Below are 57241 nucleotides of genomic sequence, written 5' to 3'. Positions count from 1 at the left end.
GTCGCGTAATTGCCAGACAACATGAGAACAGTTCAGCAGCACCACGCCCCAGCGTAATAACCAACGGCGAGCCAGTGCATCCTGGCTGTTGCTCAACTGACTAACGTGGTGATAAGTGAGCGATTCAAATTCGCTTTCACTCAGGGTTGGATGGCGGCTTAGTTGGTCGACAAAATCCCGGCGCAGTGCGCGAATATGACGACGACTTTTACGGGCATCAGATCCAGGTCGCAGAATGGCGAACGCTAACCACGCCAGTGCCACGCCAACAATTTTCGCCAGATTATCGTTAAGAAAGTCAGCAAAATCATACACCGGGGGATTAGTGACAGCGATGAACGAACCCATAAATACGACCAGTTGTCCCCACAACGCGGCAAATTTTGGCATCTGTAATTTGAGAAGTTGCATCGTCGCCAGTAGCGGGAAGAGAAACAGCAAAAATTGCCACAGGTCGCTAATCTGAACCATCAGACCAAACTTAACCACAAAGCTAAATAGCGAAAGTAATACCAGCGTGCGCATAAGTAGCGACAGTGACTTAAACGGTGCCGCTACGGCGGAGTAGAGTACGCAGCTAATTGCTGCCAGTGTTAATGCATTGGCACCGGCATCCCATTGCGAGGTAATACTCCATGCGCCAATTATCATCAACGTACAAAATGTGCGCAGTCCACTCCACATAGCTTCGGCGTTATCGGTATGACGTGCCAGGCCGGCTGTTCGTGGGAGTCTGGCACGATCATCTGTACCGCTTTCCAGACGATGTAGTTCCTGACTGCTTTGCAGATAAAGGCGGCAAAAATAGCGTAGTCGCTGCCAGAAGGCGACGTGCCGATAGTCGGCTAAGTTGGTTGGGCGCAGTGGGGCAATGATACGTGCGACGGTGTAAAAATCAGTTTGCGAACTGGCAAGCGCCGTCAGCAACTGTTCGAGAATTTCACGTGTGGCGGCGGGCGTTGATGACCAGTTGAGTAACATACGTCGCAGGCTGGAGATGACGCTGGTCATGCGTAATTGCTGGTGGAGTAGCGCATTCAGGCGTGCATTTTGCTGGCGGAAGCGATAGTGACTCCAGAACGCCTGAATGCGCAGCAAATTCATGGTTAATATTTGCCCAATAATCCCTTCATGTGCTGTGCGAATGGCATCGGTTGTTTCAGGCTGCCAGAGCAAGCTGGCATGTTCCAGTAAACGGGCATGCATGTTTTTCAACGCGGTTAAAAGCGCAGTGGCGTCGGAGCTACTCGGCAGGATCATCATCATCATGCCACCGCAGAGAATACCGACGATGACTTCGCAAACGCGTGCCTGAGCGATATCCCATAACTGGCTTGCTTCCGTGATATTGACCATCGGAAAGGCGATAATGGCCGCAGTGTAGCCCGCCAGTTGGAAGGCATACGCCACGTTATTCGTGAAGTGCGCGCAAGCCCAGGTACAAAAGCCAAGCCACGCCGACATGCTCAATAGAAAAAACCACGGCTCGTTAAGCGTATGCCCGGCAAGAATCAGTGCCGCGATGGCTCCCAGCAAACTACCAGCGATGCGTCCGAGACTTTTGCTGATGACACCGCCAACGGTGGGAAAGCTTACCACCGCAGCCGAGGTCATCGCCCAGTAGGGTTCATCGAGATTTAAATAATAGGCAACCGTCAGCGCCAGGCACATGGCAATGGTATTGCGTAACGCATAACGCCATTGCGCCAGCGATGCCCTGCACCAGGGCAAATTGCGCAAGGACCATAACGATGCGTTCATTATTGACCTACGGCGATGCTACATGTTGTACCGGATACCAGCGTGACATCGCTGGGAACATTATCCAGAGCAAAGCGGACGGGAACGCGTTGGGCGAGACGCACCCAGGGGACGTTAGGTTTCACATCCGGAATCAGGCTGGAATCACTTTCAATGCTCTGATCATAAATCGCCCGACCGATACTGGAAACGTGACCCTGTAACGTTTTGTTGTCGCTATAGAGCGTAATTTGTGCTGGTGCACCGTCGTGGATATGGCGCAATTTGGTTTCTTCAAAATAACCAATGACGTAAAACGAATGGCTATCCACCAGGGCAAACAGGGGTTTTCCGGTGTCGGCGTAGTCGCCGATGCGGGTAGTGAGATTAGTTACCCATCCACTCACCGGAGCGCGAATTTCCGTTTGCGCCAGTTGCCATTGTGCCTGTTTAAGCGTCGCCTGTGCGGCATCAACACTGGCCTGCATCGCTTTAACATTGAGGTTAGCGGTATCCAGCTCTTCGGCAGAGATAAAATTATGTGAGAGATGACGGCGACGATTAGCTTCGTTATTGGCTTTGGCGAGGTCAGATTGCGCTTTCGTTAACTGAGCCTGGGCGTTCAGTTCGGCTATCTGGAAGGGCGTTTTATCGATGGTGAGTAAAATATCACCAGCATTAACCAACTGGTTGTCTTTTATATTCATCGCAACAATACGTCCAGACACCTGAGGCGTGATAGAAACCTGTTCTGCGCGTATTTTTCCGTCGCGTGTCCACGGTGACTGCATGTAATAGTTCCATAGCCACCATCCGGCAAGAATCGCAACAACCGCTACAATAATTGTTGAGAAATACTTAATTGTTTTAATTGACATAGTTACCACGCAATCAGTATTGCCAGAGCAAGGCAAACGCAAATCGCAAACAGCGATAAATCCATTAACAAGGGATGCCAGATGTCACCGGCGTAGATCCAGCCGCGAAGCAGGCGGTGTATAACAAGCCAGAGGACAAATCCAAGCGCGAACGCTTTGAAAAACGGAGGAAAATAGACGGACGCACCGAACACCAGATCTTGTAAGGGCAATCCCGTTGCATTAAGCATAAACTTCACAAAATAGATTCCTTTACGACCGAATATATTGCGTTAGATTAATAAATATTCTTTAAGTGCGAAAAAGTTACGCGCAATTTCTGAAAAGCATGTCTGACGGTAAGCAAATGCAGCAATACATTTGTTTTAGCAATACAATTGCTGCACACTATTCTAAAAGCTGTATAATATCTTAGCAAGCTAATTATAAGGAGATGAAATTGGAATCGCCACTAGGTTCTGATCTGGCACGGTTGGTGCGCATATGGCGTGCTCTGATAGACCATCGCCTGAAACCGCTGGAGTTAACGCAAACCCATTGGGTAACGTTGCACAATATCCATCAGTTACCTCCAGACCAGTCGCAAATTCAACTGGCAAAAGCGATCGGCATTGAGCAGCCTTCACTGGTTCGTACGCTGGACCAACTGGAAGAAAAAGGGTTAATTTCGCGTCAAACTTGCGCCAGCGATCGTCGGGCTAAACGTATTAAACTGACGGAAAAAGCGGAGCCGCTGATTAGCGAAATGGAAGCGGTTATTAACAAAACCCGGGCGGAAATATTGCATGGAATTTCCGCAGAGGAAGTAGAACAGTTGATTAAGCTCATTGCAAAACTTGAGCATAATATTACTGAGCTGCAGGCCAAAGGGTGAAATGAAGAAGGCGTGTGGTCAGTGACCTGACCACACGTCAACTTATTTAGCGCGGAGAGACAGTCACCTGGCTACCGTTGCTGGCCAGGATAACACGTTGTCCCGGAGAGAAGTGGGTATTGCCCTGTTTCTGTACCACCATAATGGTGTTGCCATCATCTTTACGAATTTCCAACTCCACACCCTGAGTTTTGTTCATTGCGCTCTGCACGCCCTGACCCGCTACGCCACCTGCGATAGCGCCTGCCGCAGTTGCCAGAGAACGCCCAGTTCCGCCACCAACGGTATTCCCAAGGAAGCCACCGAGAACCGCACCGCCAATTGCGCCGATAACGTTGGAATCATCACCGCCCTGAATTTGTACCTGTCGTACATTAACGATTGTGCCATAGCTGACATTCTGCACTTGCTTCGCTTCAGAGGCGGTATAGACATCGCCAGAAAGGGTATCGTTATTAACACAACCGACAAGAGACAGACCTACCATTGATACAACCAGTACGCGCTTAATCATTGAAAAATCTCCTGATTACCATGAAACGCCTCACAAGCATCCCTCATGGCCAAAGTAAATGGCATTGGTATAACTATGATTACATGTTCCACTAAAACATGATGGAATCATAATTAGAATACGGTTAACCAAGTATAAACAAAACATTCATAGTAATTATTGATATGAATATAATGTTTTCCTGGTAATGGTAAAAATCGGCGCTCATGCATGGAATTCGTGAGAGGTTTGTGTTTGAGTGGAGCGCAAACGACAGGTTGAAAAAGGATGAACTATGAAATCAGGCCGCTTTATTGGCGTAATGTCAGGTACTAGCCTGGATGGTGTCGATGTTGTACTGGCGACTATCGATGAACACAGGGTGGCGCAGTTGGCAAGTTTGAGCTGGACGATTCCCCCATCACTTAAACAAGCAGTACTGGATATTTGTCAGGGGCAGCAGCTTACGCTTTCTCAGTTCGGTCAACTGGATACTCAACTTGGTCGTTTGTTTGCCGATGCCGTTAACGCACTGCTCAAGCAAGAAAATTTGCAGCCAAAAGATATCGTCGCCATCGGGTGTCACGGACAGACTGTTTGGCACGAACCTACTGGCGTTGCACCGCATACTCTACAGATTGGTGATAATAATCAAATTGTGGCGCGCACTGGAATTACTGTCGTTGGTGATTTTCGCCGTCGCGATATCGCCTTAGGTGGTCAGGGTGCGCCGCTGGTGCCAGCGTTTCATCACGCATTGCTGGCTCATCCGACAGAGCGGCGAATGGTTCTCAACATTGGTGGTATCGCCAATTTGTCGTTGTTGATTCCAGGGCAGCCGGTGGGGGGGTACGATACTGGGCCGGGTAACATGTTGATGGATGCGTGGATTTGGCGTCAGGCCGGGAAACCTTACGATAAAGACGCTGAGTGGGCGCGGGCGGGTAAAGTTATTTTGCCACTGTTGCAGAATATGCTTAGTGATGCGTATTTTTCCCAATCCGCGCCGAAAAGCACCGGACGCGAATACTTTAACTACGGTTGGCTGGAACGGCATTTGCGCCATTTCCCGGGTGTTGATGCGCGCGATGTCCAGGCGACGCTGGCGGAACTTACTGCCGTGACCATTTCTGAACAGGTATTATTGAGTGGCGGCTGCGATCGTTTGATGGTCTGTGGTGGCGGAAGCCGTAATCCATTGGTGATGACGCGACTTGCTGCCTTGCTGCCAGGAACCGAAGTGACCACCACTGACGCCGTCGGCATTAGTGGTGATGACATGGAAGCATTGGCCTTCGCGTGGCTTGCCTGGCGGACGCTGGCGGGGCTACCCGGCAACCTGCCTTCGGTCACCGGCGCAAGCGAGGCGACGGTGCTGGGCGCAATTTTCCCTGCAAACCCGCGATATCAGAGTTAACTGAATTTTTCCTACTGCGTCTGCCGTTACACTTGGAAGTTGAGGAGAGCGTTTTGCTCTCCGGACCAGGAAAGTCTTCGGGATGTGTTTATGAAAAAACTGTTACTGATCTGTTTGCCGGTGCTTCTCACTGGCTGTGGCGCGTTTAATCAACTGGTTGAACGTATGCAAACTGATACGCTGGAATACCAGTGTGATGAAAAACCGTTGACGGTAAAACTGAATAATCCGCGTCAGGAAGTCAGTTTTGTCTACGACAATCAATTAATTCACCTTAAACAGGGCATTTCAGCCTCTGGCGCACGTTATACCGATGGCATTTATGTTTTCTGGTCAAAAGGTGATGAGGCAACGGTCTATAAGCGTGACCGCATCGTCTTGAATAACTGTCAGTTACAAAATCCGCAGCGTTGAGATTTTTCCAGGGGCGGCGCACAATAGCGTCACCCACTGACAATCCGTAAAGAAAACCATGTCTGATAACGACGAATTGCAGCAAATCGCGCATCTGCGCCGTGAATACACCAAAGGCGGTTTACGCCGCCGCGATCTTCCCGCCGATCCTTTAACCCTTTTTGAACGCTGGCTCTCCCAGGCCTGTGAAGCCAAGCTGGTTGACCCCACCGCGATGGTCGTCGCAACCGTTGATGAACATGGTCAGCCTTATCAGCGCATCGTGTTACTCAAACATTACGACGAAAAAGGGATGGTGTTTTACACCAATCTCGGCAGTCGCAAAGCGCATCAAATCGAAAATAACCCGCGCGTTAGCCTGCTTTTCCCGTGGCATACTCTTGAGCGCCAGGTAATGGTGACCGGTAAAGCGGAGCGTCTTTCGACTCTCGAAGTAATGAAATATTTTCATAGTCGTCCGCGCGATAGCCAGATTGGCGCGTGGGTATCTAAGCAGTCCAGCCGTATCTCTGCGCGAGGGATCCTTGAGAGCAAATTTCTTGAGCTGAAGCAGAAGTTTCAGCAGGGCGATGTCCCTTTACCGAGTTTCTGGGGCGGTTTCCGCGTAAGTCTTGAGCAGGTTGAGTTCTGGCAGGGCGGTGAGCATCGTCTGCATGACCGCTTTTTGTACCAGCGTGAAAATGAGGCGTGGAAAATCGATCGTCTCGCACCCTGAAAAGATGCAAAAATCTTGCTTTAATCGCTGGCACTCCTGATTCCGGCACTTTATTCTATGTCTCTTTCGCATCTGGCGAAAAGTCGTGTACCGGCAAAGGTGCAGTCGTTATATACATGGAGATTTTGATGGCAAGCAGTAACTTGATTAAACAATTGCAAGAGCGGGGGCTGGTGGCCCAGGTGACGGACGAAGAAGCGTTAGCAGAGCGACTGGCGCAAGGCCCGATCGCGCTCTATTGCGGCTTCGACCCTACCGCTGACAGCTTGCATTTGGGGCATCTTGTTCCATTGTTATGCCTGAAACGCTTCCAGCAGGCGGGCCACAAGCCGGTTGCGCTGGTAGGCGGCGCGACAGGTCTGATTGGCGACCCAAGCTTCAAAGCTGCCGAGCGTAAGCTGAACACCGAAGAAACTGTTCAGGAGTGGGTGGACAAAATCCGCAAGCAGGTTGCCCCGTTCCTCGATTTCGACTGTGGAGAAAACTCTGCTATCGCCGCGAACAACTATGACTGGTTCGGCAATATGAATGTGCTGACTTTCCTGCGCGATATCGGTAAGCACTTCTCCGTTAACCAGATGATCAACAAAGAAGCGGTTAAGCAGCGTCTCAACCGTGAAGATCAGGGTATTTCGTTCACCGAGTTTTCTTACAACCTGTTGCAGGGCTATGACTTTGCCTGTCTGAATAAACAGTATGGTGTTACGTTGCAGATTGGCGGTTCTGACCAGTGGGGTAACATCACCTCTGGTATCGATCTGACCCGTCGTCTGCATCAGAATCAGGTGTTTGGCCTGACCGTTCCGCTGATCACCAAAGCAGACGGCACCAAATTTGGTAAAACTGAAGGCGGCGCAGTCTGGTTGGATCCGAAGAAAACCAGCCCGTACAAATTCTACCAGTTCTGGATCAACACCGCCGATGCCGACGTTTACCGCTTCCTGAAGTTCTTCACCTTTATGAGCATTGAAGAGATCAACGCCCTGGAAGAGGAAGATAAAAACAGCGGTAAAGCACCGCGCGCCCAGTATGTGCTGGCGGAGCAGGTGACGCGTCTGGTTCACGGTGAAGAAGGTTTGCAAGCCGCGAAACGTATTACCGAATGTCTGTTCAGCGGTTCCTTGAGTGCGCTTAGCGAAGCGGACTTTGAACAGCTGGCGCAGGACGGCGTACCGATGGTTGAGATGGAAAAAGGCGCTGATCTGATGCAGGCGCTGGTCGATTCTGAACTGCAACCGTCCCGTGGTCAGGCGCGTAAAACTATCGCCTCCAATGCCATCACCATTAACGGTGAAAAACAGTCCGATCCTGAATACTTCTTTAAAGAAGAAGATCGCCTGTTTGGTCGTTATACCTTACTGCGTCGCGGCAAAAAGAATTACTGTCTGATTTGCTGGAAATAATGCACTAAGTGGAAAGGGGGAGTGAGAAATCACTCCCCTGATTTTTATACAGGGAGCACAATGAAAAATATTCTCGCTATCCAGTCTCACGTTGTTTATGGTCATGCGGGTAACAGTGCGGCAGAGTTTCCGATGCGCCGCCTGGGCGCGAATGTCTGGCCGCTGAATACCGTTCAATTTTCTAATCATACTCAATACGGCAAATGGACTGGCTGTGTGATGCCGCCCAGCCATTTAACCGAAATTGTGCAGGGCATTGCCGCCATTGATAAATTACACACCTGTGATGCCGTACTCAGTGGTTATCTGGGATCGGCGGAGCAGGGCGAACATATCCTCGGTATTGTCCGTCAGGTAAAAGCGGCGAATCCACAAGCGAAATATTTTTGCGATCCCGTAATGGGGCACCCGGAAAAAGGTTGCATCGTTGCGCCAGGCGTGGCGGAATTTCATGTCCGTCACGGTATGCCAGCCAGCGATATCATCGCGCCGAATCTGGTCGAGCTGGAAATTCTTTGTGAACATCCAGTACATAACGTCGAAGAGGCCGTTAACGCTGCGCGTGAACTTATTGCGCAAGGGCCACAAATCGTATTGGTTAAACACCTTGCACGTGCGGGCTACAGCACAGATCGTTTTGAAATGCTGCTGGTTACTGCCGATGAAGCCTGGCATATCAGCCGTCCGCTGGTGGATTTTGGTATGCGCCAGCCGGTAGGTGTTGGTGATGTGACGAGCGGTTTACTGCTGGTGAAATTGTTGCAGGGGGCAACGCTGCAGGAGGCACTGGAACACGTGACGGCTGCAGTATACGAAATTATGGTAACCACCAAAGCAATGCAGGAATATGAACTGCAGGTGGTTGCCGCGCAAGATCGTATAGCCAAACCGGAACACTATTTCAGCGCAACGAAGCTCTGAAATACCTCGGCCCACAGTTTCCTGTGGGCCGATGACGATTACTGCAAGCCTTCCGCCGTCAACGCGGCTTTCACCGCCGGTCTTTCAGCCATACGCTGCATAAAGGCTGCAATGTGCTCTAAACCCTCCAGATTCAGTTTCACCGCGTATGCCCAGCGCAGAACCGTAAACAGATAGGCGTCAGCGATGGTGAAACGTTGCCCGCAGATCCAGTGCTCATCTTTCAGCGCGTCGTTAACATACTGCAGCTTTTTCTCCAATTGTGCACGGGCAGCCTGTTTATACTCTTCCGGGGTATCCGGGCGGAACAGTGGTGTGAACCCTTTATGCAATTCGGTGGCGATATAGTTCAGCCATTCGATGGTTTTATAGCGAGAAATACTGTTTACCGATGCCAGCAACTGGCGGTCGGGAACACTGTCGGCAAGATACTGCATAATTGCTACGCCTTCCGTCAGCAAAGTACCATCGTCCAGTAGCAACGCAGGAACCTGTCCCTTAGGGTTAATGGCAAAGTAATCATCACCGTTCTCGAGACGTTTTTTCATCAAATCCACACTGACGAGCGTAAAGTCCTTTCCGCTCTCACGCAGGGTGATATGGGAAGCAAGAGAGCAGGCGCCCGGTTTGTAGAACAGTTTCATCGGTAACTCCTTTTGGCTGTGGTTTAAAGTATGGTAGTGCGTTGCTGAACAAAAAAAAGCCGCTAACGAAAAGTTAGCGGCTTGTAAAAGAGTTTCCCTGAAATTTACGCTACGGCAGCTTTCGCCGCTTTGTCTGCAGCATCGTCCTGGGTCATGCGATGCAGTTTCGGCGCGGTCAGCAGCATCAGCACAGCAATAACGGCAGTGGCGACACCAATCTGCAAGAACACGCGACCATACACTTCCAGCGACATCAGCGGATCGGTTACGTTATCCGGAACAGCCATCATACCCGCAACATAACCACCAATCAGGTTTGCACCGGCAGTGGTCAGGAACCAGCTACCCATAATGAAGCCCATCAAACGCTGCGGAACGAGCTGTGCAACCATCGCCAGACCCAGACCAGAGATCATCAGTTCACCGATACTCTGCAGGCCGTAGCTAGCTACCAGCCAGCTTACAGAAACGATACCGGCGTCAGACGCGAATTTCGCACCCAGCGGCAGGATCAGGAACGCACCAGAACACATCACCATACCGATTGCAAACTTGGTCGGCATCGGCAGGGTATCGCCCATCTTGTTATAGATAGCGGCCAGAATCGGGCTACCAATGATGATCCAGAATGGGTTCAGCGCCTGATACTGCTCTGGCTCGACGGCCAGACCAAGAATAGTGTGTTCAACGTTACGAATCGCAAAGAAGTTCAGCGACGTCGGCATCTGGCTGTACAGCACGAAGAAGATGATTGCTTCAAGCATCAGGATGAAGGCGACGATCATTTTACGACGCGCAGCACCTTTCATGGCGAACGCTTCTTTACCGAAGATAACCACGATACCCAGGGCAACAACGCCCAGCGCCATACGTGCTACTTCCTGGTTGTGCAGCAGCCAGGTTGCAACTGCGATCAGGGCTACAACACCAATAATGGTCAGCAGCAGGTTACGGTAGTTGACTGGTTCAAAGTCAGGTTTTGAGCCGTACTGCTTAACCCAGCGTTGGCAGAAGGCGAAGTTAACGATAGTGATTAACAGACCTACTACGCTAAGGGCGAACGCGACGCTCCAGCCATATTTGGCAGCCAGCCATGGGGTTGCAATCATAGAAAAGAAAGAACCGATGTTGACGGACATGTAGTACATGGTAAATGCACCGTCCAGACGCGGGTCGTTTTTCTCATAGCAAGTAGAGAGCAGCGAAGACGGGTTGGCTTTAAACAGGCCGTTACCTACGGCAATAGCCGCCATACCCATATAGACGATACCGGCGTCGTGACCAGACCATGCAACCAGCGCATAACCAATGGCCAGTACAATAGCACCAAGCATAATAACGCGTTTAGTACCCAGTACCTTGTCACCTAACCAGCCGCCGATAGCGACCAGACCATAAACCAGGGCGCTAAAGGAAGAGAAAAGGGTGATTGAATCCGCTTCAGACATACCCAGTTGTTTAACCAGGTAGACAGCCATAATTCCTTGTAGGCCGTAATAACCAAAACGTTCCCATAACTCAATCGAGAAGATGAGATAGAACGCCTTCGGTTGTTTGAAAGCGTTCAAACTGACGCTTTCTGTTGGTTTTTGGTTTGCAGTGGACACTTTTACCTCTTTTTTTACATCCCATATTAACGGGGGTGCTTTCTCGCGTGATGTCTAAAAACCATACGCGCAATTGTTATAGTGGGAGGGGAAACGGCAGGTAATGTTCACTATCTTGCACTTTCAGACAAGTCCTTTGTAATAATCTGTTACATATAACTGACGTGGAGAATTCATCGGCTCCGGGAAATGTTATCCAGCGTTAAATTTTTCAAAAAACGTAAAGGCAGATTTTTTCACTACTGAGACAGGGTAATAATTCCAGTTTGGCGATATGTTCTGCTATAAGGTGTTTTATGTAGTGGGATAGTCCATTATCTGAAAAATAGCCAGTGTAATGTTTTGTAGGTTTCAGGACGGATTGAATCAATGCTTTGTCAAATTTAACTTTTAAAATGCATTCTTTTTACATTTCAGTATCAGTGTGATCTTGATCACGAATAGATAGAAAATTTCGCTATTAAAAAAACAATTAACCTGCATTTTTGGTTATTCACAAACGGATTGCCTGATGATGCCGCAGCGAGGCGGCATCATTAACGTTAGAGGGATGTTTTTGAAGAAGATAAGGAAAGGTAATGGATGGGTAGACGCCACCATCTATTTGTGTCAGATGTCAACTTTCTCTTTGTATTCACAAAGATCTTCAATAATGCAGGAGCCACAGCGCGGCTTGCGGGCAATGCAGGTATAACGCCCATGAAGGATTAACCAGTGGTGGCAATCGACTTTAAATTCTGCCGGAACCACTTTCAGCAATTTTTCCTCAACCTGCTCGACATTTTTTCCTGGCGCAAATTGGGTGCGGTTGCAGACCCGGAAAATGTGGGTATCTACAGCGATGGTCGGCCAGCCGAAAGCGGTATTCAACACCACGTTAGCTGTTTTACGTCCAACGCCGGGTAAGGCCTCCAGCGCCGCGCGATCTTCCGGAACTTCGCCATTATGCTGTTCCAGTAAGATACGGCAGGTCTTAATGATATTTTCCGCTTTGCTGTTATATAACCCAATAGTTTTGATATACGTTTTTACGCCTTCAACACCCAGTTCGAGCATTGCCGCAGGCGTATTAGCCACCGGGTAGAGCTTCGCCGTCGCCTTATTAACGCTGACATCGGTGGCCTGAGCGGAAAGCAGTACGGCAATCAGCAATTCAAAAGGCGAACTGAAATTAAGCTCGGTTGTGGGGTGAGGATTGTTCTCACGCAGACGTGTGAGGATCTCCAGGCGTTTTGCTTTGTTCATCAGACATTCCCTGTTTCACCGTTCGGCAAGCCGCGTTCGGCGATTGCTTCAGCGCGGCGCTTTTTCATTTTTTCATCAATCAGATATTTCACTGCCAGCATCAGTCCCAGACCAATAAATGCGCCTGGTGGTAACATTGCCAGCAGGAAAGGGGAATCAGTGTGGAAGATCTCCACCCGCAATACTTTTGCCCAGTTACCCAACAGCGCATCGGCACCGTCAAACAACGTTCCGTTGCCGATGATTTCGCGTAGTGAACCCAGCACAAACATTGCGCAGGTTGCGCCCATGCCTATCGAAAAACCATCAAGAGCCGAAAGCGCCGGACCTTTTTTGGCGGCGAAGGCTTCAGCGCGACCCACAACGATACAGTTAGTGACAATCAGTGGAATAAAAATCCCTAACGATTGATACAGGCCGAAGGCGTAGGCGTTGATCAGCATCTGTACGGCGCTGACCACCGAGGCGATGATCATGACGTAAATGGGGATACGGATCTCAGCTGGCGTCCAGTGACGCAGCGTCGAGATAGTCAGGTTGGTAAGCGTCAGCACCAGTGTCGTCGCAAGCCCTAAACCCAGAGCGTTGGTGGCAGTGGACGTGACCGCCAGCAGTGGGCAGAGGCCAAGCAACTGAACCAGTGCGGAGTTGTTCTTCCATAACCCCTGAACAATAACATCTTTAATTTCGCTCACGGTTTATTCTCCACAGGCAGGAAGTTGAGAAAGTTGTGCCGGTAACGTCTGAGCGTACAATCCGGCGCGTTTTACCGCATTCACCACCGCGCGAGGCGTAATGGTCGCCCCAGTAAACTGGTCAAAATCACCGCCATCTTTCTTCACCGCCCAGTGCGCGTCGTCAGCACCGCTGATTTTTTTACCCGCAAAATGGGTGATCCAGTCTGAAAGGCGCAGTTCGATTTTATCGCCAAGCCCTGGCGTTTCGTGATGTTCTGTCACGCGAGTGCCAAGTACCGTGCCGTTAAAGTCGGCTCCGACCAGTAGCTGAATCGCACCGGAATAGCCATCCGGCGCGGTCGCTTCCAGAACGGCGGCTACCGGCTTGTCATCCTGTTTAGCGATGTAAACCCGATGCTCACCTTTACCTAACTCTGGTGCCGTCACCAGGTAGCAACTCTGCGCCAGCGCATTGTTATAGCGTTCGGCTGGCAACACCTGATCAAATAACGCCTTTTGTTGCAGGCTGGCCTGTTCAGCAATCGTCGTTTTGGTCATCTGGTTGATGGCCGCCGTTAAACCTGTTGAACCCGCAGCAAACAGCGCCAGTGTAATACCGTGTTTTCGGATAGTTTTCAGCATGGTTTATCCTTTGCGATGGCCGTAGACGCGCGGACGCGTGTAGTAATCGATCAGAGGAACCGTGATGTTCGCCAGCAAGACAGCAAAAGCCACGCCGTCAGGATAGCCGCCGAAACTGCGGATCAACCAGACTAATAAGCCCGCCAGCGCACCGAAAATCAGACGACCACGATTGGTCGTAGAAGCGGTCACCGGATCGGTCAGAATAAAGAATGCGCCGAGCATGGTCGCGCCAGACAGCAGGTGAATTTGCGGTGATGCCAGTGTTTCTGGTGATAACAACCAGCCCAACGTTGCGCATAACGCCAGCGTTACTAAGAAGCTGACCGGAATATGCCAGCGAATCGCTTTCTGCCATAGCAACCACACGCCGCCAATCAGCCAGGTGAGGTTTACCCATTGCCAACCAGCACCCGCCAGAATACCGCTGTAGATCGGATACTGCATAATCTGCTCAACCGAATGACCGGCGCGGACAGAAGTTTTGAACGTATCCAGTGGCGTTGCCTGGCTAATGCCATCAATACCTAAGCGTAGCGTGTTCATATCACCGCCGCTGGCAGTATGACCGCTGAAGATAACCTGTATGGCGTCGATGAAGCCAGGGATGTTGACCGCAATTTCATGCGGTGGCAGCCAGCTGGTCATCTGCACCGGGAAGGAGATCAGTAAGACCACATAGCCAATCATCGCCGGGTTAAACGGGTTTTGCCCCAGACCTCCGTACAACTGTTTAGCGATGATCACCGCAAACACCGTACCCAGCACGACCATCCACCATGGTGCGAGGGGCGGAATACTTACGGCGAGTAACAGCCCTGTTAAAAGCGCCGAATTATCTTTTAAGGTTGTGGAAACAGGCTGTTTGCGCAGTTTCAGCACAAGAGCTTCGGCTAAAAGTGCACTGACCGACGCCAGGAGGATCTGAACGAGAGTACCCCAGCCAAAAAACCAAAGTTGCGCAGCGATTCCGGGCACGGCTGCGATCAGTACCAGCAACATAATGCGCGATGTCTGGCGCTGGTTATGGGTATAAGGGGAGCTAGCTATTCTGAATACCATTTAGTCCTCGTTTACAACCTTTTGCTGAGCGGCTTTTTTGGCCTGAACGCGGGCGATAGCCGCAGCAACTGCCGCTTTGCGCGGGTCAACCTGTTCTTCTGGTTCTGCGTTTGCCTGCTGCTGTTCCAGTTTGCGTGCTTTGGCGCGGGCGATAGCAGCTTCGACAGCGGCTTTGCGCGGGTCAACCTGTTCTTCTGGTTCTGCGTTTGTCTGCTGCTCCAGCTTGCGTGCTTTGGCGCGGGCAATAGCGGCTTCGACGGCGGCTTTGCGCGGGTCAACCTGTTCTTCTGGTTCTGCGTTTGCCTGCTGCTGTTCCAGTTTGCGTGCTTTGGCACGGGCGATAGCAGCTTCGACAGCGGCTTTGCGCGGGTCAACCTGTTCCTGCGGCAATTCGTTAGCAGGTTGTTGTTCCAGCTTGCGTGCTTTAGCTCGAGCAATTGCGGCTTCTACTGCTGCTTTACGTGGATCAGCAACTGTTGCGGTGTCGTTAGTTTGCTGCAATTCTGCCTGTTTTGCTCTGGCTTGTGCTTTACGGGCTTCCCGTGCCGCAATAATCGCGCTGTTATCCGGGCGTTCACCCGCTTTAATCACAATCGGTTGCGTGGCCTGAGCTTGTTTTTCTTTCACACGTGCCAGTGCGGCAGCAATCGCATCTTTGTCTTTGGCTGCCGGTTGGACTGCTGCGCTCTTATGTCGTTCAAGACGCGCCGCTTTTTCGCGTTCCAGGCGTGCCTGACGAGCTTCAAAACGCGCTTTAGCTTCTGCGGCGCGTTTCTCTTCCTGACGAATGGCGGCAATCTCGGCTTTTTCCTGACGGAAATATTGCACCAGGGGAATATTACTCGGGCAAACCCACGCGCAGGCACCGCATTCAATGCAGTCGGCAATGTTATGCGTGGTGGCTTTGTCGTGCTGTTGACCTTTGCTGAACCAGTACAACTGCTGCGGCAAAAGATCCGCAGGGCAGGCATCGGCACAGGCGCTACAGCGGATGCAGCTTTGTTCTTCCTGCGGTTCGCCCAGTTCACTGGCGGACGGTGCTAACAGGCAGTTGGTGATTTTGACTACCGGTACATCCAGCCACGGTAAGGTAAAGCCCATCAGCGGGCCGCCCATAATCACCATTTGATCGGCAGAAGGGCAGAATCCGGCATCGTTCAATAAATGACGCACCGGCGTACCCAGACGCGCCCAGACGTTGCCTGGACGTGCAATCGCTTCTCCGGTCAGCGTCACCACGCGCTCGGTAATCGGTTCACCATCGATTACTGCGCGTTTTACTGCGTAAGCCGTGCCAACGTTTTGCATTAACACGCCGATATCCGACGAGCGACCGCCGTGCGGCACTTGTTTCCCGGTCAGGATGTACGTTAACTGTTTGGCGCCGCCGGAAGGATATTTGGTTGGAATCACCCGCAGAGAAATATCGTGGGAATCCGCCAGCACCGCGCGAAGCATGGAAATCGCCTGCGGTTTGTTATCTTCAATACCGATAAGAATTTCGCGCGGCTGTAAGATATGCGCAAGAATGCGAATGCCTTCCACCACCTGAGCTGCGCAATCCTGCATCAGACGGTTATCGGCGGTAATATACGGTTCGCACTCGGCTGCATTAATAATCAAGGTTTCGATTTTATCGCCGCCGCCCTGTAATTTAACGCCTGTCGGGAAGCCCGCACCACCCAGCCCGGCGACGCCAAACTGATGAATGCGTTCAATCAATTCTTCCCGACTGCGTGAGCGGTAATCGATCCAGCCGTCACGAGGGAACCAGCAATCTTCACCATCGGCATCAATAATCACGCTTAATTCAGCTAAGGCTGAAGGATGAGCCGTAGAATGGGGCGCAATAGCCGTAACAATGCCAGACGTTGGCGCGTGAACTGGCAGCATTTTGCCGCGACCACGGGTAAGCGGCTGGCCGCGCAATACTTTATCGCCGACGCTAACGCACAGCTCACCTTCAGCGCCAATATGCTGTTTCAGTGGAATGACAAAACGCTGCGCCAGCGGAACCTGGCGCAGGGGAGTACCGTTGGACTGGGTTTTCATCTCCGGTGGATGGATGCCGCCGTTGAAATCCCAGATTTTATTTTTTTTGAATGCAGAGAATAACTTAAGCATGGTGTTCCACGGGAATAATGCGTACGGGAATGGTGTTCAGATCCCATTTCCAGGAGTCAGGCGTTTCTGCGACCGGTTGCAACGAGATGCAGTGCGTCGGGCACGGGTCAACGCATAAATTGCAGCCCGTACAGAGATCACTCATTACCGTATGCATGGCACGGGTAGCGCCAACGATGGCGTCTACCGGACACGCTTGAATGCACTTGGTGCAGCCAATACAGTTATTTTCATCAATAACCGCCACCATCCGCGCAGGCGTCAACTCTTGCGCATCGCCATCCAGCGGCTGCGGCTCGACATTAAGCAGTTCGGCAATTTTTAGCATTACAGCTTCGCCGCCAGGGGCGCAGCGGTTGATTTTTTCACCGTTACAGCTGATGGCTTCGGCATAGGGGCGACAGCCAGGATAACCGCACTGCCCACACTGGCTCTGCGGTAAGATTTCGTCAATTTTCTCAACGACCGGATCGTCTTCCACCGCAAAACGGCGGGAGGCATAACCCAGAATGGCGCCAAACGCCAGACCCAGCAGGCTCACGGCGGCAACGGCAATCCAGATAGCATTCATTACAACTTCACCAAACCACTAAAGCCCATAAAGGCCAGAGACATAAGACCTGCGGTAATGAGAGCAATGGCATTACCGCGAAAAGGTGCCGGGACATTAGCCACAGCAAGGCGTTCGCGAATGGCGGCGAAAAGCACCATCACCAGCGAGAAGCCGACAGCAGCAGAAAAACCGTACAGTGCCGACTGCAAGAAATTGTGTCCGAGATTGATATTCAGCAATGCCACGCCGAGCACCGCACAGTTGGTGGTGATAAGCGGTAGAAAAATCCCCAGCAGTCGGTAAAGCACCGGGCTGGTTTTACGTACCACCATCTCGGTGAACTGCACGACCACAGCAATCACCAGAATAAAGGCCAGGGTGCGCAGGTAAATCAGATCGAGCGGGATCAAAATCCACGTGTCGATAAGCCAGGCGCAAATAGACGCCAGCGTCATCACAAATGTTGTTGCCAGCCCCATGCCCATTGCGGTTTCCAGCTTTTTGGAAACGCCCATAAACGGGCAAAGCCCCAGAAACTTGACCAGTACAAAGTTATTGACCAGTACAGTTCCGACAAACAGTAACAGGTAGTCAGTCATTTTTCGGCCTGAAATAAAAAAGCCGCCTATTATCCGTTAATCCAGAGCAGGCGACAACAGGTTAACTGTAAGGTTATTACGGATTCACAAACGTCGCTTTCACCCGCGACGAGCGTTTGAAATAGGGGACGATCAATGCGGTTGCCAGCAAAGTAAACAGCAACTGGCGAACGGCGACACCATCTTCAACTGGCGAAAACGCAAAGGCTTTAACCGCCAGTAATACGGAAATCAGTAACCAGATAATATAGTGTTTAGGAACACAACGCCGGCGTTTAAAGAACGCGATAGTTAACCACAAGGTGTAATACCACATGGCAATAGCGGTAATAAACGAAACGCCCCATAAGATTTGCGTCGTCAGTGTTTGTTCGCCGAGCGTTTTAAATGTTTGAGGAGAGGATAACGCTGCACAGTACAGCAACAACGCCAGCGTCGTACTCAATAGGGCGACTAACAGCCAGGCCAACGGCCCAAGCAACCAGCCTCCAATACGTTGTGGCGTTGTGGTGATCATACGTTCTCCAGAATAGCGACAGCAAACAGGCAAATCTAATTTTAGGGGCGTTATTATAAGGCTTTTATAACCAATCGCTACTTTCTTTATTGAACATAGTGCCAGACGGACTTTGGAACCTGGCCAAGGTCAAACAATCGACCGCCAGAGACCAGTTCAGCACGGCGGTGATCGGCTGCGCGATACATATTGATAATATCCTGATCGTCCGTCAGGGTGTAATTAAGGTGGTCGTAGAGTTTTTCCAGACTTTCGAGAGAATTGATTTTACGAAACTTTAATAAGTATTCCTGAGCAGTCATAAAAGATCCATAAAATAACTAATACCAAAGTGGTAGGTATTATATGTTATGATAAAATTTCACCAGCGGTGAACGCTTTTGCAATAACAATAATAAGAATGTGCTGATGGCAAATATTCAGGGATGAAATACTGCTAATAAAAGAGTAACGCGCTTTACTATTCCTGACAATCGTCAACTCCATCGAGCAAGATAATAAATTCCTGGTTTAAATACCTGTCAAGTTAAAACATGCACCCGAATGGCTGCATGTTGTCTTGCAAACGCAGAGATTACTTGTGTTGCACCTGGGTACTCTGTTCTGGCGGCTGGTAGTTGTCAATGTGACTCGCCACGCCAAGAAGAATGACTGAAACAACAAGAACGATCCAACCTGTTAATTCAATAAGACGATTCATTACTGCCCACATCTATGTTGATTGATCCATTAACTAAGGCCGTAAATGTTACTTAGCAATAATTGCTCCAGCAAGATTTTTACTGATGTTTTTGCGATATTTATCTTTTTCCTTCGGAAAATTAGCTATTTTTTTGACTTAAGTTAAATAACATCCCTTATTGCTGGCAGGTTATTAAACTGTTGAGAGAGGGTAAAGGATAGTGTCAAATAGCAATCATACTTCAATGAGAGGCAATGACATGAGCGACAACATCCGTGTTGGGTTGATTGGGTACGGTTATGCGAGTAAAACCTTCCATGCGCCCCTGATTGCGGGCACGCCCGGGCTGGAGCTGGCAGTTATCTCCAGCAGTGACGAAACAAAAGTAAAGGCCGACTGGCCAACGGTTACGGTTGTCTCTGAACCGAAGCATCTCTTTAATGATCCCAATATTGACCTGATTGTCATTCCTACGCCCAACGATACTCATTTTCCGTTAGCGAAAGCGGCGCTGGAAGCGGGTAAACACGTAGTCGTTGATAAGCCCTTTACCGTGACACTGTCACAAGCGCGAGAACTGGATGCGCTGGCAAAAAGCCTTGGACGCGTGTTGTCCGTGTTTCATAACCGTCGCTGGGACAGTGATTTTCTGACGCTGAAAGGATTACTTGCGGAAGGTGTGCTGGGTGAGGTTGCTTACTTTGAGTCACATTTTGATCGTTTCCGTCCGCAGGTACGCGATCGCTGGCGTGAACAGGGCGGTCCTGGCAGCGGTATCTGGTACGATCTGGCACCGCATCTGCTCGATCAGGCCATTACGTTGTTTGGCTTACCTGTCAGCATGACCGTGGATTTAGCACAGTTACGTCCAGGAGCGCAGTCGACCGATTATTTCCACGCCATTTTGTCCTATCCACAACGGCGGGTTATTTTACACGGCACTATGCTGGCGGCGGCAGAGTCGGCGCGTTATATCGTTCATGGCTCTCGCGGCAGCTATATTAAATATGGCCTCGATCCACAGGAAGAACGCTTGAAAAATGGCGAGCGTCTGCCACAAGAGGATTGGGGCTACGATATGCGTGACGGCGTACTTACCCGCGTTGAAGGTGAAGAACGTGTCGAAGAAACACTGCTGACGGTGCCGGGAAATTATCCGGCTTACTATGCTGCTATTCGTGATGCGTTGAATGGCGATGGAGAAAATCCGGTTCCGGCAAGTCAGGCAATCCAGGTGATGGAGCTGATTGAGCTGGGCATTGAATCCGCCAAACATCGCGCGACGCTGTGTCTGGCGTAAATAATGTAGACATTCTTGATGAGTTTAATGCCTGATACGACACTTACGCGTCTTATCAGGCATGTTCTTATTTCGCTGCTACTTTTTCTTTCAGTGCGCGTTTTTCCTCTGCGCTGAGGAAAGCCATTTCCAGACCATTAATCTGCGCCTGGCGGATTTGCTCGCGGGATAACCCAGCAGCCGGCGCGGCAACGGTATATTCGTGAATGATATCCACGCCCTGTACGCCTGGATCGTCAGTGTTAATGCTGGCACAAATACCATGCTCAAGGAACGTTTTCAGCGGATGTGCCGCCAGAGACGCTACGGTGCTGGTCTGAATATTTGAGGTCAGACAAGATTCAATACCAATTTGCTGTTCAGCGAGAAAATCCATCAGCGCCCGATCTTCAATGGCTTTTACGCCATGTCCAATACGCTGCGCCCCCAGTTCACGAATAGCCTGCCAGATGCTTTCTGGCCCGGCGGCTTCGCCCGCATGGACAGTAATATGCCAGCCTGCATCACGCGCGCGATTGAAGTGAGAAAGGAACAGACTCCCCGGGAAACCAAGCTCATCACCGGCTAAATCCAGTGCGGTAATCTGATCGCGATGAGCTAAAAATGCTTCCAGCTCTTGCTGACAGGCGGCTTCGCCAAAGGTTCGGCTCATAATTCCGATAAGCTTCGCCTGCACGCCAAAGGTGCGGCAACCTTCACGTACGCCATCAATGACTGCTTCAACGACGCCTGCGACAGGCAACTGATGCGCCATCGCCATATAACCCGGCGAAAAACGCAGTTCAACATAGTGCAGGCCATTACGGGCAGCATCTTCTATATTTTCAAACGCCACGCGACGGCAGGCGTCGAGCGTGGCAAGAACTTTTACGCCCCAGTCAAGTTTGGTCAGAAAGCTAACCAGATCGGGTTCGTTGGCGATGACCTGAACGTGAGGGATCAACGTGTCCAGGGACTGTGCAGGAAGCGAGATATTATACTGGCGGCCAAGTTCAAGAATGGTCTGGGGACGAATGTTGCCATCAAGGTGGCGATGGATATCGGTTAATGGCAGGGTGGTATCAATCATGGTCGCACTCTTTTTCTGTATATAAAAGTGCGCACCATTATAAAAACAAAACCGGGTAAAAATCTACGATTGCGCAACGATTATTTGCGTTGCGCAATCGTAATCAGCGTACAGTTCGGATGGCGTTAATCAAACCGGCAATACCTTTTTCCAGTTTTGAACGCGGGCATCCGGCATTGAGACGAACAAAGCCACGACCCTCTTCACCGTAGGTATATCCCGGCATGATCGCTACTTTTTCTTGCTCAATCAGGGCTTTTTGCAATGCGTTGTCGTCGATATTCAACGGACGTAGATCAAGCCAGGCCAGATAAGTGGATTGTGGTAGCTGCCAGTTGAGTTCCGGGAACGCTGCATTCATCGTATTTGCGATATATGTCAGATTGTCTTGCAGATAGACACGTAAGGCATCCAGCCACGGCGCGCCTTGTTGATAGGCGGCAATATGGGCGGTAAGCGCCAGTACGGCTGGTGAGGACAATCCATCACGACCTTTCAGTGCCGATAAATACGTCTCGCGACTATCGCTATTTTCAATGATGCCGTAGGCTCCGGTCAGAGCGGGTATGTTGAAGCTTTTTGAGCCAGAGGTCAGCAGCGCCCAGTTTCCGCGCGCCACGTTACTCCAGGGAATATGCGGTTGCTCGCCCCATACCATATCCATATGGATTTCATCGGAGATAACACGCACATCATGCCGCTCGCACAGGTCTGCCATTATCTCCAGTTCGTCATAACTCCAGACCTTACCGGTGGGGTTCTGTGGGCTACACAGGAGCATAATTTTACACTCCGGTTTTGCCAACACCGCTTCCAGTTTGGTCATATCGCAAAACCAGCCGTCTGCTCGTTTCTCTAAAGCAACGGGCATCACGGTGCGCTGATTACCTTCGATGGCTTTGTAAAATGCGTCGTAAGCTGGGGTATGGATCACTACACCTTCACCGACAGCAGACCACTGGCGAATCAATTCCGACACCATATAGATAACAGAAGGACCATAAACCACCGACTGCGTATCAATGGCGGTGTTATGCTGGGTGGAGAACCAGTGGGCAATAGCCGCGAGAAACTCATCGTTTTTCCAGCGGCTGTAGCCAAATACACCGTGCATCAGACGTTGATTAAGCGCCTCGATAATGCAGGGGGCGGTGGCAAAATCCATGTCTGAAATCGTGAACGGTAACAGGTCAGCAGTGCCAAAACGGTCAGCGACATAGTCCCACTGTGTACACCATGTCCCATGACGATCCACGACCTTTGAAAAATCGAACATATTTTATCCTTATGCCTGAACAGTACGCATCAGACCAGCCATTTCGTCTTTTACTGACTGAACTTGCGGCCCGATAACAACCTGCAGGTTATGTTGATTAAGTTGTACTACGCCAATTGCCCGATTGTCCTTTAGCGCCTGTACATTAACAAGCGACATATCTTTCACTGACAAACGCAGACGGGTAATGCAGTTATCCAGGCTGACAATATTGTCGGCACCGCCTAAGGCTTCGAGGATTGCCGGAACGTTGTAACCCGATTTACCCGGCGCACCGGTAACGGCTTTTTCGATTGAGCTGGCGATTTCACTGTCGCGACCCGGTGTTTTCAGATTGAAGCGGGTGATAGCGAAACGGAAGATGACGTAGTAAACGACAAACCAGATTGCCGCCACCACTGGCACCATGTACCACTTAGTCGACAGGCCATGCAAAATACCGAACACCACAAAATCGATGATATTGCCATCGGTATTACCGATGGTGACGCCGAGCACAGACATGACGGTGAAGCCGAGGCCGGTTAACAGCGCGTGGATGACGTAGAGAACTGGCGCTACGAACAGGAACAAGAACTCCAGCGGTTCGGTGGTGCCGCCAACAACACAGGCGATCAGGCCAGAAATCAGCAGTCCTTTAATTTTATGACGGTTTTCCGGGCGAGCACAGTGATACATGGCTAATGCAGCACCTGGCAGACCGCCGAGGAACGCAGGCATTTTACCCTGGGAGAGGAAACGCGTGGCGCTTTCAGAGAAACCGTGAGTGGTCGGGCAGCTTAATTGCGCCTGGAAGATGGTGAGTGCGCCGCTGACGGTTTGTCCACAGACTTCCTGCGTGCCGCCCGCGTCAGTAAAGCGAATTAATGCCACCAGAATGTGATGCAGACCAAACGGCAATAGCAGACGTTCACCCGTACCAAACAGCATAGGTCCGAAATCACCCGCGCTGTTGATCATATGACCTAAGCCGCTAATACCCATGGCAAAAATCGGCCAGACTAACGGAATCACCAGACCGACAAGCCCCATCACCAGCGAGGAGATAATTGGCACGAAGCGCGTACCGCCGAAGAATGCCAGCGCATCCGGCAGGCGGATATTATGAAAACGCTCATGCAGCATCCAGACGATAATACCGGCGATCACCGCACCGAGGATCCCGGTGTCGATCGACTGGATCCCAAGAATGCTCTGGATGTTATTGGCTTTCAGAACAGCTGCATCGGTGGTTGGCAGAATGCCTTTATTGGTCAACCAGAAGTTAACCGCCAGGTTCATTACCGCATAACCCACGAAACCAGCGAACGCCGCTACGCCTTTGTTCTCGCGCGCCAGCCCTAGCGGGATCGCAATACAGAACATCACCGGCAGAAAGCTAAAAGCGAACGAGCCAATTTTACTCATCCAGGTAAAGATAGCCTGCAACACGGGGTTACCCAATGCCGGGATGAGGGTGATGACATCATGGCTACTCAGGGAACTACCAATCCCTAACATAATGCCGCAGAACGACAGTAATGCGACGGGTAACATAAAGGTTTTGCCTAACTGCTGGAAAAATTCCCACAGCGTGACTTTCGGTGCTGCTTTCGCCGTCATAAAACGACTCCTTGTTAAGAACAGTCTGGATTCAATAAATTGCGCGAGAAGATAAAACGTTTTATCAAACTTTAGTGAGGCATAAATCACATTACGCGACGATAATAGCGGGTATAAGATAAATTAAAGGTAAAACGTTTTATCTGTCACAAAAATCAGGGAGTAGGTCATCTGTATGGCTACCGCCAAAAAAATCACCATTCATGATGTTGCGCTGGCTGCGGGCGTGTCGGTCAGTACCGTTTCGCTGGTACTTAGCGGGAAAGGACGAATATCTACCGCTACGGGGGAACGGGTTAACGCAGCGATTGAAGAGCTGGGATTTGTGCGCAATCGCCAGGCGTCGGCACTGCGCGGCGGGCAAAGCGGCGTCATTGGTTTGATCGTCCGTGATTTATCTACGTCATTTTACGCTGAATTAACGGCCGGATTGACGGAAGCTCTGGAGGCGCAGGGGCGGATGGTTTTTTTGCTTCACGGCGGTAAAGACGGCGAGCAGTTGGCACAGCGGTTCTCACTGTTGCTCAACCAGGGCGTCGATGGTGTAGTGATTGCCGGTGCGGCGGGAAGCAGCGATGGCCTGCGGCGGATGGCAGAAGAAAAAGGTATCCCGGTGATTTTCGCTTCCCGTGCCAGTTATCTTGATGATGTCGATACTGTTCGCCCGGACAACATGCAGGCTGCGCAGTTATTGACGGAGCATCTCATTCGCAATGGACATCAGCGTATCGCCTGGTTGGGAGGGCAAAGTTCCTCATTAACCCGCGCGGAGCGGGTGGGGGGATATTGCGCGACATTATTAAAATTTGGCCTGCCGTTTCACAGCGATTGGGTACTGGAGTGCACTTCCAGCCAGAAACAAGCTGCGGAAGCTATCACAGCACTTTTGCGCCGTAACCCGACTATCAGCGCCGTGGTTTGCTATAACGAAACTATTGCGATGGGGGCATGGTTTGGTTTGCTGAAAGCAGGGCGGCAAAGCGGGGAGAGCGGAGTCGATCGTTACTTTGAGCAACAGGTTTCGCTGGCGGCATTTACCGATGCGACGCAAACCACACTTGATGACATACCCGTTACCTGGGCAAGTACACCTGCGCGGGAACTTGGTACAACACTTGCAGATCGCATGATGCAAAAAATCACCCATGAAGAGACGCATTCACGTAATCTTATTATCCCCGCCCGGCTCATTGCGGCGAAATAAACCTCTCTTTATCTGCTATACCTGGTAGTGTCCTTTCCTCAAGGTTAATGATAAAAATGTGGCACACAGGCGGTGCCTTTTATTTTTACTGAAGTTCACAGGAGGTTTATGTGTTTAATTCTGACAACCTGAGACTCGACGGAAAATGCGCCATCATCACCGGTGCGGGTGCAGGTATTGGTAAAGAAATCGCCATTACATTCGCGACAGCAGGTGCATCTGTAGTAGTCAGCGATATTAACGCCGATGCAGCTAATCATGTTGTAGATGAAATTCAACAACTGGGTGGCCAGGCATTTGCGTGGCGCTGTGATATTACGTCCGAACAGGAATTATCCGCTCTGGCAGACTTTGCCGTCAGTAAACTGGGTAAAGTTGATATTCTGGTTAACAACGCCGGTGGCGGTGGGCCTAAGCCATTTGATATGCCAATGGCGGATTTTCGCCGCGCTTATGAACTGAATGTCTTTTCTTTTTTCCATCTTTCACAACTCATTGCGCCAGAGATGGAAAAAAATGGCGGTGGCGTTATTCTGACTATCACTTCTATGGCGGCAGAAAATAAAAATAAAAACATGACCTCGTATGCGTCATCTAAAGCTGCGGCCAGTCATCTGGTCAGGAATATGGCGTTTGACCTGGGTGAGAAAAATATTCGGGTGAATGGTATTGCGCCGGGAGCAATATTAACGGATGCCCTCAAATCCGTTATTACACCAGAAATCGAACAAAAAATGTTGCAACACACGCCAATCAGACGTCTGGGCCAACCGCAAGATATTGCTAATGCGGCGTTGTTTTTGTGTTCACCCGCAGCCGGCTGGATAAGCGGACAAATTCTCACTGTCTCTGGCGGTGGGGTACAGGAACTCAATTAATTCAAATAAACCAGAAAACAACGCAACTCAGCGTTGTTTTCTGATGCTGATGGGTTATCAGAAAAGTGCATCCATCTCGCTACTGGTTGCCATATTTTGATTGCTGGTTGACCAATTATCGTGTGAATAATACTCGAATGCGGGGGGCTTCGCACATTTGACCTGCAATGTTAGGCGCTTGCATGGCAAAGCAGTAAACTACTTATTCACGCTAACTATAATGGTTTAACGATGGATAACATGCAGACTGAAGCACAACCGACACGGACCCGGATCCTCAATGCTGCCAGAGAGATTTTTTCAGAAAATGGATTTCACAGTGCCTCGATGAAAGCCATCTGTAAATCTTGCGGCATAAGCCCAGGAACGCTCTATCACCATTTCATTTCTAAAGAAGCCTTAATTCAGGCGATTATCCTTCAGGATCAGGAGAGGGCGGTGATCCGCTTCCGCGAAGCTATCGAAGGGATTCATTTCGTTGACTATATGGTCGAGTCGATAGTTTCTCTCACTCATGAAGCCTTTGGACAGCGGGCGCTGGTGGTCGAGATTATGGCGGAAGGGATGCGCAATCCACAGGTCGCCGCCATGCTTAAGAATAAGCATCTGACGATTACGGAGTTTATCGCCCAGCGTATGCGCGATGCCCAGCAAAAAGGTGAGATAAACCCTGACATCAACACGGCAATGACCTCTCGCTTACTGCTGGATTTGACCTATGGCGTACTGGCCGATATCGAAGCCGAAGACCTGGCGTGTGAAGCGTCATTCGCCCGGGGATTACGCGCGATGATTGGTGGTATTTTAACTGCATCCTGATTCTGTCTTTTCGCGGGTCGGTGACCACTGTACCCGTGTTTAATGTTTTAGTCCCTGAACAAAAATCTTCGAGGCTGACGGCAAACACAAAATTGCCTGATGGCTACGCTTAGACCGACAAAACCTGAACACATCGCAGGTCGGATAAGACGTTTACGCCGCATCCGACAAAAATCAGACGCCGGAGAGAAAAATCTCCGGCGTTTTGGCTGTGAATTACTGCTGCGGTATTGCCGGTACAGCCGGAACGTTTAATGCCGGCATCGCAAACATCCCAACAAAATCTTCCAGTGGCATTTTCTGCCCGTTTAACGTGATCTGACCGTTAGCATATTGCAGGCTGGTGGTGATGGTATTGTCCTGCAAGGTGGTCAGACGAAACATTTGACCCATTGCTGACGCGCCTTCAACTTGCTGTTTTGCCAGTTTTTTCGCTTGATCTTCCTGATAACCTTCCAGCTTCGCTACCTGGGTCATCAGCTCAGTTGCCATATCGACCGGAATGGTTAGTTTTGCCTCCAGAGACTTAACCGAGCGATCAACTTCCTGAGCCAGTGTCTGCGGCGCTTCTTTAGTCGTTGCCGGATCTTTCAGGAACAGCGACAGATTCAGCGCACTTTCACCCTGACTGTTTTTCCAGCTTAACGGAGCGACAGTTATCACCGGATCGCCTTTCAACATCAGCGGCAGGGCGCTAAAGAAGGCTTCCGTCACTTTCTCCTGATAAAGTTCGGGATTGTTGGCAATCTCTGGCTGTGCCAGCAGAGCCTGGGTTTGCGCGTTATATTGCTGGCTAAACTGGTGCCAGGCTTCGCCATCAATCTGACCAACTTTTAAAGTCAGCTTGCCGCTGCCCAGATCCTGATTCTGTACTTTCAGGCTGTTTAGCGAGTAATCCAGTTGGCTATTGATCGTTTTACCGTCATTGACCAGGTCTGATTTACCGCTGATCTCCATGCCTTCCAGCAGTGCCAGTTCTTTGCCTTCTACCGAAATGGTCATTTTTTCCAGTGACAGTTTTTGGTTACCCACGCGCTCACCAAAACTTGCCAGTGTGCTGGAACCGTCGGTTTTCAGATTATTAAAGGTCAACTGCACTTTCTGGTTGTATTCGTTAACCGCATCCACCCGGCCGCTTTGTGCCTCCCCGGAAAGGGAGATAGCTTTGCCGTCTCTGTCAGCATTTAACTGGAACTCGCCGCCGCTAAAGGCGACTTTTTCATCTTTTTGTTCGTAATTCAGTGGCTTGAGAGAGATATCTGAGCTGGAATCACCGCTGTAACCAATGCGGGAGTTAATCTCAAAAGGTGTTTCTCCTTTTGCCATATCAAACAGTGGCTTGCTCACATTGTTGTTGACAAGCGTGGTTTGAATCGACGCCATCGACGGGATCAGGTTCAGTTTTTTAAGCTGGGCCAGGGGAAAGGGACCATGATCAACCGATTCGTTGAAGATCACGCTCTGACCGCTTTTAATCCACGGATTTTCTTTCCCGGCAACGGGTTTCACCACCAGCTGTAACTGGCTGCTGAACACGCCGCGATGATAGTTTTGATAACTCACTTCCAGGTTGGATTCAGGAGCCGTCAGTTTAAGTTGCGCATTCGCCTGCGCGACCATCTCCTCGAGATGGGTTTCTATTTTCTTGCCTGTGTACCATGCGCCGCCTGTCCAGACTACGCCGAGCGCAACAATGACGCCTACCGCTACCAGCGATTTATTCATAGTGATTATCCATAAAATGAAATCAGGCGGACTGGCCGCCTGAAGTGTTATAAGCCTTTAATAAGCTTAGCAAGAGATGTTAATTTTTTCAGTAAGCTCTTACAGCTTGTTGTAAACACGGGCTAAACGTCCGTGGCCTTTCACTGTCACCGGTGACTCGTTGGCGGCAATAAACGCTGATTCACCCGGTTTAAGCGGTAACTGCTGAGAACCTTTACACAGAGTTGCTTCACCTTCAACGCAGAACAAAATGGCGGCACTTTGCTGGCTGATAGTGGTTTCTTTATCACTAAGATCATGCAGCGAGAAGGCAAAATCATCCACTGGAATCGGGAAGTCCAGTTCTGCACCTTGCTTCACCGGCTGGGTCAACAACTGGTTAGCTGGTTTGGCTTCGAACTTCACGTTGGCAACCAGCTCAGGAATATCAATATATTTTGGCGTCAGACCCGCACGCAGCACGTTATCAGAGTTCGCCATCACTTCCAGCGCCACGCCTTGCAGGTAGGCGTGCGGTGTTTCAGCGAACAGGAACATCGCTTCGCCAGGATTCAATTTCACCACATTCAACAATAGCGGGGAGAACAGACCGCTGTCATCCGGGTAAAATTCAGAAATTAAACGAATCGTTTGCCACGGTTCACCCTGCTGGCTGCCGAGGGCCGATTTTAAAATCGCCAGCGCGCGGGATTTTTCTTCACCCTGCATATTCAACAGGCTGGCGAACAGGTCGCTTAAACGTTCGGCACTGGGCTGCTGTAAAAAGTGAGCAATCGCCGGATGCGCGCCCGCGACAGGCTGGAGCAGGGAGACAATCTCGGAGAACTCACGAAACGCGTTCATCGCGAGGAATGGTGTCAGGGCAAAAACCAGCTCCGGCTTGTGGTTAGGATCTTTATAGTTACGCTCGGCGGCATCCATCGGAATACCTGCGGCATTTTCTTTGGCAAAACCGATTTCAGAATTGCGTTTGTTCGGATGAACCTGAATGGAGAGCGGCTGAGCTGCGCATAATACTTTGAACAGGAAAGGCAGTTCGCCAAAGCGTTGGGCAACGGCCTCTCCGAGCAGAGTCGATTTATCACTCTCAATCACATCACGCAGTGAAACGATATCTCCGGCAGCATTGTGCACACGGGAACTGCTTTTCGGATGTGCCCCCATCCACAGCTCGGCCATCGGTTGGCTGGACGGATTTTCCATACCATAAAGTTCAGTCAACGCCGTTTTGCTGCCCCAGGCATAGTTTTGCACTGAGTTAATGAGTTTTTGCATGATCAATCCCTGTTTAAATGTGGAAATTAATCCCGCTATTAAAGCAAGAATCCTACGGGAAGTAACCTGGAGCCGCAAAAAGTCGTACTTGTCTCAGTTTTTGTTAAAAAAGTGTGTAGGATATTGTTACTCGCTTTTAACAGGGCAACGGAACACCCGCCCAGAGCATAACCAAACCAGGCAGTAAGTGAGAGAACAATGTCAAACAAACCCTTTCATTATCAGGCTCCTTTCCCACTCAAAAAAGATGATACCGAGTATTACCTGCTGACCAGCGAACACGTTAGCGTATCTGAATTTGAAGGGCAGGAGATTTTGAAAGTCGCACCCGAAGCGTTAACTCTGTTGGCGCGTCAGGCGTTTCATGATGCGTCATTTATGCTGCGACCGGCTCACCAACAGCAGGTTGCCGACATTTTGCGTGACCCGGAAGCCAGCGAAAACGACAAATATGTGGCGCTGCAATTCCTGCGTAACTCCGATATCGCGGCAAAAGGCGTTCTGCCAACCTGTCAGGACACTGGCACCGCGATTATCGTTGGTAAAAAAGGGCAGCGCGTATGGACCGGTGGCGGTGACGAAGCGGCGCTGGCTCGCGGTGTCTATAACACCTATATCGAAGATAACCTGCGCTACTCGCAAAATGCGCCGCTGGATATGTATAAAGAGGTGAATACCGGCACCAATCTGCCAGCGCAGATCGATCTTTATGCTGTTGATGGCGACGAGTACAAATTCCTCTGTATCGCCAAAGGTGGCGGTTCGGCAAACAAGACGTATCTCTATCAGGAAACCAAAGCGTTATTGACGCCGGGGAAACTGAAAAATTACCTGGTTGAGAAAATGCGCACGCTGGGTACGGCGGCGTGTCCTCCGTATCATATTGCGTTCGTTATTGGCGGAACGTCTGCGGAAACTAACCTTAAAACGGTGAAACTGGCTTCCGCTAAATACTATGACGAACTGCCAACGGAAGGGAATGAGCACGGTCAGGCGTTCCGCGATGTGGCGCTGGAAAAAGAATTGCTGATCGAAGCGCAAAATCTTGGACTGGGCGCGCAGTTTGGTGGTAAATACTTCGCTCACGACATCCGCGTGATTCGCCTGCCGCGTCATGGTGCATCCTGCCCGGTCGGAATGGGCGTCTCCTGTTCTGCTGACCGTAATATCAAAGCGAAGATCAACCGTCAGGGGATCTGGATCGAAAAACTGGAACATAATCCAGGCAAATATATCCCGGAAGAGCTGCGCAAAGCGGGAGAAGGCGAAGCGGTGCGCGTTGACCTTAACCGTCCGATGAAAGAGATCCTCGCACAGTTGTCGCAGTATCCCGTTTCTACGCGCTTATCGCTTAACGGCACGATTATCGTCGGTCGTGATATTGCCCACGCCAAACTGAAAGAGCGCATGGACAACGGCGAAGGGCTACCGCAATACATCAAAGATCACCCGATTTACTACGCGGGTCCTGCAAAAACGCCAGAAGGTTATGCTTCCGGTTCTCTTGGCCCAACGACCGCCGGACGGATGGATTCTTATGTCGATCAACTGCAAGCGCAGGGCGGAAGTATGATCATGCTGGCGAAAGGCAACCGCAGCCAGCAGGTGACGGATGCCTGTAAAAAACACGGTGGCTTCTACCTCGGCAGTATTGGCGGCCCGGCGGCAGTGCTGGCGCAGGGCAGTATTAAGAGTCTGGAATGTGTTGAGTATCCTGAACTGGGAATGGAAGCGATCTGGAAAATTGAAGTGGAAGATTTCCCGGCGTTTATTCTTGTGGATGATAAAGGAAATGACTTCTTCCAGCAGATACAGCTCACGCAGTGCACCCGCTGCGTGAAATAAACAGAGCCGTCCTTCGGGGCGGCTTTTTTACATGGCACGAAAGACCAAACATTTGTTATCAAATAGTAAATAATGAGTGAGCTAAAAGTTGCTTAACGTAAGCAAAACAGAAAGAAAAAATTAATCAGGTGAGGAGCAGTCCATGAAAACAGTACGCAGCGAAAAAGATTCGATGGGTGCGATCGATGTCCCGGCAGATAAGCTGTGGGGCGCACAAACTCAACGCTCGCTGGAGCATTTCCGCATTTCGACGGAGAAAATGCCAACCTCACTGATTCATGCGCTGGCGCTAACCAAGCGCGCAGCGGCAAAAGTTAATGAAGATTTAGGCTTGCTGTCTGAAGAGAAAGCGAGTGCCATTCGTCAGGCGGCAGATGAAGTGCTGGCGGGACAGCATGACGATGAATTTCCGCTGGCTATCTGGCAGACCGGTTCCGGTACGCAAAGCAATATGAATATGAACGAAGTGCTGGCTAACCGCGCGAGCGAATTGCTTGGCGGCGTGCGTGGGATGGAACGTAAAGTTCACCCTAATGACGACGTGAACAAAAGCCAAAGTTCCAATGATGTCTTTCCGACAGCGATGCATGTTGCGGCGCTGCTGGCGCTGCGCAAGCAACTCATTCCGCAGCTTAAAACACTGACACAAACGCTGAGTGAGAAATCACGCGCATTTGCCGATATCGTCAAAATTGGTCGTACTCACTTGCAGGACGCCACGCCGCTGACGCTGGGGCAGGAGATTTCTGGCTGGGTAGCGATGCTGGAGCATAATCTCAAACATATCGAGTACAGTCTGCCGCACGTGGCGGAACTGGCGCTGGGTGGTACAGCAGTAGGGACGGGGCTGAACACTCATCCGGAATATGCGCGTCGCGTTGCGGATGAACTTTCGGTAATTACCTGCGCGCCGTTTGTTACCGCGCCGAACAAATTTGAAGCTCTGGCGACCTGTGATGCGCTGGTTCAGGCGCACGGCGCCTTGAAAGGGTTGGCTGCGTCACTGATGAAAATTGCCAATGACGTTCGTTGGCTGGCATCTGGCCCTCGCTGCGGAATTGGTGAAATCTCAATCCCGGAAAACGAGCCGGGCAGTTCAATCATGCCTGGGAAAGTGAACCCAACGCAGTGTGAAGCGTTAACCATGCTTTGCTGTCAGGTGATGGGGAACGACGTGGCGATCAACATGGGTGGCGCTTCCGGAAACTTTGAACTGAACGTCTTCCGCCCGATGGTTATCCACAATTTCCTGCAATCGGTACGCTTGCTGGCAGATGGCATGGAAAGTTTTAATAAACACTGTGCAGTGGGGATTGAGCCGAATCGTGAGCGAATCAATCAATTACTCAATGAATCGCTGATGCTGGTGACCGCACTCAACACCCACATTGGCTATGACAGAGCCGCCGAGATTGCAAAAAAAGCGCATAAAGAAGGGCTGACCTTAAAAGCTGCAGCCCTTGCGCTGGGCTATCTTAGCGAAGCCGAGTTTGACAGCTGGGTACGACCAGAACAGATGGTCGGCAGCATGAAATCCGGGCGTTAATCTGCAACATACAGGTGCAGCCGTGGAATGATCAAACGAAGCGGCTGCGCCTGCGGTTTATAACGGTGCTGCACATTGTCGGCATCGTAATTCAACAACTCGCCAACGTCCGGTACGCCCGCGCCATTATCCCGATTAATCAGTGCAATAAGCGGCGTAGGGCAGGCGTGTTGTACCTGTTTTTGATCTCCCTTGTACCAGACGCGGGCAATCGGCTGCACCTTTACCGGACGTTTGATTTTTAACTTCACGTCCTGTGGCAGGGCAGCAATATCCTGATATTCACGCTCCAGTTTTCCCTGCCACTCCTCACGCGTCCACGGTGCGACGCTGCGGGGTGATTTCAGACTTTTTTCCAGCTGCGCCAGCACTTCATCACGATGCAAATTCTTAATGATATGTTTATTCGCCCAGCCAAAACGTAAAGTTGCGGGGTCATGTAGAACGGTGAGGTTGCGGTAAGCGTTCAGTGTGATCAGCCCCGGCAAATGGCGATGCACCCATTCAAAACGCGCCGCCGTAGGAAGTTCTGACTCAACCGTGACGATATGCTCGAAAGTGGTTTTAAGTTGATTGATGCGCTGGATATGACTTACCAGCGCCGCTTGTGAAAGGTTATCAACCTGATAACACAACACGCCGGGCAGACGAACAGCGGCCTTGCTGCTGCGATTTTCAGACTGTTGCTGAATAAACAAATGGCGGAAATGACGTAGCGCGAGCGCCTGCGCCTCTTTGCCGAGATGTTGCTTAACTTCAATGCAACTCAGCGGATTATGCTCATCCTCTTTTTTGACTTCCGGTAAAGAGAATACCCGGGCAACCAGCAACTTGTGCTGTTCAAGCTCAGCGGCAAATGCGGCCAGTTCTTGCTCCATCTGGCGAAAGGTAGTATTGAGTCGATCTACGAGATCGTAACGAGCCATAAAATCACCACTTTAGTTACAACATACTTATGTTATAGCACAGTGGCGACGACTTGACCACCGTGCGCGTAGCGTCAGGCAGAGGTAAATTGCGCAATGTTGTGCCATAACGGCCAGCTAAACGAGAAGCGGGCGCCGCCCAGTTCGCTGGTGTCACAATTAACCGTGCCGCCCATTGCCAGTGCAATTGAGTGGACAATTGCCAGTCCCAGTCCGCAGCCGCCGGTTGCACGGTCACGGCTGGGGTCGAGGCGAACAAAGGGTTCAAAGATATGCTCTCGATCCTGTGGTGCAATCCCTGCACCATCATCTTCAACAATTAATGTCGCTTTGTTTCCTGCCAGTAGCAGGCTGGTTTCGACTGTTGAATGGCAGTAGCGCAGGGCATTATTGAGCAAGTTATCCAGCACGCGCTCCATCAAGCGCATATCCAACGCCGCATAATGACCTTGCATGATGGTTTTTATCCGTACAGATTTATCGGGAGTTAGTGCCTGAATGTCGGCCAGATGCGTTGACAGCCACAACGGCAGGTCTGGTTCGCTAAGATGGAGCTCATTTTGCGGGCGATCGAGTCGGGCATAAGTCAGCAACTCTTCAATTAAGGCTTCCAGTTGGCTGATATCGCGATTCAACGCCTGAGATTCTGTTGCGCTCAGATTTTCGCTCATCTCCAGTCGATAACGCAGGCGCACTAACGGCGTTCGCAGTTCGTGGGCGATACCGTCAATAAGCTGTTTTTTACTGGCAATCAAGGCGTTGATATTATCCGCCATCTGGTTAAACGCCACGCCAAGCCGTTCAAAACTCGAACCTTCATCAAAGTGGATACGTTCATTGAGATGCCCATCGCCAAATCGTTGCGCCGCTGCTTCCAGTTTTAACATGTCCTGCCAGTGCGGACGCATCCAGATAAACACGGGAAAGGCGAGGGAGATGGCAATAAAAGCGATCAACGCGATATCCAGTAATCGCATTTGATGGAGGTAATAAAGATAAGGCACGGGACCGACTGCCAGCACGTAGTGGCTGCGCGGTATACGCTGTAAGAATGTGTACTGATCGTCCAGGGCGACAATTTCGCCGCCACGCAGTCGATGCATGGAGATTTCATCGAGATGATATTTACTCAACGGTTCGACGCGCAGATCAAAAGAGAGATTTAAATCCATCTCTTTCAGCGTTTTTCCCCAGTCGTGTGGGGGGATCTCGCGCAATTCGCTACGCATCAGGTATAGAGAACTGTTCATCAAATCATCCAGCGACTGTTTGCCCGCGCGTTCGGCGGTAAATTTGTACACCAGCCCAACCAGTAGGGACATCACCAGAAAGCAGACAAACAGTAGAAGATAAAACTGGATAAACAGTTTTTTCATCGCTTATTCCCACGCATGAGGCGCAAACAGATAGCCTTTGTTTCGCACGGTTTTAATGCGATAAGGTTCGGCAGCGTTATCGCGCAGTTTTTTTCTTAACCGCGAAATAGCCACGTCCACGCTACGATCCAGACCGTCATAGCTGACGCCGCGTAAATTTTTCAACAACGCATCTCTGTCCATAATTTGCCCCGCGTGGGTGGCTAATTCCCAGAGCAGTTCAAAATCGGCGGTAGAGAGTGAAATTTCGCAGTCAGCAAGCGTAACTACACGGTTAATGGGATCGATGGTTAACGTGCCGAAATGCAATGCCTTATAAGGAGTAAGAGGTGCTTCTTGTATACCTTTGGTCAGCGTGGTTTGCTCGTTCTGACGCAAATGTAAACGTAACCGCGCCAGCAGGACTGCGGGGGGCGTTGTTTTGAGAATATAGTCGCAGGCGCCCATTTCCAGAGCCAGAATGTGGTTCATATCACTATCGAGAGATGTCAGCAGAACTATAGGCCCGCTCCATTTAGTGCGTAAATCACGACAGACAGTCATGCCGTCCTTGCCTGGTAGCATGATATCGAGGAGCACCAGATCCGGATTTTCCCGCAGAATTGTTTCTTCTGCATGGTCGCCGCGAGGTTCAATGGTTACCTGTATATCATGTTTTGCCAAATACGCGGCAATCAGTGAACCGACTTCCGCGTCATCTTCCACAAATACGATAGTGTTCATATTATTCACGGTAGATATAAAAACGTCACAATACACTGCACCGATTTTACTTACTATCAATCGTTTCTAAACAAGTTTTCATCAGGTATTCTACGGATGACTTGTTATGGAAGTGTTAAGGTAAAAAGATGGGGCTGGTAATCAAAGCCGCGCTTGGTGCGCTGGTGGTGGTGTTAATTGGTGTATTAGCAAAAACGAAAAATTACTATATCGCCGGGCTGATTCCGCTTTTCCCGACCTTTGCGCTTATTGCGCATTATATTGTTGCCAGCGAACGCGGCATTGAAGCCTTACGCGCAACTATCATTTTCAGCATGTGGTCGATTATTCCCTATTTTATTTACCTGGCGTCGCTGTGGTATTTCACCGGAATAATGCGCTTGCCCGCCGCTTTTGTGGGTTCCGTTGCGTGCTGGGGAATAAGCGCATGGGTGTTGATTATATGCTGGATGAAGCTGCATTAACGCAGATGTCGACCGCCATCAAGCGGAAAACTGCGTCCGGTAACAAAGCAACTGGTGAGTAAATAATCGACCAGGTCGATCACTTCTTTCTCGCCTGGTGCGGTTTTCATCAGTGATTTATTCAGCGCCTGTTGACGATATTCAGCATCATCATGCTCATTAAACAGGATCAGCGATGGCGCGATAGAATTCACTTTCACTTCCGGTGCCAGCTTGCGGGCAAACGAGCGTGTCATATTATCCAGCGCCGCTTTGCTCGCAGCATAGGCAATATGTTTGTCGCTTCCGCGCTCCACCACATAATCGGTAAAGTGAATGATATCGCTGGCGGCGTGTCCGTGCCCACGCAGTAATCTTTCCAGAGCGTGGTTAAGAAGGTATGGGGTATTAACGTGGATTTGCATCATGCAGGCCAGCACGTCAGTCAGTGGCGTACCTGGTTTTTCAGCCATCCACGCGCTGGCGTTGTGCAAAATAGCACGCAGGCCATGGGTGCTTTTTAGTACCTCATCGGCAAACGCCATCACACCGTCGTTGGTTGAAAAATCAGCCTGAATACATTGCGCACCCGCATTAATCAGTCCATCAATGGCAGGATAGCGCGTCCGATAGCTGACAATCACCGGTTGCTTTTGATTAATGAAATGCCAGGCGAGGGCGAGGCCAATGCGACGGCCTCCGCCAGTAATTAATATTGGCAAGGGGTGGGTTTTACCCATCGTTATCTCCTTTGCTATCCAACGATGGGACGAACGTTATCCCACCAGCATCCAGGTCGCCGGAACTGCGGCAATTAACAACATGCTAATTAACACCATTTCCTGACGATTCAGTACATTATCATGTGTATGCGTTTTACGCGCGTACAGGAACACCAGAAGCCCAGGTGCATACAGAACGACGGACAACAGCAGGTGCATTGGGCCAGAGGCGTACAATAACCATAAGCCATAAATGCAGGCACCGATACCTACTGCTTTATGCAGTGGACGGGTAGCGATTTTCAGCAGGAACGCGCCAACCAGGAAATAGGGCACCAGAATCATTTCTGAGGCGATGGTGAGCAATGTGTTGTAATCGGAACCGGTTAGCCAGATGAGTACCAGGCAAATTTGCACGCAGATGTTGGTCAGCCACAGTGAAGCGGATGGCGCAGCTTGTGCGTTCTGGCGCGCAAAAATGCGTGGGAATGCTTTATGAGTGGCGGCCAGGAACGGAACTTCTGCTGCCATGATGGTCCAGCTTAAGTACGCGCCGCAAACGGAAACGATCAGTCCGGCAGCGATGATAATCTCACCCCACGGCCCCATCATTTTCACCATCAGGCCGGCCATAGAGGGATTACGGATTTCAGCCAGTTCAGGGCGTGCTACCACCCCCAGCGAAAGCAGAGTTACCAGTAAATAAACGCCCAGCGCGGAAAGTACCGCCAGAAGTGTTGCTTTGCCGACATCATGTTTATTACGCGCTCGCGCAGAAACCACCACTGCACCTTCCACGCCAATGAATACCCACAGTGTGATCAACATTGTGTTTTTCACCTGTTCCCATACCGGTATACCAAGTGCAAGGCCAGTGAAGTCGAGTTTGAAGGTGTCCAGTTTGAACATCATCATCGCCAGCACAATAAACAGACCTAGCGGCAATAATTTTGCCAGCGTCGCCACCAGGTTAATGCTGGCAGCAGTCTGCACGCCGCGCAGGATCAAAAAGTGAACAATCCATAATAAGGCGGATGCACCGACAATCGATTGCCAGGTATTGCCATCGCCAAACAGGCGCAATTCCGGCGTATCGGTGAAGAAACTCAATGCGGAAAAGACGATCACCAGATAGGAGACGTTGGCGATAACTGCGCACAGCCAGTATCCCCATGCGGAGCAGAAACCAATCAGTTCGCCAAACCCTTCACGGGCATAGGTAAAGATACCGCCGTCAAGATCGGGACGAATACGCGTCAGGATCAGCATAGCGAAGGCCAGTAATAAAATCCCTGCGCCGGTGATACCCCAGCCGATCAATAATGCTGCCGGGCTGGCTACCGCCGCCATATTTTGCGGCAGACTGAAAACACCTGCGCCCAGCATTGAGCTTAATACCAGCGCAGTGAGCGCGCTCAGTCCCAGTTTCTTTTCCATCTGTATCCAGTGATCAAAACGTGTTTGGAAGAATAAATATTAGGACAAAACGCATAAAAATGGTGTTTGTCACTAAGGCGCGGGATTTTACGAAGAGATGTATCGTCATGCAATGGTTAGGGGAAAATTTGTGACTAAAAATGCTAAAGGCGGCATAAAGCCGCCTTATCGTGATACTGAATAGTTATTTATACAGGTCTGCGCTGATGGTCAGGTTATTGCCACGTTCCTGCCACTGGCGGGTGATGTGGTAATACTTAGCCCCTTTCTTCGCGGCACGTTTAGCAACCTGGTAGGAGACTTCGGTCATGTTGCCGTAGTTACCTGAGAACTTAATGCTGTCGAACGGCACCATCATCGCTGCGGTCGCTTTGTTCAGCTCTTCTACTTTAGTGCCGTCAGGTAGCGTGACAGTGTAACGCCCGCCTTTTGATGACTGGGTTTCAAAGAAGCGACCGACTTCGGAACTTGGTGATGCAGTAGTGGCAACGCCTGGGATTTCAACTTTCTTCGCAGCTTCGCCACCGGCAGCCAGGGCTGCACGTCCCGCGTCGGAATCCGCCGGGATCACATCCGGGCTTTGTACTACGCGTTTCTTAGCATCTTTTTTATAGATGAAGGCCGTAATGCGCTGGTTACCGCCCTGGTTGGCATCGATTTGACGAACAATATAGAAAGAGTATGCGCCTTTTGCTTTCGCCGCTTTGGTGATGGCGTCATTAACTTCAGGTTGGCTACGGTAAAAGCCCTGGACGGTAACTGTATCAAACGGTTCGATCAGAACGGCCTGGTCTTTTGGCAGTTCCACCACACCGTTAATCACACGATTCTTTTCAGTTTCTGCTTTTTCAGCATCAGACTTATAGAGATCGGCAACTACACGCCAGTTACCGCTGTTACCGAAATCTGACGTATCGACAACATAAAAAGAGGCTGCGCCTTCTTTATCAGCGCGGCGGGATACGGCTTTGACCGCCTCGCCAATGGCATTGAAACGTCCGGTAACCACTACACGGTCAAAAGGTTTAACCGCTGCCGCTTGCTCCGGTGTCAGTTCTGTTGCTGCGTTAACGGAGAATGCCGTAGCAGAAAGCAGTGCCGACGCCAGGAGGGTGTTCTTAAGCTTCATAAAAATAATCCTTCGCCTTGCGCAAACCAGGTACTGGTATTGTTATTAACGAGAAACGTGGCTGATTATTGCATTTAAACGGTGTAACTGTCTGCGTGATTTTTCATATCAGACTTCTTGATTTGATTTTAAACCTGTTCGAATAACCATCTGTGATTAAAAAGTAACCGCAGTAACATAAAATGGCTGAAATGGCTGAATTGTATAAGTTAATTTAATGTTAACTGGCGGCTTGCGACGGGGTGATCTCATGTTTTACCTGGCTATCGAAGACAATTATCGCCCCTTATCCTGTGTTCTATGGTGTTTATCCCACTATCAAGGCTGAATCGTTAATATTTTTCGAGTTAACGCCGAGATACTGATTTTTGGCGCTAGATCACAGGCATTATTTTCAGTACGTTATAGACGTTTGTTACTAATTTATTTTAACGGAGTAACATTTAGCTCGTTCATGAGCGGCTTGTGTACTTGAAACACAGGCAAACCATCATCAATAAAACCGATGGAAGGGAATATCATGCGAATTGGCATACCAAGAGAACGGTTAACCAATGAAACCCGTGTTGCAGCAACGCCAAAAACAGTGGAACAGTTGCTGAAACTAGGTTTTACCGTCGCGGTAGAGAGCGGCGCGGGTCAACTGGCGAGTTTTGACGATAAAGCGTTTGTGCAAGCGGGCGCTGAAATAGTAGAAGGGAATAACGTCTGGCAGTCAGAGATCATTCTGAAGGTCAATGCACCGTTAGATGATGAAATTGCGTTACTGAATCCTGGGACAACGCTGGTGAGTTTTATCTGGCCTGCGCAGAATCCGGAATTAATGCAAAAACTTGCGGAACGTAACGTGACCGTGATGGCGATGGACTCTGTGCCGCGTATCTCACGCGCACAATCGCTGGACGCACTAAGCTCGATGGCGAATATCGCCGGTTATCGCGCCATTGTTGAAGCGGCACATGAATTTGGGCGCTTCTTTACCGGGCAAATCACTGCGGCAGGTAAAGTGCCGCCGGCAAAAGTCATGGTGATTGGTGCGGGTGTTGCTGGTCTGGCGGCCATTGGTGCAGCAAACAGCCTCGGCGCAATTGTGCGTGCGTTCGATACTCGTCCGGAAGTGAAAGAACAAGTTCAGAGTATGGGCGCGGAATTCCTTGAACTGGATTTTAAAGAGGAAGCAGGCAGCGGCGATGGCTATGCCAAAGTGATGTCGGAAGCGTTCATCAAAGCGGAAATGGAGCTTTTTGCTGCGCAGGCAAAAGACGTCGATATCATTGTTACCACTGCGCTTATTCCAGGCAAACCGGCACCGAAACTGATTACCCGTGAAATGGTGGACTCCATGAAGTCGGGCAGTGTGATTGTCGATCTGGCAGCACAAAACGGCGGTAACTGTGAATACACCGTGCCGGGGCAAATCTTCACCACTGAAAATGGCGTCAAAGTCATTGGTTATACCGATCTTCCGGGGCGTCTGCCGACGCAATCCTCACAGCTTTATGGCACCAACCTCGTCAATCTGCTGAAATTGTTGTGCAAAGAGAAAGACGGCAACATCACTGTTGATTTTGATGATGTGGTGATTCGCGGCGTGACCGTGATCCGTGCGGGCGAAATTACCTGGCCGGCACCGCCGATTCAGGTATCAGCTCAGCCGCAGGCGGCACAAAAAGCAGCACCGGAAGTCAAAACCGAGGAAAAATGTGCCTGTTCGCCGTGGCGTAAATACGCCTTGATGGCGCTGGCAATTATCCTTTTCGGTTGGCTGGCGAATGTTGCACCGAAAGAGTTCCTCGGACACTTCACCGTGTTCGCGCTGGCGTGCGTTGTGGGCTATTACGTGGTGTGGAATGTTTCGCACGCGCTACATACGCCATTGATGTCGGTCACCAATGCGATTTCAGGGATTATTGTTGTCGGAGCACTTTTACAGATTGGCCAGGGCGGCTGGGTTAGCTTCCTTAGTTTTATCGCGGTGCTTATAGCCAGCATTAATATTTTCGGTGGCTTCACCGTGACTCAGCGTATGCTGAAAATGTTTCGCAAAAACTAAGGGGTAACATATGTCTGGAGGATTAGTTACAGCTGCATACATTGTTGCCGCGATCCTGTTTATCTTCAGTCTGGCCGGGCTTTCAAAACATGAAACGTCTCGCCGGGGTAACAACCTCGGTATCGCCGGGATGGCGATTGCTTTAATTGCAACTATCTTTGGACCGGATACTGGCAACGTTGGCTGGATCTTACTGGCAATGGTCATCGGTGGGGCGATTGGTATCCGTCTGGCGAAGAAGGTTGAAATGACCGAAATGCCGGAACTGGTGGCGATCCTGCATAGCTTCGTTGGTCTGGCGGCGGTGTTGGTTGGTTTTAACAGCTATCTGCATCACGACGCGGAAATGGCGCCGATTCTGGTGAATATTCACCTGACGGAAGTGTTCCTCGGCATCTTCATCGGTGCGGTAACCTTCACGGGGTCAGTCGTGGCGTTCGGTAAGCTGTGCGGTAAAATTTCGTCTAAACCGCTGATGCTGCCAAACCGTCACAAAATGAACCTGGCGGCACTGGTTGTTTCCTTCCTGCTGCTGATTGTGTTTGTTCGCACTGAAAGCGTTGGCCTGCAAGTTCTGGCATTGCTGATAATGACCGCCATTGCGTTGGTTTTCGGCTGGCATTTGGTGGCTTCCATCGGTGGCGCAGATATGCCCGTGGTGGTGTCGATGCTGAACTCTTATTCTGGTTGGGCAGCGGCAGCGGCGGGCTTTATGCTCAGTAATGACCTGCTAATTGTGACCGGTGCGCTGGTCGGTTCTTCTGGTGCCATCCTTTCTTACATCATGTGTAAGGCGATGAACCGTTCCTTTATCAGCGTCATTGCAGGTGGTTTCGGCACAGATGGTTCTTCCACCGGTGACGATCAGGAAGTTGGCGAGCACCGCGAAATCACTGCGGAAGAGACGGCAGAATTGCTGAAAAACTCGCACTCGGTGATCATCACCCCAGGCTACGGCATGGCGGTCGCGCAGGCGCAATATCCGGTGGCAGAAATCACCGAGAAATTGCGTGCCCGTGGTATCAATGTGCGTTTCGGTATTCACCCGGTTGCAGGTCGATTACCGGGGCATATGAACGTATTGCTGGCAGAAGCGAAAGTGCCGTATGACATCGTGCTGGAAATGGACGAGATCAACGATGACTTTGCTGATACCGATACTGTGCTGGTGATTGGCGCTAACGATACGGTTAACCCGGCGGCGCAGGATGATCCGAAGAGTCCGATTGCTGGTATGCCTGTGCTGGAAGTGTGGAAAGCACAGAACGTGATTGTCTTTAAACGCTCGATGAACACCGGCTATGCTGGCGTGCAAAACCCGCTGTTCTTCAAAGAAAATACCCACATGCTGTTTGGTGACGCCAAAGCCAGCGTGGATGCAATCCTGAAAGCCCTGTAACCCTGACGGCCTCTGCGGAGGCCGTTACTCTTTATTGAGATCGCTTAACAGGACGGCGATGCTTTGGCCTCCCGCCGTTTGTTCAAGCGCAATTTTGACAATAATCGTCAACGGCACGGAAAGCAGCATTCCCACCGGTCCTAACAACCATCCCCAAAAAATTAACGACAAAAAAACTACCAGTGTGGAAAGCCCCAGTCCGCGCCCCATGATGCGCGGCTCCAGAATATTGCCGAAGACCAGATTAATCAGCAGATATCCCGCCAGTACCAGTAACGCCTCATAGAAACCATTAAACACCAGTACCTGAGCGATAGGGGGGATAGCCGCGAGAACCGAACCAATGTTAGGGATGTAATTAAGCGCGAAGGCCAGTAATCCCCAGACAAAAGCGAAGCGAACATCGAGTGCGGCGAGCATCGCCCAGGCGACCAGACCGGTGATGATGCTGATGGCTGTTTTCAGCACCAGATAATGCGACACACTGTCAATGGCGCGCTGGATCGCCGCCATACCTTCAACCGGGCGTGCCATCATTTGCTGGAGTTTGCCGGGAAGTTGTGGCACTTCGAGCAGCATAAACAGCACCGTCAGCAACAATAAAAATATGGATGACATGGCATTAGATAACTGTGTCAGCAAGTTGGTGAGCAACGTCATCGCCGCGTTCGGATCAATGTAATGCGCCAGTTGGTCAACCGAGACATCAATACCCGCGCGTTGTAATAAAGGCTCCAGAACTTGCAGAGGCTTTATGATTGAGCTGCGATACTGTGGCAAAGTGCGGGTCAGCTCATTAAGCGTTGAGCCGAGATAGGCCAGTAATAGCACCATCGCCATCACGATGATTATCATTAAAATCGACACAGCCAACACACGCGGCACGCGCCAACGAACCATGCGTTGTACCAGCGGATGAAGAATGACTGCGATAAATAGGGCAAGGATAAAGGGTACGATGATATCGGCGGCAAAACGGATACCGCAGAGAATAATGACCAGCATTCCCAACATAATGACTATTTTTAGACCATTGAGCGTGATGATCGGCTTTGCCATGCGTATCCCCGTTTTTTCTTCCTTCGCTAATAATATTTTCTTTTTAGCCGTGGCATTATAACGAAAATCAAACTCCTCAGGTAAAGAAATGAAAATGTTTTGAGTTAATTCTTAAGCTATGATACAAATCAGACGTGTACAACTACCGAGGACAATTATCATCCGCGATGACGAGAAGCAACACTGCGGATAATTGTAATATTATGGACAATTTGTTCAGGACGTTATTTTCTACATTTACTCATTTTCGTACCTCAACCACCATCTTGCTCGCAGGTGAGCAACACTGGCGCAACGCGCTTTAGTCCCTTCCTCTGCCAAAGCTGGCGCTCTGCGCTGGGCTGAATACTTTTCTTTTGGTTTCGCTGAGTCGAGCGAATGTTAAAATAATTCTCTTGCAGGGGAAGGACGATGTATATTTATTGGGTTTTATTAGGTCTGGCTATTGCCACAGAAATTACCGGCACGCTGTCAATGAAATGGGCGAGCGTTAGTGAGGGAAGCGGCGGTTTTATTTTAATGCTGGTGATGATTTCGCTGTCATATATATTTCTCTCTTTCGCCGTGAAAAAAATAGCACTTGGCGTGGCTTATGCTCTGTGGGAAGGTATCGGTATTTTATTTATTACGCTATTTAGTGTTCTGTTATTTGACGAAAGCTTATCGCTGCTAAAAATTGCCGGGTTAACAACCCTGGTGCTCGGGATTGTGTTGATTAAATCTGGTACTCGCAAAGTGCGTAAACCCTCGCTGGAGGTGAATCATGGCGCAGTTTGAATGGGTTCACGCCGCCTGGCTGGCACTGGCAATCGTGCTGGAAATCATTGCTAACGTCTTTTTGAAATTTTCTGACGGCTTTCGCCGCAAAGTCTATGGCTTGCTTTCGCTGGCAGCGGTGCTTGCGGCCTTTAGCTCACTCTCCCAGGCAGTAAAGGGCATAGATTTGTCGGTGGCGTATGCGTTGTGGGGTGGATTTGGTATTGCTGCCACGTTAGCCGCTGGTTGGATCTTGTTTGGTCAACGTTTAAATCGCAAAGGCTGGGTTGGTCTGGTCTTGCTGTTGGCTGGAATGATTATGGTGAAACTCGCCTGATGACCACGCTGCCCGATAATGCGGGCAGCGTTTGAACGTTATTTCCGGGTCAGTTCTTCCAGTTTGTCGCGAAAACCGGTGACAGAAATGGCCCGGTTATCGGCGCGCCAGCGATCTTTCGCTGCAGGAGCTGAACTTTGTACCCCAATTAACTGCCAGCCGTCATCAGTATGAAGCATCAGTGGCGAACCACTGTCACCTGGTAGGGTATCGCACTGGTGCGACATTACCGAGGTTTGCGCCCAGCCGGTTATTTCGCAATTTTGATGACTGTACAACGTATCGAGATGATCTTCAGGGTATCCCGCCTGAGTCACTTTACGACCCGCAGCTTTTAATGCAGCGGTAAGCGCGGTTTTATCTCCCTCAAATAACGGCAACGGCGTAATGCCCGAAGGGGGATTGCGCAGCACAATCAAACCGAAATCCCACGGCGCGGCTGCGGGGGGAACAATCCAGCCATCCCCATCCGGCTTTAACCGCTTCCCTAGCGTCGGATCAACGCGGCCTTCGATGTCGTGGATCTCATAGCGCCAAAGACCTTTATTTGACACAAAACGCAACGCAACTGCTTTATCCGCTTTGCCCTTCGGCGGCGTTAATAAACAGTGTCCTGCCGTTAATGCCAGGTTCGGCGCAATTAGCGTCGCCGTACACAAATTGCCGCTGGCCGTTTCTAGTTGCCCAACCGCATCCCACGGCGATTGGCTCGTGTTATTTACTGATACACGATCATCATGACCAAAAAATAGGGTGCTGACCTCATTATTGGTCGATTTATGATCGTCCGGTTTATCCGCAAACACAAATGCAGATGTCAGACTAATTGCACCCAGTACTACAGCAATGGTTGTACGCATATCACACTCTGGTGAGTAATTATGATTATTAAAAGCAAACCCTCGTAAATACTATAGACGGGACGGAATGAAAGTGGGAGTAAAATCAGATAACTACGCTCAGGAAAGATAAAAACAGGTGGCAATCAGGGCGCATAAAATAAGGGTGATAAGAATGAACTCAAAGCGATAACGGCCCACCATAGTACCCTCCGCTAAAGGCGGTGTTAAACGTTATCCGTTTAACACCGTAATTTTCAGGCGCGAGGGGGCGCGCCATTATTACTGCCGAAAACTTACGCGGCTGGTTGTCCAACTGGTTTTGCAGATTGCTGCTGGCTGTGTTTTTTGCTGTGCTTTTTGGCTGCCTGTGCTTTTTGCTCAGGCGCTTTCTGTTCATTTTTCGCTTTTTTATGATGCTTTTTAGCCGCCTGCGCTTTTTGGGCAGGCGCCGCTTTATGCTGTTTTTTATGATGCGTTGTTTTTGCAGCCGCTGCTTTGGTGACTGTAGCAGTCGGAGCAGGCGTGGTCGCAGTTTCTGCAGCAAATGCGACAGAAGAGAGACCCATAGTAGCGGCAACAACCAGAGCTAATACTTTTTTCATTGTCATACCCTCAATTTTGTTTTTTATGCAACCCCACTGCGGGGCCGATGTCATGACTATATCTCTGGAAGTGACAGGTTTCCGTGAGTGGTTGGTTTCGGCATGTAACGATATGTACAAAGCGGATAACGATGACGAAGGAAATAATAACGCATTGTGATGTAAGGCGAATTTCCCACCAATATCGGTAGTATTGAAATACTTAACTTTTTCGCTACCTATAAATTGGTAGAATCACTGTGTATTTGCAATAAATGACACACAGCAAAATGAATCCGCTAATTTGGGTATTTATTATCCTGATGACGTTAGATGCTCTGCGAGAAATGGCAGGCGCTTCGTCTATTTTGGGGTGGTTATTAACGTTGAGTTGAGCAAGCAATAAGTCCGGACAGAAATTTAACACATCGTCCGGACTTATTTTTTCAGGCGTGCAGCCGATGATGTAAACGTGTTCCGACCAGAATAGCGACCACCAGCATCAGGGCAATAAATGCACCGACGCCGTTCCAGCCATAGTTATGCCAGAAGACGCCACCTAATGTTCCGGCAATGCTTGAACCCAGGTAGTAACAGAATAGATAAAGCGAGGAAGCCTGGCCTTTGGCGCGTTTAGCACGAGGGCCAATCCAGCTACTGGCAACAGAATGAGCGGCAAAAAATCCGCTTGAGAAAAGCATCATACCGATAAAAATGAGCCAAAGTGAGCTGAACAATGTCAGGATAAGACCCAAAAGCATAACACCTGTCGAAAATAACATCACCGGGCCACGACCGAAGCGGGTAGTCATGGTGCCTGCTTTTGGCGAACTCCAGGTGCCTGTCAAATAGACCAGCGATAATAACCCAACCACTGCCTGGCTAACATGCCATGGGGAGAGCATCAACCGATAGCCGATGTAATTAAACAGCGTTACGAATGAGCCCATCAGCAAAAAACCTTCGACGAATAATAAGGGGAGTCCCCGATCGCGCCAGTGCAGACGGAAGTTAATAAACAGTGTTTTTGGGCGCAGCGAAGAAGGACGGAAATGACGTGATTCCGGGAGAATTTTCCAGAACATTAACGCCGAGGTCAGGGCGAAACAGCCGATAGCCGCCAGCGCAATTCGCCAGTTAAAGAAGTCAGTAAATACACCGCTGATTAAGCGCCCGCTCATGCCGCCAATCGAGTTGCCGCTGATATACAGTCCCATTGAAAAGGCCACAAAACTGGGGTGGATCTCTTCGCTAAGGTAGGTCATACCAACAGCAGCTACACCACTTAACGACAGGCCAATCAAGGCGCGCATAATCAAAATGCCGTGCCAGCTGGTCATTATTGTCGAAAGTAACGTACAGATGGAGGCCAACAGTAGCGCCGTCACCATCACTGGCTTGCGACCAATGGCATCGGATAGCGGGCCAGTAAACAGCAAACCGATAGCTAACATCGCCGTTGAAATGGACAGTGAAATACTACTGTTAGCAGGCGTTAAGCCAAATTCTTGCGAAAGCACCGGAAGAATAGGTTGCACGCAATAGAGAAGCGCGAAGGTTGCCAGCCCGGCAGAGAATAGCGCCAGGGTGACACGCATAAATTGCGGTGTACCGCGTTTAATGAATTCGTTTGGCTGGGAAAGGGGTTGCTCGTCAGTGTCGCTTGCCGGAGCGCCATCAACAGTTGTAGTACGACTCACTTGAAATCCTTGCTAATTATGCCCGTGATGTGGGATTAGGAATAGAGTAGGAAAATCGAATTGTTATGTCTAATATATTAATAATCTCAAATAAGATGTTTAAGATATGAATATTGAATTGCGTCACCTCCGGTACTTTGTTGCCGTTGCGGAAGAGCTGCATTTTGGACGCGCGGCTGCCCGCCTGAACATTTCGCAACCGCCGCTAAGTCAGCAGATTCAGGCTCTGGAGCAACAAATTGGCGCGCGACTGTTGGCACGAACCAACCGCAGCGTGCTGCTTACGGCAGCAGGAAAGCAGTTCCTTGCTGATAGTCGGCAAATCCTGTCTATGGTGGATGACGCAGCCGCTCGCGCTGAGCGTCTGCATCAGGGAGAGGCGGGAGAGTTACGCATTGGCTTTACCTCGTCGGCACCCTTTATTCGCGCAGTGTCTGATACCTTATCGCTATTTCGCTGTGAATTTCCTGATGTTCATTTGCAGACGCGTGAGATGAATACTCGCGAGCAAATAGACCCTCTTACCGAAGGGACGCTCGATATGGGGTTGTTACGAAACACTGTGTTGCCGGAGACGCTGGATCACGCGGTTATTGTGCATGAACCGCTTATGGCGATGATCCCGCACGATCATCCTTTGGCAAATAAACCGAAGGTAACGCTGGCGGAACTGGCAAAAGAACCGTTTGTTTTTTTTGATCCGCACGTAGGGACGGGGCTGTATGACGACATTATTGGCCTGATGCGGCGTTATAATCTGACTCCGGTCATCACCCAGGAAGTGGGCGAGGCGATGACGATCATCGGTCTGGTTTCCGCCGGTCTTGGTGTTTCGATTTTGCCCGCCTCTTTTAAACGTGTCCAACTCAATGAAATGCGCTGGTTACCTATTGCTGAAGAGGATGCGGTTTCTGAAATGTGGCTGGTTTGGCCAAAGCATCGTGAACAAAGCCCGGCAGCGCGAAACTTTCGTATTCAGCTGATGAATGCACTCCGGTGAGGGATAATTCAGCAAAAAAAACCGAAAAATGTGCTGTCAATCACATGACGAAGTAAAAATTTGACGACGCATATTGAAGTACTTCACCATAACCTACAGATTATTTCGGAGCGCGAAAATATAGGGAGTATGCGGTGGTTGCTGAAAACCAGCCTGGGCACATTGATCAAATAAAGCAGACCAACGCGGGCGCGGTTTACCGCCTGATTGATCAGCTTGGTCCAGTTTCGCGTATCGATCTTTCCCGGCTGGCGCAACTGGCGCCAGCCAGTATCACCAAAATTGTCCGTGAAATGCTCGAAGCGCACCTGGTGCAAGAGCTGGAAATTAAAGAAGCGGGGAACCGTGGTCGTCCAGCGGTGGGGCTAGTGGTTGAAACCGAAGCCTGGCACTATCTTTCTTTGCGCATTAGTCGCGGGGAGATTTTCCTTGCCCTGCGCGATCTGAGCAGCAAACTGGTGGTGGAAGAGTCGCAGGAGCTGGCGTTGAAAGATGACTCGCCACTGCTGGATCGCATCATTAATCATATTGATCAGTTTTTTATCCGCCATCAGAAAAAACTGGAGCGTCTAACTTCGATTGCCATAACCTTGCCGGGAATTATTGATACGGAAAATGGCATTGTGCATCGTATGCCGTTCTATGAGGACGTAAAAGAGATGCCGCTCGGCGAAGTACTGGAGCAGCACACCGGTGTACCGGTTTATATTCAGCATGATATTAGCGCATGGACGATGGCTGAGGCCTTGTTCGGCGCATCACGCGGAGCACGCGATGTGATTCAGGTGGTGATTGATCACAACGTGGGTGCTGGTGTGATTACCGATGGTCATTTGCTACACGCGGGAAGCAGTAGCCTTGTGGAAATTGGTCACACTCAGGTCGATCCCTACGGGAAACGCTGTTATTGCGGTAACCACGGCTGCCTGGAAACCATTGCTAGTGTTGATAGTATTCTTGAGCTTGCACAATTACGTTTGAATCAATCTATGAGTTCGATGTTACATGGGCAGCCATTAACTGTGGATTCATTGTGTCTGGCTGCGTTGCAGGGCGATCTGCTGGCAAAAGATATTATTACTGGCGTGGGGACGCACGTCGGGCGGATTCTTGCCATTATGGTGAATTTATTCAACCCACAAAAAATACTGATTGGTTCGCCGCTAAGCAAAGCTGCGGAGATCCTGTTCCCTGTAATTTCTGACAGTATCCGTCAGCAGGCGCTTCCCGCCTACAGCCAGCATATTAGCGTCGAGAGCACCCAGTTCTCTAATCAGGGGACGATGGCGGGGGCGGCGTTGGTAAAAGACGCGATGTATAACGGTTCTTTGTTGATTCGTCTGTTGCAGGGTTAACATTTTTTAACTGTTCTACCAAAATTTGCGCTATCTCAAATTGAGCCAGGAACGCATAACTTAGACTTCCAAAGTTGAATTATTTTCCTGGCTTATATTTGTGAAGCATAACGGTGGAGTTAGTGATGCTGAAGCGTTTCTTTATAACAGGTACAGACACTTCTGTGGGGAAAACAGTGGTTTCCCGCGCATTGCTACAAGCGTTAGCCTCCCAGGGAAAAACGGTTGCGGGGTATAAACCCGTGGCGAAGGGGAGCAAAGAGACACCTGATGGGCTACGTAATAAAGATGCCCTGGTGTTGCAGAGTGTTTCATCAATTGAACTGCCTTATGAAGCAGTCAATCCCATAGCGTTAAGCGAAGAAGAAAGCAGTGTGGCGCACAGTTGCCCGATCAATTACACCCTTATTTCAAATGGCCTGGCTAATCTGACTGATAAAGTCGACCATGTGGTTGTTGAAGGTACTGGTGGCTGGCGTAGCCTGATGAATGACCTGCGTCCGCTCTCTGAATGGGTGGTTCAGGAGCAGCTACCCGTGTTGATGGTGGTAGGTATTCAGGAAGGTTGTATTAACCATGCGCTTCTGACCGCACAGGCGATTGCCAACGACGGACTGCCGCTGATTGGCTGGGTGGCTAACCGTATCAACCCAGGGTTAGCACATTACGCTGAAATCATTGATGTATTGGGTAAAAAACTCCCGGCACCGCTTATTGGTGAGCTTCCTTATCTGCCTCGCGCAGAACAGCGTGAACTGGGGCAATATATCCGCTTATCCATGCTGCGTAGTGTGCTAGCGGTAGATAGAGTCACGATGTAACGTCCGCGACATTACTGACGCAATCACACAAGCAATCAATAAACCGGGGAGTAGCTGATACTCCCCGGTCATTTCACATATCATCAGTGTCGACATAATGGGTGCATGTGTAGTCGCAGCCAGTAGTGTTGCCATCCCGGTTAGCCCAAGTAAAAGCGTAATTCCTTCACTGTCAGTAAACCATAACCCCAGGCTCCGGGCATACAACATGCCAATTGCCAGTCCGATAAATAAGGTCGGCGTAAACACGCCCCCAGGCGCGCCGGAACCACTGCTGGCCAGCACGGCAACTAGCTTGCAGAGGAAGATCACGGCAATGCCCATAAACAGTGGCGGGGCTGTTAAAAAGGATTGCACCGTACTATAGCCGTTGCCCCACACGGCAGGAGTGAGCAGGGAAAGCAGACCCACGATTAACCCTCCCAATGCCAGTTGCCAGGGCGGTGCAAGTTTTAGATTAATAAAACCCTGATGACTGGCGTTCATTAGCTTTAAAAACAATGGACCGCACAAACCCATCAGCACGCCTGTACTGATAATCAGTGCATAGTCACGAGCCTGAATCCTCATGGAGAGTTGCACGCTGTAGAGCAAAGCATTGCTGTGATTAAGAAGATTGCTAATAAGCAATGCCACTACGGCAGAGATTACTACTGGTGCAAGGGAGGCCAGCATCATGGTGCCAAACAATACTTCGGCAATAAATAAACTCCCGGCAAGTGGGGCGCGATAGGCTGCTGCCATCCCCGCAGCCGCGCCACAGGCAATCCACAATTTCCACTCTTCGCGTGGGGTAAAACGTTGGGCAAACCAGGATGCAGCAAGTGCCGCCAACAGGATCATCGCACCTTCACGACCAATGGCGCTGCCGCTGGTCACCACCAGCAAAGAAGCGAAGGATTTAATCAGACTGGTGGCGTAATCAAACTGCCCATCGGTTTGTAACGCCTCCATATAATCGGTAGGCGCATGGGGGCGTTGTTGAGTGAGTTTCTGCCAACCCATCAGCAACAAACCAGCCGCCAGTCCGCCGAGCGCCGGCGTTAGCAGCCGACGCCACGGAGAAAGGTTCGTTGCTGCATTGACCAGACTGCCGGAGTCATTATTGAGGAACAGCCACTCCAGTAGCAGCATCGCATGACGAAACCCTGCAACGGCAAAGGCCGCCAGAATGCCTACGACCATTGCGATAAGCAGGCGGCGGAACATGGTGCGCAGATCCGGGTAGACATGTAGATGTTGCATGAGCAGAAACGGCAAATTAAACACGGGTCTCTATTTTGCGGGAAAAGAAGCCTGGCGCAAAAGCTGTGCGTGCTTTATGTGGTATTAATCGTGACGTTGTCACTTACTGGAGCCGAAAGGCGTGCAGTTTACGCCCTTCGGTCTTACTCAGGATTATTCAGCGAAACAGGGGTTTTACCGCGACAGGAATCAGCAACTGTGACTGCCATTGTGTCAGCGTTAAACGAGCCAGCTCACCGAGCGTGCGATAAAAAGGGTGTTCCGCCTTCTCGATAAACACCTCAAGAAAGCGTGTTGACCACGGTAAAAGATGCCAGGCCAACAACTCTTCGCACTCGGTCTGACGACCGTTCTCTGCCAGCCATGCTGCCATCAACAGCAGCGAACCAAAATGATCTTCCGGTTCGTTTTGTTTCATTTCAAACTGAATGCCTTTTTCGCGCATCCATTGACGAAGCGCCAAAGTAGAATCGCCAAACAGCACCGATTCGCGATCCAGCCAGACAGATCCCCACGGAGGAGAGGGTAGCGCCCACGGCCCGACAAATAATCGTTGCCAGGCCTGAGTACGCGACTCTTCACATTCTTCCTTAAAAGCCGTTGCCAGCGGCGCTAATGACGTTTGTGATAAAGGCCACTGGGTGACCCAATCGTCACTGGTTAGCGCAGAAACCAGTGGAGAGGCTTCTTTACTCTCAGGAGCGTAATAAAACAGCGCGCCCAGCACGCGCGCCGCGACAGAAAAATTATCTTGTTGTGAGAAATGCGTCATTCCTATCATCCTGAAACGTGCGGTTTATCCCGCACCAATTTGTTAACCTGCGATGGTCATTCCGGGCATTATGTGCAGGCCATAAACGAGCGCACGCCCGATCATCTCACCGCAGGTGTCCCAGCTAGCGGACACTGCCTGCGCATAACAATACCACACGGCAGGCCTGATATGATGCGTAAGCATCGTATCAGGCAGTCACAGGTTTATTAATGCGATTCAGCAGGCTCATTATCATGGGTTGGCTGGGTGTGGGCAGAAACATTACCGCTGGTGGTGCGGGTGTAGAGAATTTTATGCGTGTCGTTAGCGCAATGCCCGACGACCTGTGAATCAGGCTGGTCGACCTGATCATTCGGCACAATACTTAAAGTGAAGCCACTTTCTGGTACGCCGTTATTGATAATACGCTGTGAAATATCACTTTTTATGCGCTCACATGAATCCGACGCGGCGAGCACTGTGGATGAGGCCAGGGTGAGCAGAAGTGCGGCACTGCAGGCTATGATTTTCATCATTGGCTCCTTACGTGAATATTACTAAATAAGCATAGCATTTCACGTGTAAATTACTGTATTTACTACTATGATTGAGAATCATCTCTACTGTCTGGTGATTGATGTGAATTACAAATTACTGCCATGTTTGCTTGCGATAATACTCACAGGATGTGACCGTACAGAGGTAACTCTTTCATTAACGCCAGAAATGGCCAGTTTCTCTAATGAATTTGATTTTGACCCGCTGCGTGGGCCGGTTAAAGATTTCACTCAGACGTTAATGAATGAGCAAGGGGAAGTCACGAAACGTGTTTCGGGAAATTTATCGGAAGAGGGCTGTTTTGATTCCCTCGAATTACTGGATCTGGAAAATAATACCGTGATTACCCTGGTGTTGGATGCAAATTATTACCGGGATGCACAGACGCTGGAGAAAAGAGTACGTCTACAGGGAAAATGCCAGTTAGCAGAATTACCTTCTGCCGGTGTAAGTTGGGAAACTGATGATAATGGTTTCGTGGTTAAGGCCAGCAGCAAACAGATGCAGATGGAATATCACTATGATGATCAGGGTTATCCGCTGGGGAAAACGACGAAAAGTAACGACAAAACGTTATCTGTCAGCGCCACGCCATCAACGGACCCGATCAAAAAACTGGATTATACGGCAATTACTTTACTGAATAATCAACAGGTTGGTAATGTCAGACAGACTTGTGAATATGACAGCCACGCGAATCCAGTGGACTGCCAATTAATCATTGTGGATGAGGGAGTAAAACCCGCCGTCGAACGGGTTTACACCATCAAAAATACCATTGATTATTATTAATACTATTGCGCGGTCGGTTTTAGTAGAGTTTGCCCTTGCGTTTTATGTTCCGCCAGATACTGATGCTGGAATATGCACATGCGAATGGCATTACGATATTGACCGTTAATAAAGAATTCATGCATCAGTTCACCTTCGACCGTAAAACCGAGCTTACGATATATATGAATCGCTTTCTCATTCTCTTTATCAACAATCAGATAAAGCTTATAAAGATTAAGAACAGTGAAACCATAATCCATCGCTAATTTCGCGGCGCGGGTTGCCAGACCTTTACCCTGGTATTCCGGGGAGATGATTATCTGAAATTCTGCGCGGCGATGGACGTGGTTAATTTCTACCAGTTCCACCAGACCTGCCTTTTCGCCATCACATTCCACGACGAAACGACGTTCACTCTGATCGTGAATATGTTTATCGTACAGATCAGAGAGTTCAACGAAGGCTTCGTAGGGCTCCTCAAACCAGTAACGCATCACGCTGGCGTTATTGTCGAGTTGATGCACATAGCGTAAATCTTCACGCTCCAGCGGACGTAGCTTAACACTGTGGGCGCTAGTCATAACGTGTCCTTACATTCCTTATATCAATAACAGGTTAGGGGATGATTACGCGACCAGTACGACGATCCAGGCAGCGTAAAGTATTCGGCTCCCAGTAGGCATTAATGTTGGCACTCTGCTCGCATTTATCGCGGTTATCAAATGCGGCGTCAGCTTTATCCCATTCTTTCTCGGTGCGTTTGTTGATTTTTTGACGCAGATTACGCGTGTCATTCCATTGCTCTTTTTCCATTGCTGCCTGCTGGCGACTCTGTGCGCTGTCGCCAGATTCAATCACCAGTTTGTTGGTTTCTGCATGGGTAGTTGCGCTAAATGCCAGTGCGCAAGGCAGCAGAAAAGCGAGCAGGCTGAGTTTTTTGCAGAGAGTGATATTCATGATCTATTCCTTACATGAATGATTAAGGGCGATTTTACACGATCCACTGTGAACGCGAAACGTACCAGAGGATGTCTATGTTGATGATATTATGTCGTCCTATAAATATACATGATGTCAATGAGTGACAAAGATGATTAAAACAACGTTACTGTTTTTTGCTACCGCTTTGTGTGAAATCATTGGTTGTTTTTTGCCCTGGCTGTGGCTGAAACGGAATGCCAGTGTCTGGTTGTTGGTTCCGGCGGGAATTTCCCTGGCGCTTTTCGTCTGGCTGTTAACGTTGCATCCAGCAGCAAGTGGGCGAGTTTATGCAGCATATGGCGGTGTTTATGTCTGTACGGCGCTCCTGTGGCTGCGGGTTGTGGATGGAGTGAAGCTCAGTCTCTACGACTGGACGGGAGCGATAATTGCACTTTTCGGCATGTTGATTATTGTTGCTGGCTGGGGACGCGCCTGACTTATCTGATATAACTCATGTTTTGTTATCAATAATATACGCACTAGTCGATCCCCGAAAAAACAATAAAGTTTGACTGTTTTTAGAA

At 50.1% G+C, this 57241-nt stretch carries 60 protein-coding genes (1 of these 60 cut by a window edge); 23 read left to right on the top strand and 37 right to left on the bottom strand.

All coding sequences use genetic code 11. From position 1 onward, the window contains the following. The 3 genes in view from LG381_RS16015 to LG381_RS16005 are tightly spaced (at most 2 nt apart) and all read right to left on the bottom strand, a layout consistent with a single transcriptional unit that may run on beyond the window. On the bottom strand, positions 1–1761 hold the 5' portion of the coding sequence (locus LG381_RS16015) for an FUSC family protein (RefSeq protein WP_225762631.1). Its footprint begins 252 nt before the window's first position; the window shows 1761 of its 2013 coding nt (coding positions 1–1761); the start codon lies at positions 1759–1761; its stop codon lies off the left edge, out of view. Beyond that, on the bottom strand, positions 1761–2618 hold the full coding sequence (locus LG381_RS16010) for an HlyD family secretion protein (RefSeq protein WP_085460691.1): 858 nt from the start codon (positions 2616–2618) through the stop codon (positions 1761–1763). Before LG381_RS16010 ends, LG381_RS16015 begins: the two co-directional genes overlap by 1 nt. A gap of 2 nt (positions 2619–2620) precedes the next feature. Then, positions 2621–2857, bottom strand: a complete 237-nt coding sequence (locus LG381_RS16005; protein WP_000671001.1) for a DUF1656 domain-containing protein — start codon at positions 2855–2857, stop codon at positions 2621–2623. 200 nt (positions 2858–3057) lie between these two features. Between LG381_RS16005 and slyA the strand changes: the two genes are divergently transcribed. Beyond that, a complete protein-coding gene (gene slyA, locus LG381_RS16000) occupies positions 3058–3492 on the top strand; it encodes a transcriptional regulator SlyA (RefSeq protein ID WP_016158207.1) in 435 nt (144 codons plus the stop codon). 46 nt (positions 3493–3538) lie between these two features. On the opposite strand, the gene slyB is transcribed toward slyA, so the two are convergent. Beyond that, on the bottom strand, positions 3539–4006 hold the full coding sequence (gene slyB / locus LG381_RS15995; RefSeq protein ID WP_000597203.1) for an outer membrane lipoprotein SlyB: 468 nt from the start codon (positions 4004–4006) through the stop codon (positions 3539–3541). A gap of 274 nt (positions 4007–4280) precedes the next feature. Between slyB and anmK the strand changes: the two genes are divergently transcribed. The 5 genes from anmK (at position 4281) to pdxY (ending at position 8855) form a co-directional block, all read left to right on the top strand. Then, the gene (anmK, locus tag LG381_RS15990; protein ID WP_225762630.1) at positions 4281–5402 is read left to right on the top strand and encodes an anhydro-N-acetylmuramic acid kinase; all 1122 of its coding nucleotides are present in this window, start codon (positions 4281–4283) and stop codon (positions 5400–5402) included. 90 nt (positions 5403–5492) lie between these two features. After that, complete coding sequence (gene mliC / locus LG381_RS15985; RefSeq protein WP_000734947.1) at positions 5493–5816, top strand: C-type lysozyme inhibitor; 324 nt, start codon at positions 5493–5495, stop codon at positions 5814–5816. 58 nt (positions 5817–5874) lie between these two features. Further along, positions 5875–6531 carry a pyridoxamine 5'-phosphate oxidase gene (gene pdxH, locus LG381_RS15980; RefSeq protein ID WP_001282324.1) on the top strand — a complete coding sequence of 219 codons (657 nt, stop codon included), beginning with the start codon at positions 5875–5877 and terminating at the stop codon, positions 6529–6531. 128 nt (positions 6532–6659) lie between these two features. Next, positions 6660–7934, top strand: a complete 1275-nt coding sequence (gene tyrS, locus LG381_RS15975; RefSeq protein ID WP_001516333.1) for a tyrosine--tRNA ligase — start codon at positions 6660–6662, stop codon at positions 7932–7934. A gap of 60 nt (positions 7935–7994) precedes the next feature. Further along, on the top strand, positions 7995–8855 hold the full coding sequence (pdxY, locus tag LG381_RS15970; RefSeq protein WP_085460694.1) for a pyridoxal kinase PdxY: 861 nt from the start codon (positions 7995–7997) through the stop codon (positions 8853–8855). Between the two features lie 38 nt (positions 8856–8893). Here the strand turns inward: pdxY and gstA are convergent, their stop codons facing one another. From gstA to blr, 12 genes are all read right to left on the bottom strand, one after another. Next, complete coding sequence (gene gstA, locus LG381_RS15965) at positions 8894–9499, bottom strand: glutathione transferase GstA (RefSeq protein ID WP_000765735.1); 606 nt, start codon at positions 9497–9499, stop codon at positions 8894–8896. 104 nt (positions 9500–9603) lie between these two features. After that, positions 9604–11106: a dipeptide/tripeptide permease DtpA gene (gene dtpA, locus LG381_RS15960; protein ID WP_000100947.1), complete on the bottom strand. Its 1503-nt coding sequence runs from the start codon at positions 11104–11106 to the stop codon at positions 9604–9606. Positions 11107–11715: 609 nt separating this feature from the next. Continuing rightward, complete coding sequence (gene nth / locus LG381_RS15955; RefSeq protein WP_001030339.1) at positions 11716–12351, bottom strand: endonuclease III; 636 nt, start codon at positions 12349–12351, stop codon at positions 11716–11718. Further along, entirely contained in the window at positions 12351–13046 is a 696-nt protein-coding gene (gene rsxE / locus LG381_RS15950; protein WP_001289640.1) for an electron transport complex subunit RsxE, read from the bottom strand. Before rsxE ends, nth begins: the two co-directional genes overlap by 1 nt. Positions 13047–13049: 3 nt before the next feature. Beyond that, positions 13050–13670, bottom strand: a complete 621-nt coding sequence (rsxG, locus tag LG381_RS15945; protein WP_000920784.1) for an electron transport complex subunit RsxG — start codon at positions 13668–13670, stop codon at positions 13050–13052. Between the two features lie 3 nt (positions 13671–13673). Continuing rightward, a complete protein-coding gene (gene rsxD, locus LG381_RS15940; RefSeq protein WP_225762629.1) occupies positions 13674–14732 on the bottom strand; it encodes an electron transport complex subunit RsxD in 1059 nt (352 codons plus the stop codon). After that, complete coding sequence (rsxC, locus tag LG381_RS15935) at positions 14733–16856, bottom strand: electron transport complex subunit RsxC (RefSeq protein WP_225762628.1); 2124 nt, start codon at positions 16854–16856, stop codon at positions 14733–14735. It abuts the gene before it with no gap. After that, complete coding sequence (gene rsxB / locus LG381_RS15930; protein ID WP_000991799.1) at positions 16849–17427, bottom strand: electron transport complex subunit RsxB; 579 nt, start codon at positions 17425–17427, stop codon at positions 16849–16851. Before rsxB ends, rsxC begins: the two co-directional genes overlap by 8 nt. Further along, positions 17427–18008: an electron transport complex subunit RsxA gene (gene rsxA / locus LG381_RS15925; RefSeq protein WP_000133182.1), complete on the bottom strand. Its 582-nt coding sequence runs from the start codon at positions 18006–18008 to the stop codon at positions 17427–17429. Before rsxA ends, rsxB begins: the two co-directional genes overlap by 1 nt. A 76-nt stretch (positions 18009–18084) precedes the next feature. Continuing rightward, positions 18085–18525, bottom strand: coding sequence for a DUF2569 domain-containing protein (locus LG381_RS15920; RefSeq protein WP_024212466.1), 441 nt, complete (start codon positions 18523–18525; stop codon positions 18085–18087). Positions 18526–18611: 86 nt separating this feature from the next. Then, a complete protein-coding gene (gene ydgT / locus LG381_RS15915) occupies positions 18612–18827 on the bottom strand; it encodes a transcription modulator YdgT (RefSeq protein WP_000126621.1) in 216 nt (71 codons plus the stop codon). Between the two features lie 272 nt (positions 18828–19099). After that, entirely contained in the window at positions 19100–19225 is a 126-nt protein-coding gene (gene blr, locus LG381_RS15910; RefSeq protein WP_032155957.1) for a division septum protein Blr, read from the bottom strand. A 241-nt stretch (positions 19226–19466) separates the two neighbouring features. Between blr and LG381_RS15905 the strand changes: the two genes are divergently transcribed. After that, the gene (locus tag LG381_RS15905) at positions 19467–20507 is read left to right on the top strand and encodes an oxidoreductase (RefSeq protein WP_001282509.1); all 1041 of its coding nucleotides are present in this window, start codon (positions 19467–19469) and stop codon (positions 20505–20507) included. Between the two features lie 67 nt (positions 20508–20574). On the opposite strand, the gene add is transcribed toward LG381_RS15905, so the two are convergent. From add to malX, 3 genes are all read right to left on the bottom strand, one after another. Then, positions 20575–21576, bottom strand: coding sequence for an adenosine deaminase (gene add / locus LG381_RS15900; RefSeq protein ID WP_032225238.1), 1002 nt, complete (start codon positions 21574–21576; stop codon positions 20575–20577). Positions 21577–21679: 103 nt separating this feature from the next. After that, positions 21680–22852 (bottom strand): bifunctional maltose regulon transcriptional repressor/cystathionine beta-lyase MalY, encoded by a 1173-nt coding sequence (gene malY, locus LG381_RS15895; protein WP_105289743.1) that lies wholly within the window; start codon positions 22850–22852, stop codon positions 21680–21682. Positions 22853–22861: 9 nt separating this feature from the next. Continuing rightward, positions 22862–24454: a PTS maltose transporter subunit IICB gene (gene malX / locus LG381_RS15890; protein WP_176251457.1), complete on the bottom strand. Its 1593-nt coding sequence runs from the start codon at positions 24452–24454 to the stop codon at positions 22862–22864. A 175-nt stretch (positions 24455–24629) separates the two neighbouring features. Here malX and malI point away from each other — a divergent pair, with 175 nt between their 5' ends. From malI to uidR, 3 genes are all read left to right on the top strand, one after another. Then, on the top strand, positions 24630–25658 hold the full coding sequence (malI, locus tag LG381_RS15885; protein ID WP_000179525.1) for a mal regulon transcriptional regulator MalI: 1029 nt from the start codon (positions 24630–24632) through the stop codon (positions 25656–25658). A 110-nt stretch (positions 25659–25768) separates the two neighbouring features. Beyond that, on the top strand, positions 25769–26536 hold the full coding sequence (gene hdhA / locus LG381_RS15880; protein WP_105280439.1) for a 7-alpha-hydroxysteroid dehydrogenase: 768 nt from the start codon (positions 25769–25771) through the stop codon (positions 26534–26536). A 231-nt stretch (positions 26537–26767) separates the two neighbouring features. Further along, complete coding sequence (uidR, locus tag LG381_RS15875) at positions 26768–27355, top strand: DNA-binding transcriptional regulator UidR (protein WP_225762627.1); 588 nt, start codon at positions 26768–26770, stop codon at positions 27353–27355. Positions 27356–27571: 216 nt separating this feature from the next. Here uidR and LG381_RS15870 read toward each other — a convergent pair whose 3' ends face one another. Next, the gene (locus LG381_RS15870; RefSeq protein WP_225762626.1) at positions 27572–29080 is read right to left on the bottom strand and encodes a YdgA family protein; all 1509 of its coding nucleotides are present in this window, start codon (positions 29078–29080) and stop codon (positions 27572–27574) included. Positions 29081–29179: 99 nt separating this feature from the next. Then, entirely contained in the window at positions 29180–30355 is a 1176-nt protein-coding gene (gene manA / locus LG381_RS15865; protein ID WP_225762625.1) for a mannose-6-phosphate isomerase, read from the bottom strand. 198 nt (positions 30356–30553) lie between these two features. On the opposite strand from manA, the gene fumB reads away from it, so the two are divergent. Both fumB and fumC read left to right on the top strand, forming a co-directional pair. Continuing rightward, positions 30554–32200, top strand: coding sequence for a class I fumarate hydratase (gene fumB, locus LG381_RS15860; RefSeq protein WP_000066634.1), 1647 nt, complete (start codon positions 30554–30556; stop codon positions 32198–32200). A gap of 142 nt (positions 32201–32342) precedes the next feature. Next, positions 32343–33746: a class II fumarate hydratase gene (gene fumC, locus LG381_RS15855; protein WP_105279402.1), complete on the top strand. Its 1404-nt coding sequence runs from the start codon at positions 32343–32345 to the stop codon at positions 33744–33746. On the opposite strand, the gene tus is transcribed toward fumC, so the two are convergent. The 3 genes from tus to rstA all read right to left on the bottom strand — a co-directional run bounded on the left by tus (position 33743) and on the right by rstA (position 36771). Next, positions 33743–34672 carry a DNA replication terminus site-binding protein gene (tus, locus tag LG381_RS15850; protein WP_225762624.1) on the bottom strand — a complete coding sequence of 310 codons (930 nt, stop codon included), beginning with the start codon at positions 34670–34672 and terminating at the stop codon, positions 33743–33745. The genes fumC and tus overlap by 4 nt on opposite strands. A 74-nt stretch (positions 34673–34746) precedes the next feature. Continuing rightward, the gene (rstB, locus tag LG381_RS15845; RefSeq protein WP_225762623.1) at positions 34747–36048 is read right to left on the bottom strand and encodes a two-component system sensor histidine kinase RstB; all 1302 of its coding nucleotides are present in this window, start codon (positions 36046–36048) and stop codon (positions 34747–34749) included. A 3-nt stretch (positions 36049–36051) separates the two neighbouring features. Further along, positions 36052–36771: a two-component system response regulator RstA gene (gene rstA, locus LG381_RS15840; RefSeq protein ID WP_001092492.1), complete on the bottom strand. Its 720-nt coding sequence runs from the start codon at positions 36769–36771 to the stop codon at positions 36052–36054. A gap of 128 nt (positions 36772–36899) precedes the next feature. Here rstA and LG381_RS15835 point away from each other — a divergent pair, with 128 nt between their 5' ends. Beyond that, complete coding sequence (locus LG381_RS15835) at positions 36900–37235, top strand: GlpM family protein (protein WP_000524882.1); 336 nt, start codon at positions 36900–36902, stop codon at positions 37233–37235. Here LG381_RS15835 and folM read toward each other — a convergent pair. From folM to ydgH, 3 genes are all read right to left on the bottom strand, one after another. Beyond that, complete coding sequence (folM, locus tag LG381_RS15830; RefSeq protein WP_000520631.1) at positions 37232–37954, bottom strand: dihydromonapterin reductase; 723 nt, start codon at positions 37952–37954, stop codon at positions 37232–37234. The two genes, LG381_RS15835 and folM, sit on opposite strands and share 4 nt — an antisense overlap. Positions 37955–37990: 36 nt before the next feature. After that, a complete protein-coding gene (locus LG381_RS15825; protein ID WP_000412364.1) occupies positions 37991–39373 on the bottom strand; it encodes an amino acid permease in 1383 nt (460 codons plus the stop codon). Between the two features lie 184 nt (positions 39374–39557). After that, positions 39558–40502, bottom strand: coding sequence for a DUF1471 family protein YdgH (ydgH, locus tag LG381_RS15820; RefSeq protein WP_000769335.1), 945 nt, complete (start codon positions 40500–40502; stop codon positions 39558–39560). Positions 40503–41022: 520 nt separating this feature from the next. Between ydgH and pntA the strand changes: the two genes are divergently transcribed. Together pntA and pntB are read left to right on the top strand one after the other, a co-directional pair. Continuing rightward, positions 41023–42555 carry a Re/Si-specific NAD(P)(+) transhydrogenase subunit alpha gene (gene pntA / locus LG381_RS15810; RefSeq protein ID WP_001219379.1) on the top strand — a complete coding sequence of 511 codons (1533 nt, stop codon included), beginning with the start codon at positions 41023–41025 and terminating at the stop codon, positions 42553–42555. A gap of 10 nt (positions 42556–42565) precedes the next feature. Continuing rightward, positions 42566–43954: a Re/Si-specific NAD(P)(+) transhydrogenase subunit beta gene (gene pntB / locus LG381_RS15805; protein WP_000014065.1), complete on the top strand. Its 1389-nt coding sequence runs from the start codon at positions 42566–42568 to the stop codon at positions 43952–43954. A gap of 24 nt (positions 43955–43978) precedes the next feature. Here pntB and tqsA read toward each other — a convergent pair whose 3' ends face one another. Further along, positions 43979–45013, bottom strand: coding sequence for an AI-2 transporter TqsA (gene tqsA, locus LG381_RS15800; protein WP_001118201.1), 1035 nt, complete (start codon positions 45011–45013; stop codon positions 43979–43981). 411 nt (positions 45014–45424) lie between these two features. Here tqsA and mdtJ point away from each other — a divergent pair, with 411 nt between their 5' ends. Then, positions 45425–45790: a multidrug/spermidine efflux SMR transporter subunit MdtJ gene (gene mdtJ, locus LG381_RS15790; protein WP_000276160.1), complete on the top strand. Its 366-nt coding sequence runs from the start codon at positions 45425–45427 to the stop codon at positions 45788–45790. Next, positions 45777–46106, top strand: coding sequence for a multidrug/spermidine efflux SMR transporter subunit MdtI (gene mdtI / locus LG381_RS15785; RefSeq protein ID WP_000046658.1), 330 nt, complete (start codon positions 45777–45779; stop codon positions 46104–46106). Before mdtJ ends, mdtI begins: the two co-directional genes overlap by 14 nt. 38 nt (positions 46107–46144) lie before the next feature. Here mdtI and LG381_RS15780 read toward each other — a convergent pair whose 3' ends face one another. From LG381_RS15780 to asr, 3 genes are all read right to left on the bottom strand, one after another. Beyond that, positions 46145–46966, bottom strand: coding sequence for a serine protease (locus tag LG381_RS15780; protein ID WP_001260826.1), 822 nt, complete (start codon positions 46964–46966; stop codon positions 46145–46147). 99 nt (positions 46967–47065) lie between these two features. Continuing rightward, positions 47066–47149: a hypothetical protein gene (locus tag LG381_RS15775; protein ID WP_000233094.1), complete on the bottom strand. Its 84-nt coding sequence runs from the start codon at positions 47147–47149 to the stop codon at positions 47066–47068. A 92-nt stretch (positions 47150–47241) separates the two neighbouring features. Next, positions 47242–47550, bottom strand: coding sequence for an acid resistance repetitive basic protein Asr (gene asr / locus LG381_RS15770; RefSeq protein WP_222680564.1), 309 nt, complete (start codon positions 47548–47550; stop codon positions 47242–47244). A 254-nt stretch (positions 47551–47804) separates the two neighbouring features. On the opposite strand from asr, the gene LG381_RS22440 reads away from it, so the two are divergent. Next, entirely contained in the window at positions 47805–47924 is a 120-nt protein-coding gene (locus tag LG381_RS22440) for a KPN_01571 family protein (protein ID WP_353487362.1), read from the top strand. Positions 47925–47975: 51 nt separating this feature from the next. Here the strand turns inward: LG381_RS22440 and LG381_RS15760 are convergent, their stop codons facing one another. Then, positions 47976–49229, bottom strand: a complete 1254-nt coding sequence (locus LG381_RS15760) for an MFS transporter (protein WP_225762622.1) — start codon at positions 49227–49229, stop codon at positions 47976–47978. 106 nt (positions 49230–49335) lie between these two features. Between LG381_RS15760 and LG381_RS15755 the strand changes: the two genes are divergently transcribed. From LG381_RS15755 to bioD, 3 genes are all read left to right on the top strand, one after another. Further along, a complete protein-coding gene (locus LG381_RS15755) occupies positions 49336–50229 on the top strand; it encodes a LysR family transcriptional regulator (RefSeq protein ID WP_105279404.1) in 894 nt (297 codons plus the stop codon). 134 nt (positions 50230–50363) lie between these two features. Continuing rightward, positions 50364–51584: a sugar metabolism global transcriptional regulator Mlc gene (mlc, locus tag LG381_RS15750; RefSeq protein ID WP_000225268.1), complete on the top strand. Its 1221-nt coding sequence runs from the start codon at positions 50364–50366 to the stop codon at positions 51582–51584. Positions 51585–51709: 125 nt separating this feature from the next. Continuing rightward, entirely contained in the window at positions 51710–52405 is a 696-nt protein-coding gene (gene bioD / locus LG381_RS15745; protein WP_000919217.1) for a dethiobiotin synthase, read from the top strand. On the opposite strand, the gene clcB is transcribed toward bioD, so the two are convergent. The 3 genes from clcB to LG381_RS15730 all read right to left on the bottom strand — a co-directional run bounded on the left by clcB (position 52379) and on the right by LG381_RS15730 (position 54937). After that, positions 52379–53650 (bottom strand): voltage-gated ClC-type chloride channel ClcB, encoded by a 1272-nt coding sequence (gene clcB / locus LG381_RS15740; RefSeq protein WP_225762621.1) that lies wholly within the window; start codon positions 53648–53650, stop codon positions 52379–52381. The two genes, bioD and clcB, sit on opposite strands and share 27 nt — an antisense overlap. Positions 53651–53807: 157 nt before the next feature. Beyond that, the gene (gene dmsD, locus LG381_RS15735; RefSeq protein WP_000148722.1) at positions 53808–54422 is read right to left on the bottom strand and encodes a Tat proofreading chaperone DmsD; all 615 of its coding nucleotides are present in this window, start codon (positions 54420–54422) and stop codon (positions 53808–53810) included. A gap of 209 nt (positions 54423–54631) precedes the next feature. Beyond that, on the bottom strand, positions 54632–54937 hold the full coding sequence (locus tag LG381_RS15730) for a DUF1161 domain-containing protein (RefSeq protein ID WP_000690952.1): 306 nt from the start codon (positions 54935–54937) through the stop codon (positions 54632–54634). A 106-nt stretch (positions 54938–55043) separates the two neighbouring features. Between LG381_RS15730 and LG381_RS15725 the strand changes: the two genes are divergently transcribed. After that, positions 55044–55754, top strand: a complete 711-nt coding sequence (locus LG381_RS15725; RefSeq protein WP_077629694.1) for a YnfC family lipoprotein — start codon at positions 55044–55046, stop codon at positions 55752–55754. Positions 55755–55756: 2 nt separating this feature from the next. Here LG381_RS15725 and speG read toward each other — a convergent pair whose 3' ends face one another. After that, positions 55757–56317 (bottom strand): spermidine N1-acetyltransferase, encoded by a 561-nt coding sequence (speG, locus tag LG381_RS15720; protein ID WP_000199501.1) that lies wholly within the window; start codon positions 56315–56317, stop codon positions 55757–55759. A gap of 34 nt (positions 56318–56351) precedes the next feature. Beyond that, entirely contained in the window at positions 56352–56693 is a 342-nt protein-coding gene (locus LG381_RS15715) for a DUF1283 family protein (protein ID WP_001027858.1), read from the bottom strand. A gap of 133 nt (positions 56694–56826) precedes the next feature. Between LG381_RS15715 and LG381_RS15710 the strand changes: the two genes are divergently transcribed. Then, positions 56827–57153, top strand: coding sequence for a YnfA family protein (locus LG381_RS15710; protein WP_010346477.1), 327 nt, complete (start codon positions 56827–56829; stop codon positions 57151–57153). The last annotated feature ends 88 nt before the right edge of the window (positions 57154–57241 follow it).

This window comes from Escherichia sp. Marseille-Q3837 (assembly GCF_916618735.1).
Classification (GTDB): domain Bacteria; phylum Pseudomonadota; class Gammaproteobacteria; order Enterobacterales; family Enterobacteriaceae; genus Escherichia; species Escherichia ruysiae.
This window is presented reverse-complemented; position numbering and strand designations above follow the sequence as displayed.

Coding starts and splice junctions, on each gene's coding strand:
- tus (WP_225762624.1), bottom strand. CDS start 34,672: ATGGCTCGTTACGATCTCGTAGATCGACTCAATACTACCTTTCGCCAG.
- mdtJ (WP_000276160.1), top strand. CDS start 45,425: ATGTATATTTATTGGGTTTTATTAGGTCTGGCTATTGCCACAGAAATT.
- pdxH (WP_001282324.1), top strand. CDS start 5,875: ATGTCTGATAACGACGAATTGCAGCAAATCGCGCATCTGCGCCGTGAA.
- LG381_RS15870 (WP_225762626.1), bottom strand. CDS start 29,080: ATGAATAAATCGCTGGTAGCGGTAGGCGTCATTGTTGCGCTCGGCGTA.
- LG381_RS15710 (WP_010346477.1), top strand. CDS start 56,827: ATGATTAAAACAACGTTACTGTTTTTTGCTACCGCTTTGTGTGAAATC.
- folM (WP_000520631.1), bottom strand. CDS start 37,954: ATGGGTAAAACCCACCCCTTGCCAATATTAATTACTGGCGGAGGCCGT.
- ydgH (WP_000769335.1), bottom strand. CDS start 40,502: ATGAAGCTTAAGAACACCCTCCTGGCGTCGGCACTGCTTTCTGCTACG.
- rsxB (WP_000991799.1), bottom strand. CDS start 17,427: ATGAATGCTATCTGGATTGCCGTTGCCGCCGTGAGCCTGCTGGGTCTG.
- mdtI (WP_000046658.1), top strand. CDS start 45,777: ATGGCGCAGTTTGAATGGGTTCACGCCGCCTGGCTGGCACTGGCAATC.
- fumC (WP_105279402.1), top strand. CDS start 32,343: ATGAAAACAGTACGCAGCGAAAAAGATTCGATGGGTGCGATCGATGTC.
- rsxA (WP_000133182.1), bottom strand. CDS start 18,008: ATGACTGACTACCTGTTACTGTTTGTCGGAACTGTACTGGTCAATAAC.
- LG381_RS15730 (WP_000690952.1), bottom strand. CDS start 54,937: ATGAAAATCATAGCCTGCAGTGCCGCACTTCTGCTCACCCTGGCCTCA.
- LG381_RS15825 (WP_000412364.1), bottom strand. CDS start 39,373: ATGGAAAAGAAACTGGGACTGAGCGCGCTCACTGCGCTGGTATTAAGC.
- LG381_RS16010 (WP_085460691.1), bottom strand. CDS start 2,618: ATGTCAATTAAAACAATTAAGTATTTCTCAACAATTATTGTAGCGGTT.
- malI (WP_000179525.1), top strand. CDS start 24,630: ATGGCTACCGCCAAAAAAATCACCATTCATGATGTTGCGCTGGCTGCG.
- blr (WP_032155957.1), bottom strand. CDS start 19,225: ATGAATCGTCTTATTGAATTAACAGGTTGGATCGTTCTTGTTGTTTCA.
- pdxY (WP_085460694.1), top strand. CDS start 7,995: ATGAAAAATATTCTCGCTATCCAGTCTCACGTTGTTTATGGTCATGCG.
- asr (WP_222680564.1), bottom strand. CDS start 47,550: ATGAAAAAAGTATTAGCTCTGGTTGTTGCCGCTACTATGGGTCTCTCT.
- anmK (WP_225762630.1), top strand. CDS start 4,281: ATGAAATCAGGCCGCTTTATTGGCGTAATGTCAGGTACTAGCCTGGAT.
- malY (WP_105289743.1), bottom strand. CDS start 22,852: ATGTTCGATTTTTCAAAGGTCGTGGATCGTCATGGGACATGGTGTACA.
- uidR (WP_225762627.1), top strand. CDS start 26,768: ATGGATAACATGCAGACTGAAGCACAACCGACACGGACCCGGATCCTC.
- rsxD (WP_225762629.1), bottom strand. CDS start 14,732: ATGGTATTCAGAATAGCTAGCTCCCCTTATACCCATAACCAGCGCCAG.
- tyrS (WP_001516333.1), top strand. CDS start 6,660: ATGGCAAGCAGTAACTTGATTAAACAATTGCAAGAGCGGGGGCTGGTG.
- rsxC (WP_225762628.1), bottom strand. CDS start 16,856: ATGCTTAAGTTATTCTCTGCATTCAAAAAAAATAAAATCTGGGATTTC.
- ydgT (WP_000126621.1), bottom strand. CDS start 18,827: ATGACTGCTCAGGAATACTTATTAAAGTTTCGTAAAATCAATTCTCTC.
- rsxG (WP_000920784.1), bottom strand. CDS start 13,670: ATGCTGAAAACTATCCGAAAACACGGTATTACACTGGCGCTGTTTGCT.
- add (WP_032225238.1), bottom strand. CDS start 21,576: ATGATTGATACCACCCTGCCATTAACCGATATCCATCGCCACCTTGAT.
- fumB (WP_000066634.1), top strand. CDS start 30,554: ATGTCAAACAAACCCTTTCATTATCAGGCTCCTTTCCCACTCAAAAAA.
- LG381_RS15835 (WP_000524882.1), top strand. CDS start 36,900: ATGGGGCTGGTAATCAAAGCCGCGCTTGGTGCGCTGGTGGTGGTGTTA.
- manA (WP_225762625.1), bottom strand. CDS start 30,355: ATGCAAAAACTCATTAACTCAGTGCAAAACTATGCCTGGGGCAGCAAA.
- LG381_RS15905 (WP_001282509.1), top strand. CDS start 19,467: ATGAGCGACAACATCCGTGTTGGGTTGATTGGGTACGGTTATGCGAGT.
- speG (WP_000199501.1), bottom strand. CDS start 56,317: ATGACTAGCGCCCACAGTGTTAAGCTACGTCCGCTGGAGCGTGAAGAT.
- LG381_RS15715 (WP_001027858.1), bottom strand. CDS start 56,693: ATGAATATCACTCTCTGCAAAAAACTCAGCCTGCTCGCTTTTCTGCTG.
- LG381_RS15920 (WP_024212466.1), bottom strand. CDS start 18,525: ATGATCACCACAACGCCACAACGTATTGGAGGCTGGTTGCTTGGGCCG.
- LG381_RS22440 (WP_353487362.1), top strand. CDS start 47,805: ATGACACACAGCAAAATGAATCCGCTAATTTGGGTATTTATTATCCTG.
- bioD (WP_000919217.1), top strand. CDS start 51,710: ATGCTGAAGCGTTTCTTTATAACAGGTACAGACACTTCTGTGGGGAAA.
- malX (WP_176251457.1), bottom strand. CDS start 24,454: ATGACGGCGAAAGCAGCACCGAAAGTCACGCTGTGGGAATTTTTCCAG.
- gstA (WP_000765735.1), bottom strand. CDS start 9,499: ATGAAACTGTTCTACAAACCGGGCGCCTGCTCTCTTGCTTCCCATATC.
- LG381_RS15755 (WP_105279404.1), top strand. CDS start 49,336: ATGAATATTGAATTGCGTCACCTCCGGTACTTTGTTGCCGTTGCGGAA.
- slyB (WP_000597203.1), bottom strand. CDS start 4,006: ATGATTAAGCGCGTACTGGTTGTATCAATGGTAGGTCTGTCTCTTGTC.
- pntA (WP_001219379.1), top strand. CDS start 41,023: ATGCGAATTGGCATACCAAGAGAACGGTTAACCAATGAAACCCGTGTT.
- LG381_RS15780 (WP_001260826.1), bottom strand. CDS start 46,966: ATGCGTACAACCATTGCTGTAGTACTGGGTGCAATTAGTCTGACATCT.
- clcB (WP_225762621.1), bottom strand. CDS start 53,650: ATGCAACATCTACATGTCTACCCGGATCTGCGCACCATGTTCCGCCGC.
- pntB (WP_000014065.1), top strand. CDS start 42,566: ATGTCTGGAGGATTAGTTACAGCTGCATACATTGTTGCCGCGATCCTG.
- mliC (WP_000734947.1), top strand. CDS start 5,493: ATGAAAAAACTGTTACTGATCTGTTTGCCGGTGCTTCTCACTGGCTGT.
- dmsD (WP_000148722.1), bottom strand. CDS start 54,422: ATGACGCATTTCTCACAACAAGATAATTTTTCTGTCGCGGCGCGCGTG.
- tqsA (WP_001118201.1), bottom strand. CDS start 45,013: ATGGCAAAGCCGATCATCACGCTCAATGGTCTAAAAATAGTCATTATG.
- nth (WP_001030339.1), bottom strand. CDS start 12,351: ATGAACAAAGCAAAACGCCTGGAGATCCTCACACGTCTGCGTGAGAAC.
- rstB (WP_225762623.1), bottom strand. CDS start 36,048: ATGAAAAAACTGTTTATCCAGTTTTATCTTCTACTGTTTGTCTGCTTT.
- LG381_RS15775 (WP_000233094.1), bottom strand. CDS start 47,149: ATGGTGGGCCGTTATCGCTTTGAGTTCATTCTTATCACCCTTATTTTA.
- rstA (WP_001092492.1), bottom strand. CDS start 36,771: ATGAACACTATCGTATTTGTGGAAGATGACGCGGAAGTCGGTTCACTG.